This window comes from Dysosmobacter sp., assembly GCF_034093755.1.
Classification (GTDB): domain Bacteria; phylum Bacillota; class Clostridia; order Oscillospirales; family Oscillospiraceae; genus Oscillibacter.
The window spans coordinates 1-52,843 of record NZ_JAXEBZ010000013.1; the positions used below are offsets into that span (position 1 = coordinate 1).

66 protein-coding genes (1 of these 66 cut by a window edge) are annotated in these 52,843 nt (G+C 62.9%); 14 read left to right on the forward strand and 52 right to left on the reverse strand.

Annotated elements, in window-relative coordinates:
- Positions 1-77: 77 nt before the first annotated feature.
- The 3 genes from SOX55_RS01210 to SOX55_RS01220 form a co-directional block, all read right to left on the reverse strand.
- Positions 78-746, reverse strand: coding sequence for a nitroreductase family protein (locus SOX55_RS01210; RefSeq protein ID WP_325285608.1), 669 nt, complete (start codon positions 744-746; stop codon positions 78-80).
- Between the two features lie 34 nt (positions 747-780).
- A complete protein-coding gene (locus SOX55_RS01215; RefSeq protein WP_325285609.1) occupies positions 781-1,248 on the reverse strand; it encodes a COG2426 family protein in 468 nt (155 codons plus the stop codon).
- A 282-nt stretch (positions 1,249-1,530) separates the two neighbouring features.
- Positions 1,531-2,904 (reverse strand): S1C family serine protease, encoded by a 1,374-nt coding sequence (locus tag SOX55_RS01220; protein WP_325285610.1) that lies wholly within the window; start codon positions 2,902-2,904, stop codon positions 1,531-1,533.
- A gap of 211 nt (positions 2,905-3,115) precedes the next feature.
- On the opposite strand from SOX55_RS01220, the gene SOX55_RS01225 reads away from it, so the two are divergent.
- From SOX55_RS01225 to SOX55_RS01235, 3 genes are read left to right on the forward strand one after another with little or no spacing between them, the layout of a single operon-like run.
- Entirely contained in the window at positions 3,116-4,711 is a 1,596-nt protein-coding gene (locus SOX55_RS01225; protein ID WP_325285611.1) for an NAD(P)/FAD-dependent oxidoreductase, read from the forward strand.
- A gap of 27 nt (positions 4,712-4,738) precedes the next feature.
- Complete coding sequence (locus tag SOX55_RS01230; RefSeq protein ID WP_325285612.1) at positions 4,739-5,710, forward strand: D-2-hydroxyacid dehydrogenase; 972 nt, start codon at positions 4,739-4,741, stop codon at positions 5,708-5,710.
- An 8-nt stretch (positions 5,711-5,718) separates the two neighbouring features.
- Complete coding sequence (locus tag SOX55_RS01235) at positions 5,719-6,903, forward strand: iron-containing alcohol dehydrogenase (RefSeq protein WP_325285613.1); 1,185 nt, start codon at positions 5,719-5,721, stop codon at positions 6,901-6,903.
- Positions 6,904-6,956: 53 nt separating this feature from the next.
- On the opposite strand, the gene lexA is transcribed toward SOX55_RS01235, so the two are convergent.
- The gene (gene lexA / locus SOX55_RS01240) at positions 6,957-7,592 is read right to left on the reverse strand and encodes a transcriptional repressor LexA (RefSeq protein WP_325285614.1); all 636 of its coding nucleotides are present in this window, start codon (positions 7,590-7,592) and stop codon (positions 6,957-6,959) included.
- Positions 7,593-7,814: 222 nt separating this feature from the next.
- On the opposite strand from lexA, the gene secG reads away from it, so the two are divergent.
- On the forward strand, positions 7,815-8,054 hold the full coding sequence (secG, locus tag SOX55_RS01245) for a preprotein translocase subunit SecG (RefSeq protein WP_325285615.1): 240 nt from the start codon (positions 7,815-7,817) through the stop codon (positions 8,052-8,054).
- A 64-nt stretch (positions 8,055-8,118) separates the two neighbouring features.
- Here secG and SOX55_RS01250 read toward each other — a convergent pair whose 3' ends face one another.
- Positions 8,119-8,838 carry a polysaccharide deacetylase family protein gene (locus tag SOX55_RS01250; protein ID WP_325285616.1) on the reverse strand — a complete coding sequence of 240 codons (720 nt, stop codon included), beginning with the start codon at positions 8,836-8,838 and terminating at the stop codon, positions 8,119-8,121.
- A gap of 221 nt (positions 8,839-9,059) precedes the next feature.
- On the opposite strand from SOX55_RS01250, the gene SOX55_RS01255 reads away from it, so the two are divergent.
- Positions 9,060-9,359 carry a hypothetical protein gene (locus tag SOX55_RS01255; RefSeq protein ID WP_325285617.1) on the forward strand — a complete coding sequence of 100 codons (300 nt, stop codon included), beginning with the start codon at positions 9,060-9,062 and terminating at the stop codon, positions 9,357-9,359.
- A gap of 151 nt (positions 9,360-9,510) precedes the next feature.
- On the opposite strand, the gene SOX55_RS01260 is transcribed toward SOX55_RS01255, so the two are convergent.
- The 34 genes from SOX55_RS01260 to SOX55_RS01425 all read right to left on the reverse strand — a co-directional run bounded on the left by SOX55_RS01260 (position 9,511) and on the right by SOX55_RS01425 (position 26,830).
- The gene (locus SOX55_RS01260; RefSeq protein ID WP_325285618.1) at positions 9,511-9,891 is read right to left on the reverse strand and encodes a hypothetical protein; all 381 of its coding nucleotides are present in this window, start codon (positions 9,889-9,891) and stop codon (positions 9,511-9,513) included.
- Between the two features lie 109 nt (positions 9,892-10,000).
- On the reverse strand, positions 10,001-10,342 hold the full coding sequence (rplQ, locus tag SOX55_RS01265; RefSeq protein WP_325285619.1) for a 50S ribosomal protein L17: 342 nt from the start codon (positions 10,340-10,342) through the stop codon (positions 10,001-10,003).
- Between the two features lie 62 nt (positions 10,343-10,404).
- Complete coding sequence (locus tag SOX55_RS01270) at positions 10,405-11,355, reverse strand: DNA-directed RNA polymerase subunit alpha (protein ID WP_325285620.1); 951 nt, start codon at positions 11,353-11,355, stop codon at positions 10,405-10,407.
- A gap of 88 nt (positions 11,356-11,443) precedes the next feature.
- Positions 11,444-12,070: a 30S ribosomal protein S4 gene (gene rpsD / locus SOX55_RS01275; protein ID WP_325285621.1), complete on the reverse strand. Its 627-nt coding sequence runs from the start codon at positions 12,068-12,070 to the stop codon at positions 11,444-11,446.
- 23 nt (positions 12,071-12,093) lie between these two features.
- Positions 12,094-12,501, reverse strand: coding sequence for a 30S ribosomal protein S11 (gene rpsK / locus SOX55_RS01280; protein ID WP_325285622.1), 408 nt, complete (start codon positions 12,499-12,501; stop codon positions 12,094-12,096).
- A gap of 16 nt (positions 12,502-12,517) precedes the next feature.
- A complete protein-coding gene (gene rpsM / locus SOX55_RS01285; RefSeq protein WP_325285623.1) occupies positions 12,518-12,883 on the reverse strand; it encodes a 30S ribosomal protein S13 in 366 nt (121 codons plus the stop codon).
- 26 nt (positions 12,884-12,909) lie between these two features.
- Entirely contained in the window at positions 12,910-13,023 is a 114-nt protein-coding gene (gene rpmJ, locus SOX55_RS01290; RefSeq protein WP_014116882.1) for a 50S ribosomal protein L36, read from the reverse strand.
- A gap of 13 nt (positions 13,024-13,036) precedes the next feature.
- A complete protein-coding gene (gene infA / locus SOX55_RS01295; RefSeq protein ID WP_325285624.1) occupies positions 13,037-13,255 on the reverse strand; it encodes a translation initiation factor IF-1 in 219 nt (72 codons plus the stop codon).
- Between the two features lie 3 nt (positions 13,256-13,258).
- Complete coding sequence (locus SOX55_RS01300) at positions 13,259-13,543, reverse strand: KOW domain-containing RNA-binding protein (RefSeq protein WP_325285625.1); 285 nt, start codon at positions 13,541-13,543, stop codon at positions 13,259-13,261.
- Positions 13,544-13,553: 10 nt separating this feature from the next.
- Positions 13,554-14,306, reverse strand: a complete 753-nt coding sequence (gene map / locus SOX55_RS01305) for a type I methionyl aminopeptidase (RefSeq protein WP_325285626.1) — start codon at positions 14,304-14,306, stop codon at positions 13,554-13,556.
- 3 nt (positions 14,307-14,309) lie between these two features.
- Entirely contained in the window at positions 14,310-14,942 is a 633-nt protein-coding gene (locus SOX55_RS01310; RefSeq protein ID WP_325285627.1) for an adenylate kinase, read from the reverse strand.
- A gap of 19 nt (positions 14,943-14,961) precedes the next feature.
- A complete protein-coding gene (gene secY / locus SOX55_RS01315) occupies positions 14,962-16,350 on the reverse strand; it encodes a preprotein translocase subunit SecY (protein WP_325285628.1) in 1,389 nt (462 codons plus the stop codon).
- Between the two features lies 1 nt (position 16,351).
- Positions 16,352-16,792, reverse strand: a complete 441-nt coding sequence (rplO, locus tag SOX55_RS01320; protein ID WP_325285629.1) for a 50S ribosomal protein L15 — start codon at positions 16,790-16,792, stop codon at positions 16,352-16,354.
- A 2-nt stretch (positions 16,793-16,794) separates the two neighbouring features.
- The gene (gene rpmD, locus SOX55_RS01325; protein WP_325285630.1) at positions 16,795-16,983 is read right to left on the reverse strand and encodes a 50S ribosomal protein L30; all 189 of its coding nucleotides are present in this window, start codon (positions 16,981-16,983) and stop codon (positions 16,795-16,797) included.
- 14 nt (positions 16,984-16,997) lie between these two features.
- A complete protein-coding gene (gene rpsE / locus SOX55_RS01330) occupies positions 16,998-17,498 on the reverse strand; it encodes a 30S ribosomal protein S5 (protein ID WP_325285631.1) in 501 nt (166 codons plus the stop codon).
- Between the two features lie 21 nt (positions 17,499-17,519).
- The gene (rplR, locus tag SOX55_RS01335; RefSeq protein ID WP_325285632.1) at positions 17,520-17,879 is read right to left on the reverse strand and encodes a 50S ribosomal protein L18; all 360 of its coding nucleotides are present in this window, start codon (positions 17,877-17,879) and stop codon (positions 17,520-17,522) included.
- 14 nt (positions 17,880-17,893) lie between these two features.
- Complete coding sequence (gene rplF, locus SOX55_RS01340; protein ID WP_325285633.1) at positions 17,894-18,439, reverse strand: 50S ribosomal protein L6; 546 nt, start codon at positions 18,437-18,439, stop codon at positions 17,894-17,896.
- 16 nt (positions 18,440-18,455) lie between these two features.
- The gene (gene rpsH / locus SOX55_RS01345) at positions 18,456-18,854 is read right to left on the reverse strand and encodes a 30S ribosomal protein S8 (protein WP_325285634.1); all 399 of its coding nucleotides are present in this window, start codon (positions 18,852-18,854) and stop codon (positions 18,456-18,458) included.
- 181 nt (positions 18,855-19,035) lie between these two features.
- Entirely contained in the window at positions 19,036-19,221 is a 186-nt protein-coding gene (locus tag SOX55_RS01350) for a type Z 30S ribosomal protein S14 (RefSeq protein ID WP_325285635.1), read from the reverse strand.
- 14 nt (positions 19,222-19,235) lie between these two features.
- Complete coding sequence (gene rplE, locus SOX55_RS01355; protein ID WP_325285636.1) at positions 19,236-19,775, reverse strand: 50S ribosomal protein L5; 540 nt, start codon at positions 19,773-19,775, stop codon at positions 19,236-19,238.
- A gap of 17 nt (positions 19,776-19,792) precedes the next feature.
- The gene (rplX, locus tag SOX55_RS01360) at positions 19,793-20,104 is read right to left on the reverse strand and encodes a 50S ribosomal protein L24 (RefSeq protein WP_325285637.1); all 312 of its coding nucleotides are present in this window, start codon (positions 20,102-20,104) and stop codon (positions 19,793-19,795) included.
- A 14-nt stretch (positions 20,105-20,118) separates the two neighbouring features.
- Positions 20,119-20,487 (reverse strand): 50S ribosomal protein L14, encoded by a 369-nt coding sequence (rplN, locus tag SOX55_RS01365; protein WP_325285638.1) that lies wholly within the window; start codon positions 20,485-20,487, stop codon positions 20,119-20,121.
- A 14-nt stretch (positions 20,488-20,501) separates the two neighbouring features.
- Positions 20,502-20,765 (reverse strand): 30S ribosomal protein S17, encoded by a 264-nt coding sequence (rpsQ, locus tag SOX55_RS01370; protein WP_325285639.1) that lies wholly within the window; start codon positions 20,763-20,765, stop codon positions 20,502-20,504.
- Between the two features lie 17 nt (positions 20,766-20,782).
- On the reverse strand, positions 20,783-20,983 hold the full coding sequence (gene rpmC / locus SOX55_RS01375) for a 50S ribosomal protein L29 (RefSeq protein WP_325285640.1): 201 nt from the start codon (positions 20,981-20,983) through the stop codon (positions 20,783-20,785).
- 1 nt (position 20,984) lies between these two features.
- Positions 20,985-21,416, reverse strand: coding sequence for a 50S ribosomal protein L16 (gene rplP, locus SOX55_RS01380; RefSeq protein WP_325285641.1), 432 nt, complete (start codon positions 21,414-21,416; stop codon positions 20,985-20,987).
- Positions 21,416-22,333: a 30S ribosomal protein S3 gene (gene rpsC, locus SOX55_RS01385; RefSeq protein ID WP_325285642.1), complete on the reverse strand. Its 918-nt coding sequence runs from the start codon at positions 22,331-22,333 to the stop codon at positions 21,416-21,418. The genes rplP and rpsC overlap by 1 nt, the downstream gene beginning before the upstream one ends.
- Before the next feature lie 19 nt (positions 22,334-22,352).
- Positions 22,353-22,697 carry a 50S ribosomal protein L22 gene (gene rplV, locus SOX55_RS01390; RefSeq protein ID WP_325285643.1) on the reverse strand — a complete coding sequence of 115 codons (345 nt, stop codon included), beginning with the start codon at positions 22,695-22,697 and terminating at the stop codon, positions 22,353-22,355.
- 18 nt (positions 22,698-22,715) lie between these two features.
- Positions 22,716-22,979 (reverse strand): 30S ribosomal protein S19, encoded by a 264-nt coding sequence (gene rpsS / locus SOX55_RS01395; RefSeq protein WP_325285644.1) that lies wholly within the window; start codon positions 22,977-22,979, stop codon positions 22,716-22,718.
- Between the two features lie 15 nt (positions 22,980-22,994).
- Entirely contained in the window at positions 22,995-23,828 is an 834-nt protein-coding gene (rplB, locus tag SOX55_RS01400) for a 50S ribosomal protein L2 (RefSeq protein ID WP_325285645.1), read from the reverse strand.
- Between the two features lie 24 nt (positions 23,829-23,852).
- Complete coding sequence (gene rplW, locus SOX55_RS01405) at positions 23,853-24,146, reverse strand: 50S ribosomal protein L23 (RefSeq protein WP_442873595.1); 294 nt, start codon at positions 24,144-24,146, stop codon at positions 23,853-23,855.
- The gene (gene rplD / locus SOX55_RS01410; protein ID WP_325285646.1) at positions 24,146-24,769 is read right to left on the reverse strand and encodes a 50S ribosomal protein L4; all 624 of its coding nucleotides are present in this window, start codon (positions 24,767-24,769) and stop codon (positions 24,146-24,148) included. Before rplD ends, rplW begins: the two co-directional genes overlap by 1 nt.
- A gap of 18 nt (positions 24,770-24,787) precedes the next feature.
- On the reverse strand, positions 24,788-25,507 hold the full coding sequence (rplC, locus tag SOX55_RS01415) for a 50S ribosomal protein L3 (RefSeq protein WP_325285647.1): 720 nt from the start codon (positions 25,505-25,507) through the stop codon (positions 24,788-24,790).
- Between the two features lie 151 nt (positions 25,508-25,658).
- Positions 25,659-25,973 carry a 30S ribosomal protein S10 gene (gene rpsJ / locus SOX55_RS01420; protein WP_325285648.1) on the reverse strand — a complete coding sequence of 105 codons (315 nt, stop codon included), beginning with the start codon at positions 25,971-25,973 and terminating at the stop codon, positions 25,659-25,661.
- 407 nt (positions 25,974-26,380) lie between these two features.
- On the reverse strand, positions 26,381-26,830 hold the full coding sequence (locus SOX55_RS01425) for a hypothetical protein (RefSeq protein WP_325285649.1): 450 nt from the start codon (positions 26,828-26,830) through the stop codon (positions 26,381-26,383).
- 273 nt (positions 26,831-27,103) lie between these two features.
- Here SOX55_RS01425 and SOX55_RS01430 point away from each other — a divergent pair, with 273 nt between their 5' ends.
- Positions 27,104-27,325: a hypothetical protein gene (locus tag SOX55_RS01430; RefSeq protein WP_325285650.1), complete on the forward strand. Its 222-nt coding sequence runs from the start codon at positions 27,104-27,106 to the stop codon at positions 27,323-27,325.
- Between the two features lie 92 nt (positions 27,326-27,417).
- Here SOX55_RS01430 and proS read toward each other — a convergent pair whose 3' ends face one another.
- From proS to SOX55_RS01450, 4 genes are all read right to left on the reverse strand, one after another.
- Positions 27,418-28,857, reverse strand: coding sequence for a proline--tRNA ligase (gene proS / locus SOX55_RS01435; RefSeq protein ID WP_325285651.1), 1,440 nt, complete (start codon positions 28,855-28,857; stop codon positions 27,418-27,420).
- Positions 28,858-28,983: 126 nt separating this feature from the next.
- Positions 28,984-30,078, reverse strand: coding sequence for a metallophosphoesterase family protein (locus tag SOX55_RS01440; protein WP_325285652.1), 1,095 nt, complete (start codon positions 30,076-30,078; stop codon positions 28,984-28,986).
- On the reverse strand, positions 30,075-30,560 hold the full coding sequence (locus SOX55_RS01445) for a YbaK/EbsC family protein (RefSeq protein WP_325285653.1): 486 nt from the start codon (positions 30,558-30,560) through the stop codon (positions 30,075-30,077). The genes SOX55_RS01440 and SOX55_RS01445 overlap by 4 nt, the downstream gene beginning before the upstream one ends.
- Positions 30,561-30,578: 18 nt before the next feature.
- Positions 30,579-31,352 (reverse strand): TIGR00282 family metallophosphoesterase, encoded by a 774-nt coding sequence (locus SOX55_RS01450; protein ID WP_325285654.1) that lies wholly within the window; start codon positions 31,350-31,352, stop codon positions 30,579-30,581.
- A 152-nt stretch (positions 31,353-31,504) separates the two neighbouring features.
- Here SOX55_RS01450 and SOX55_RS01455 point away from each other — a divergent pair, with 152 nt between their 5' ends.
- The 3 genes from SOX55_RS01455 (at position 31,505) to SOX55_RS01465 (ending at position 33,811) form a co-directional block, all read left to right on the forward strand.
- A complete protein-coding gene (locus tag SOX55_RS01455) occupies positions 31,505-31,903 on the forward strand; it encodes a hypothetical protein (protein ID WP_325285655.1) in 399 nt (132 codons plus the stop codon).
- A 107-nt stretch (positions 31,904-32,010) separates the two neighbouring features.
- Positions 32,011-32,811, forward strand: coding sequence for a hypothetical protein (locus SOX55_RS01460; RefSeq protein ID WP_325285656.1), 801 nt, complete (start codon positions 32,011-32,013; stop codon positions 32,809-32,811).
- 10 nt (positions 32,812-32,821) lie between these two features.
- A complete protein-coding gene (locus tag SOX55_RS01465; protein WP_325285657.1) occupies positions 32,822-33,811 on the forward strand; it encodes a hypothetical protein in 990 nt (329 codons plus the stop codon).
- Positions 33,812-33,944: 133 nt separating this feature from the next.
- Here SOX55_RS01465 and rny read toward each other — a convergent pair whose 3' ends face one another.
- On the reverse strand, positions 33,945-35,501 hold the full coding sequence (gene rny / locus SOX55_RS01470) for a ribonuclease Y (protein ID WP_325285658.1): 1,557 nt from the start codon (positions 35,499-35,501) through the stop codon (positions 33,945-33,947).
- Between the two features lie 203 nt (positions 35,502-35,704).
- Positions 35,705-36,448, reverse strand: coding sequence for an SH3 domain-containing protein (locus SOX55_RS01475; protein ID WP_325285659.1), 744 nt, complete (start codon positions 36,446-36,448; stop codon positions 35,705-35,707).
- A 131-nt stretch (positions 36,449-36,579) separates the two neighbouring features.
- On the opposite strand from SOX55_RS01475, the gene SOX55_RS01480 reads away from it, so the two are divergent.
- Positions 36,580-37,809 carry a class I SAM-dependent rRNA methyltransferase gene (locus SOX55_RS01480; RefSeq protein WP_325285660.1) on the forward strand — a complete coding sequence of 410 codons (1,230 nt, stop codon included), beginning with the start codon at positions 36,580-36,582 and terminating at the stop codon, positions 37,807-37,809.
- Between the two features lie 33 nt (positions 37,810-37,842).
- Positions 37,843-39,210, forward strand: a complete 1,368-nt coding sequence (locus tag SOX55_RS01485; protein ID WP_442873596.1) for an MATE family efflux transporter — start codon at positions 37,843-37,845, stop codon at positions 39,208-39,210.
- A gap of 103 nt (positions 39,211-39,313) precedes the next feature.
- On the opposite strand, the gene SOX55_RS01490 is transcribed toward SOX55_RS01485, so the two are convergent.
- The 7 genes from SOX55_RS01490 to thrS all read right to left on the reverse strand — a co-directional run bounded on the left by SOX55_RS01490 (position 39,314) and on the right by thrS (position 50,614).
- The gene (locus SOX55_RS01490; RefSeq protein WP_325285661.1) at positions 39,314-41,518 is read right to left on the reverse strand and encodes an S-layer homology domain-containing protein; all 2,205 of its coding nucleotides are present in this window, start codon (positions 41,516-41,518) and stop codon (positions 39,314-39,316) included.
- Positions 41,519-41,532: 14 nt separating this feature from the next.
- Complete coding sequence (locus SOX55_RS01495) at positions 41,533-42,786, reverse strand: ABC transporter permease (RefSeq protein WP_325285662.1); 1,254 nt, start codon at positions 42,784-42,786, stop codon at positions 41,533-41,535.
- On the reverse strand, positions 42,783-43,484 hold the full coding sequence (locus tag SOX55_RS01500) for an ABC transporter ATP-binding protein (protein ID WP_325285663.1): 702 nt from the start codon (positions 43,482-43,484) through the stop codon (positions 42,783-42,785). The genes SOX55_RS01495 and SOX55_RS01500 overlap by 4 nt, the downstream gene beginning before the upstream one ends.
- 5 nt (positions 43,485-43,489) lie before the next feature.
- Positions 43,490-45,151, reverse strand: a complete 1,662-nt coding sequence (locus tag SOX55_RS01505; RefSeq protein WP_325285664.1) for an HlyD family efflux transporter periplasmic adaptor subunit — start codon at positions 45,149-45,151, stop codon at positions 43,490-43,492.
- A gap of 228 nt (positions 45,152-45,379) precedes the next feature.
- On the reverse strand, positions 45,380-47,299 hold the full coding sequence (locus SOX55_RS01510; protein ID WP_325285665.1) for a TRAP transporter permease: 1,920 nt from the start codon (positions 47,297-47,299) through the stop codon (positions 45,380-45,382).
- 181 nt (positions 47,300-47,480) lie between these two features.
- Positions 47,481-48,518: a TAXI family TRAP transporter solute-binding subunit gene (locus SOX55_RS01515; protein ID WP_325285666.1), complete on the reverse strand. Its 1,038-nt coding sequence runs from the start codon at positions 48,516-48,518 to the stop codon at positions 47,481-47,483.
- A gap of 308 nt (positions 48,519-48,826) precedes the next feature.
- Positions 48,827-50,614, reverse strand: a complete 1,788-nt coding sequence (thrS, locus tag SOX55_RS01520) for a threonine--tRNA ligase (protein WP_325285667.1) — start codon at positions 50,612-50,614, stop codon at positions 48,827-48,829.
- Between the two features lie 469 nt (positions 50,615-51,083).
- Here thrS and SOX55_RS01525 point away from each other — a divergent pair, with 469 nt between their 5' ends.
- The 3 genes in view from SOX55_RS01525 to SOX55_RS01535 are tightly spaced (at most 28 nt apart) and all read left to right on the forward strand, a layout consistent with a single transcriptional unit that may run on beyond the window.
- Positions 51,084-51,974, forward strand: coding sequence for a LysR family transcriptional regulator (locus SOX55_RS01525; RefSeq protein ID WP_325285668.1), 891 nt, complete (start codon positions 51,084-51,086; stop codon positions 51,972-51,974).
- A complete protein-coding gene (locus tag SOX55_RS01530) occupies positions 51,971-52,408 on the forward strand; it encodes a hypothetical protein (protein ID WP_325285669.1) in 438 nt (145 codons plus the stop codon). Before SOX55_RS01525 ends, SOX55_RS01530 begins: the two co-directional genes overlap by 4 nt.
- 28 nt (positions 52,409-52,436) lie before the next feature.
- Positions 52,437-52,843, forward strand: the 5' portion of a protein-coding gene (locus SOX55_RS01535) for a trimeric intracellular cation channel family protein (RefSeq protein WP_325285670.1). 226 nt of this gene lie beyond the right edge of the window; the window shows 407 of its 633 coding nt (coding positions 1-407); the start codon lies at positions 52,437-52,439; the stop codon falls past the right edge of the window.

Genomic DNA, 52,843 nt, shown 5'->3' on the forward strand with positions numbered 1-52,843 from the left:
CTGCTGATCGGCGGCCTGTGGGTCTGGCTCACGTTTCTGCGCTGAAAAAACATCTCCGGACACAGTCCGGAGATGTTTTATGCTTCCCATGTAAAATTCTCTTTGCCGGCGCCCAGCTGGAAGTGGTATTTAGCGATGCCCAGGTCCACCTTCGCGTAAAACCCGGGGCGGGTCTCCGCCCGCACCGTGTCCCCTTTCAGGATGAAGCGGAACTTCTGCTGGTTCAGGGCGGTGGGAGCCATCAGCGCCGCCTCCACCCCCAGGCGGAACCACTCCGGCATAGGGGCGTCCACCCGGCACACGGAGGTGACGGGCCGGGAACGGCTCTCCCGGCCGGGGGTGGTGCCGTAGCCCACGGCGATGACGCACACCAGCTTCTCCCCCGGCTGCGTCTCGTGGCGGCTTTTCCGGCGGCTGTAGGTCAGGGCCACCCAGCAGGTGTTCAGCCCCAGCATCTGGGCCTTCAGCACCAGCCGCTCGCCGTACCAGCCGGCCTTCTCCTCCAGGCCGGGCCCCTCCGGCCCCACCAGGGCGATGTAGTTTTTCACGCAGGAAAATTTCCCGTAATGGGCCATGAGGCCCCCGAAGGCCTCCGCCTCGCCGGTCACCAGCTGGATGTGCAGGCCGCTCTCGGCGTTGCAGGCGGCAATCTCTTCCTCCAGCGCCTCCACCGCCTCGGCTGCCAGGGGCTTGTCCATATAGCTGCGCACGGAATGCCGCGCGCGGATGGCTTCCTGAATGTCCATAGTCTGTCTCCTATGCGGATATGTTTTCAGCGGCTCAGAACCACAGCGCCAGCAGGCCGCAGGACACCGCCAGCATGATGCCGCCGGCGATGGCCACTCCCAGCAGAATCGCCGGCAGGGCGCTGCGCAGCCGGATGTCAAACAGGGCGGCCACCAACGCGCCGGTCCAGGCGCCGGTGCCCGGCAGGGGAACCGCCACCAGCACAATGAGGCCCAACAGGCGGTACTTCCGCACCAGCCGGCCTTTCAGATGGGCGCGGCGCTCCATGGCCGCGATCTTCGGCCCCCAGAAGCGGCCCCGGCGCAGCCAGTCAAACACCCGGCGCACCAGCAGAATGATGAACGGCACCGGCAGCACATTGCCCAGCACCGCCAGAATGTACACCGTCAGCGGCGGCAGGCCCATGGAGACGCCCAGCGGGATGGCGCCCCGCAGCTCCACCACGGGGACCATGGCCATGGCAAACACCATCATGCACTTTCCAAACAGCGTCTCCAGCAAAACGACAACTCCTTTATGGAACGGCGGCAGCTCCGGCAGGGGGAACCCTGTCGGAATCCGTGGAATTTTATTATACGCCTTCCGGCCTCGCTTGTAAACCGGGAGATTCTGCACCACGGCTGAAAAGGTCCCCCCGCGCAGGCCATTGGCACGCGCAGGGGGATGTCATCCACAGTTCCTGCTATTCTAAAACCGGGAAACGGCTGTGGCAGGGGCGGTTTTGGCTTTTCCGCGGCTGCTGCCGCAGACCGCCCGCCAGCCATCTCGCCGGTGGTCAGCTCCTTAACGGAACTGGCGGAAGAAATAATCAAACAGGTCGTAGGGGTTCATGTACCCGCCGTACTGGCTGTCATCCCGGCCGCTGCCGGAGGTCGGGGTGTCGCTGTCCGCCTTCTCCTCGGCGGGCACCGCGTCCCAGGTCAGCTCCACGGTGATGGTCTCCCCGCCGCGATACACCGTCAGCGTCACGGTGTCGCCGGCGGAATACTGCTTCTTCACGGCGGTCAGGTCCTCCAGGGAGGTGATGGCGTGGTCATCCACCTTGGTGATGACGTCGCCCATCTGCAGCCCCGCCTTCTCCGCCGCGTAGCCCTCCTCCACGGAGTAGATGAACACGCCGGAGGAGATATCGTAGCGGTACTGGGCCGCCATCTGCTCCGTCATGGTACCGGCGCTGACGCCCAGGTAGGGCTTGTTGGTGACGTAGCCGTTGGTCATGATGTCCTCGATCATGGCAAACACGTCATTGATGGGAATGGCGAAGCCCAGGCCCTCCACCGCCTCGCTGCCGGTGCCGGAATACTTGGCGGAGACAATGCCCACCACCTCGCCGTACTGGTTGACCAGGGGGCCGCCGGAGTTGCCGGGGTTGATGGACGCGTCGGTCTGGATCATGTTGAAGGGGGTGCCGGAGACATTGATGGTCCGGTTCACGCTGGACACCATGCCGCCGCTCATGGAGAAGGTCAGCTCACCCAGGGGGTTGCCGATGGCCAGCACCCGGTCGCCTACGTTGAGGCTGCCGCTGTCGCCCAGGGTGACGGTGGGCAGGTCTGCCGCCTCCACCTTGATGACGGCAATGTCATAGTCCTCGTCGCCGCCCACGTACCTGGCCTCATACTCGTCGCCGTTGTACAGCGTGACCTTCACCTGCTCGGCGTCCTTCACCACGTGGTAGTTGGTGACGATGAAGCCGTCCTTGGTGAGGATGAAGCCGGAGCCGGAGGAGGCAGTCTGCACCTTCTGGCCGAAGAAGTTGGTGCCGCTGGTGCCGGTGACGTTGATGGACACCACGCTGTTGACGTTGGCGGCGTAGACCTCCGCGTCCGTCATTTTGGTCTTGCCGTCCACCTGATGGACGTTCACCGCCTCCGGCAGCCGGCCGGAGACGCTCACCTCCGTGGTGTCGGCGTTCATGCGGCCCGCGCCGTACACCACGCCGCCGCCTACGGCGCCGCCCAGCAGGGCGCACACCAGCGCCAGAGCCGCCACCTTGCCGGCGGTGTGCTTCTTCTTTTTCGGTGCCTCCGGCGTCATCACCGGAACGGGGTCGGGCTGGGTGCCGCGGGCGTCATAGCTCTGGCCGGGCTGGGTCGCGGTCTCGCTGCCGTCCTTACGGTAGGTATAATGGTAAAGATTTTTCTCGTCGTCGTACATGGTATCGTTCCTCCTTGAAACGAACTCTCTTGTTGTCTTGGATGATAACAGGGCTATGTGTCTAAATTATGAAGAAATCTTGCACGTTCTTTGAATTTCTCTTCCTCCGGTTTTTTCCGCTGCTTCCATCCTTCTTTCTTGCACCTTTGCCTGAAGTATAGTATGCTTAGCTTAAATCATCCTTTAAATTTGCGGAAAGGACGAGACAAATTTGCTGAAAGTCGAAAATCTGAAGCTCGCCCCCCAGGAGCCCCTCTCCGCCCTGACGGCCCACGCCGCCCGGACGCTGAAGCTGCGGGAGCGGGACATTCTCTCCATCCGGATTCTCCGCCGGTCCGTGGACGCCCGGGAAGAGGTAAAGCTGGTGTACACCGCCGCGGTGGAGGTGGCCAACGAGGCCGCCGTGCTGCGGCGGCTGCACGGCTCCGCCAGAGTCAGCGTTTACACCCCGGCCCCGGCCTATCAGGCCCCCGGCCCCTTCCCGGCGCCGGAGGTGCCTCCGGTGGTGGTGGGCGCCGGCCCGGCGGGACTGTTCGCCGCCCTGGTGCTGGCCAGGGCGGGCCTGCGGCCCGTTCTGCTGGAGCGGGGCCGCCCCGTGGAGCGGCGGCAGCGGGACGTGGAGCGCTTCTGGTCCACGGGACAGCTGGACATCACCTCCAACGTACAGTTCGGCGAGGGCGGCGCCGGCGCCTTCTCCGACGGGAAGCTGAACACCGGCACCAAAGACCCCCGCCACCGCTTTATTCTGGATCAGTTCGTCTCCTGCGGCGCGCCGGAGGACATTCTCATTGACGCCAAACCCCACATCGGCACCGACCGCCTCCACATCGCCCTGCAGGGGCTGCGGCGGCAGCTGCTGGACCTGGGGGCAGACATCCGCTTTGAAAGCCGTCTGACGGACCTGCAGGCCGTGGACGGCCGTCTGGAAGCCGTCACGGTGGAGGGGCCGGAGGGGACCTGCCGCCTCCCCTGCCGACAGCTGGTGCTGGCCCTGGGCCACTCCGCCCGGGACACCTTCGCCATGCTCCACGCCCGGGGCGTGCCCATGGAGGCCAAGCCCTTCGCCGTGGGCGTGCGCATTGAGCACCGGCAGGCGGACGTGGACATGGCCCAGTACCGCCGGTACGCCGGAAGCCCCAGCCTGCCGGTGTCCAGCTACAAGCTGTCCTGCCACCTGCCCAACGGGCGGGCGGCCTACTCCTTCTGCGTCTGCCCCGGCGGCCAGGTGGTGGCCGCCGCGTCGGAAGAGGCCCGGCTGGTGACCAACGGCATGAGCGAGTTCGCCCGGGACGGGGAGAACATCAACGGCGGCTTTCTGGTGAACGTGACGCCGGAGGACTTCGGCGGCAGCTCCCCCCTGGCCGGCGTGGAGTTTCAGCGGCGGCTGGAATCCGCCGCTTTCGCCCTGGGTGGGTCCGACTTCAAGGCCCCCTGCCAGCGGGTGGAGGACTTCCTGGCCCGCCGTCCCTCCGTCCGGACGGGGCGGGTAAAGCCCACCTACCGCCCCGGCGTGGTGATGACGGACCTGCATCTGTGCCTGCCGCCCTTCATCGCGGAGACGCTGGAGGCGGCGCTGCCGGTGCTGGGCCGGAAGCTGCGGGGCTTTGACGACCCGGACGCCCTGCTGACGGCGGTGGAGACCCGCAGCTCCTCTCCCGTGCGCCTGCCCCGGGACGGGACGGGCCAGTCCGCCCTCCGGGGGCTGTACCCCTGCGGCGAGGGGGCGGGCTACGCCGGCGGCATTCTGTCCGCCGCGGCGGACGGCATGCGCATCGCCGAACAAATCTGTTATTCTTACCGGCCGTAAGCGGCAGGTATTTTTAGGAGGAACCACATGAGCCGAAACATCTGCATCTATCAGGAATTTCTCACCGCTGCCCACAAGGAGCAAATCAACCGGACGGCGGAAAAGCTGGGGTTCACCCCCCACTACTTCACACTGGAGCAGTTTGACGAGGCGCGGGAGTGCCTGCAGAGCTGCGAAGTGCTGTATGCCCACGCGCCGAAGCTGATGCGGGAGGCGCCCAAGACCCTCCGGTGGTATTGCTGCTCTTCTGCCGGCGTGGACCCCTACTGCAAGGACCCCACCATTTTCGCCAACCCCGACTGCCTGCTGACCAACACCAACGCCTACGGCGTCACCATCGCCGAGCACGTGATCATGGTGACGCTGATGTTGCTGCGGCGGATGCCGGAGTATGAGGAGCAGGTGCGGAATCACGGCTGGGGCAACCAGCGGCCCATCCGCTCCATCCGGAACAACACCTTTACCGTTCTGGGCACCGGCAACATCGGCAGCAACGTGGCCCAGCGGCTGCGGGGCATGGGCGCCGCGAAGATCATCGGCCTCAGCCGCAGCGGCCGCCCCGCGGCGGACTTTGACGAAGTTCTGCCCATCTCCCGGCTGGACGAGATTCTGCCGGAGACGAAGAACCTCATTATGGCGCTGCCCGGCACAGCGGAGACCGTGGGCCTTCTGTCCCCGGAGCGCATCGCCCTGCTGCCCGCCGACGCTTATGTGATCAACGTGGGCCGGGGCACCGCCATTCACCAGGAGGCCCTGATGGATGCCCTGAACGGCGGCCGTCTGGCCGGCGCGGCGCTGGACGTGATGGACCCGGAGCCTCTGCCGGCAGACCATCCCCTGTGGAACACCAAAAATCTGATTCTCACCCCCCATGTCTCCGGCAACATGACCCTGGGCTACACCTGCGACCGGAACGTGGAGATGTTCTGCGAGGATCTGGAAAACTACGCCGCCGGCCGGCCTCTCAAGCAGCTGGTGGACCGGACCCGCGGCTACTGAGGATGCCCATGGAGAATTTCACCTTCTGCTCCCCCACCTATTTCGCCTTCGGCGACGGGCAGGAGCGCCAGACCGGCGCCCTGGTGCGGCGGTTCGGCGGCACCAGAGTCCTGCTGGTTTACGGCGGCGGTTCCGTCAGGCGCAACGGCGCCTACGATGACGCCGTTTCCGCCCTGCGCCAGGCGGACATCCCCTTTTGGGAGCTGTCCGGCGTGCAGCCCAACCCCCGCAGCGGAAAGGTCTACGAGGGCATTGACCTGTGCCGCCGGGAGGGCGTGGATTTCCTGCTGGCGGTGGGCGGCGGCAGCGCCATCGACACCGCCAAGGCCATCGCCGTGGGGGTTCCCTACGACGGAGACTTCTGGGACCTGTACTCCGGCAGGGCGGCGGAAAAGAGCCTGCCGGTGGGCGTGGTTCTGACCCTCGCCGCCACCGGCAGCGAGGCCTCCGACTCCTCCGTCATCACCCACGAGGAGGGGAACCGGAAGTGGGGCAACACCAAAAGCGACGTGTACCGCCCGGTGTTCGCCGTCATGAACCCCCACTACACCTGCACCCTTCCCCCTTACCAGACCGCCTGCGGCGCGGCGGACATGCTCTCCCACATTCTGGAGCGGTACTTCACCCCCACGGACCACGTGGACGTGACGGACCGGCTGTGCGAGGGGCTGATGCAATCCATTCTGGCCGCCGCCCCCCAGGCCCTGGCCCATCCCGATGACTATCACGCCCGGGCGGAGCTGATGTGGGCGGGCATGCTGGCCCACAACAACCTCTGCGGCGTGGGCCGGAAGCAAGACTGGGCCTGCCACCAGATGGAGCACGAGCTGTCCGCCCTGTGCGGCTGCGCCCACGGCGCGGGGCTGGCGGCGCTGACCCCCGCCTGGATGACCTACGTCATGGACCGGGATGTGACGCGCTTCGCCCAGTTTGCCGTGCGGGTATTCGGCTGCCCCATGGACTTCCGTCACCCGGAGGTGACGGCCCGGGAGGGCATTGCCCGGCTAACCGCCTGGCTGCGGTCCATCGGCATGCCGGTGACGCTGGGTGAGCTGGGCTTCCCGGCGGAGGACATTCCCGCCGCGGTGGCCCACCGGCGGCTGAAGCCCAACCCCTTCCCCTTCGGCACCTTTGCCGCCATCGGCCCGGAGGACATGGAGGCCATTCTCCGTCTGGCAGCGGAGCCCCGGTAACGCAAAAAGGACCCGGAACGGTGCGCAATGCACCGCTCCGGGTTTGTTTTCCCTCAGTCATACCGCCGGACCACCGCCGCCACCTTGCCCAGGATGGAGGCATAGGTGCCGTCAATGGGCTGGTAGTCGTCGTTTTCCGGCAGGAGCCAGATGTGGCCGTTCCGGCGGGAGAACCGCTTCACCGTGGCCTCGTCCTCCAGGAGGGCCACCACGATTTCCCCGTTGTTGGCCACCGGCTGCTGGCGGACCACCACCAGATCGCCGCTGAAAATGCCGGCGTTGATCATGGAGTCGCCCCGGACCCGCAGGGCAAAATACTCGCCGCTGCGGCCGCCGGTGTCAAAGGTCAGGTAGTCCTCAATGCACTCCTCCGCCAGGATGGGACTGCCGGCGGCCACATTGCCCACAATGGGCACCCGGTCGGCCGGCGGCTCCGGCTCCGCAGGCGCCGGCGCCGGCGCAGTCTCCGCGGCAGGCGGATGGGTCAGGGTGATGGCCCGGCCCTTGCCGGCGCCCTTTTCAATGTACCCCGCCTCCATCAGGTGCTTCAGGTGGAAATGGACCGTGGAGGGGGAGCGCAGCCCCACCGCCTCGCCGATCTCCCGGACGGAGGGGGGATAGCCCTGCTCCCGGATACACGCGACCAGGTAATCGTAGATCTTCCGCTGCATTTTCGACAGCTCCTGCATGGGCGGCCTCCTTGTCTCTGCGCGGCGCAGCTCCGGTTTTTCTGTATTATACCACAGCTTCTTCCGGTATGCAAACATTTGTTCCATTTTTCTGAGGATTTTTCACGGGAAAAAACCGTCTTTCCTCTTGCACATTCCCCAAAACCGTGTTAAAATTGTGTTCTGTAAAATGAGAGCGTGTGCATGGACGGCACGTGCCAAAACCATTGGAGGTTTCCGATTATGTCTGTTCCGTTTCTGATTTTCACTGTGATCCAGCTGCTGTGCGGCCTGGCCCTGATCGCGATGGTCCTGGTTCAGTCCGGCAAGAGCGCCGGCCTGTCCGGCACCATCGGCGGTGTTGCCGATTCCTTCCTGGCCAAGAACAAGGCCAAGACCATTGACGCCAAGCTGGCCCGCGCCACCAAGTGGGTGGGCGCCGTGTTTGTGGTGCTGACTCTGGTCCTGAACGTTCTGCAGTAATCAGCGATTTCCGGAAAGCGGGTGCGATGATTCGCACCCGCTTTTACTTTTGGTTTGGCCCTTTTCAGGCGGCGGAGACTGTGGCGGAGCGGTACATCACCCCCGCCTCCGGCGTCACCCCCGCCAGATGCAGCAGCTCCTCCACCGTCACAAAGGTATACCCCTGGCTTTGCAGCGTGTCCACAATCCGCAGCGCCGCGTCTACCGACGCCGGCACCGTGTCATGCATCAGGATGATATCCCCCGGCTTTACCGCCCGCAGCACCGCCGCCACGTCCTTGTCTGCGTCCCGCAGACGCCAGTCCTCCGGGTCCACCATCCAGTGGACCAGCGGCACGGTGAACCAGGCCCGCTGCTGCGGGTCCAGCAGGCCGTAGGGCGGCCGGACCCAGTAGGTCCCCTCCCCCAGCAGCCGGCGCAGCAGCGCGTCGGTCCTGCCGATTTCGCTGTCCACCGCGGCCCGGGACGCTCCCTGCAGCCTGGCGTGGCTCCAGGAGTGGTTCCCCACCTGATGGCCCTCCGCCGCCATCCGCCGCACCAGGTCCTCGTTTCCGGCGATCTGCTCTCCCAGCAGAAAAAAAGTGGCGCTGGCGCCCCGCTGGCGCAGGCCGTCCAGCAGCCGGGCGGTGGTGTCCCGGCGGGGGCCGTCATCAAAGGTCAGGGCCACATATTTGGGGGCTTCCGCCGGTATTTCCGCCCCGCCGCCCGCCGGCACCGCCGTCTCTCCGCAGCCCGCCAGGCACACCAGCGCCATTCCCAGCAGCGCCAGCTTTCTTCCTCTCATCCGCGTCCATTCCTCTCCTCTGCGTTCCACCGTAGTTTGCGCCGGCGCCGGAGGAATCATGCGTCCGCCGCAATTTGTTCCGGAACTGTCACTGTTTTGTCATGACTTTCCCGCGCTTTTCTGTAGAATAAAAGGTATAGAAGCGGATTTCGTGCAAAAGCTGATTTCATACCGGCGGGAGATGATCCCGGACGGATTCCCCCTGCAGGAAAGGAGGCCCCATGGAGCGCTACGAGGTGACGCTGCTGCACCTGTTCCGGAACACAGAGCAGCCGCTGACAATTCTGGCTGACGAGGGCGAGACGTCGGAAAACATCGTCCTCACTGCCCGGATGGATGGCCGGACCATCACCGGGGAGGATTACAACTACCTGCCCGCCTACCAGATGCTGCGGGACCGGCTGCTGGAGCTGGGCTACGGCGTCAAATGCTGCGGCTCCCGGCTCAACGCCCTGCAGTCCGGCATAATGGGAGCCAACAACCGGATCTATCTGGTGGAGCTGGGCCGCCCGGCCCGGTAGCGGGACATTGTGGGCATTTTCGACTACGCGGACATTACGGAGTTTCCCGACACCCGGCAGCAGCTGGCCTTTCAGGAGGCCTACTGCCAGCCCTTCTGAGCCTGAACAGAGAAACCGCCGCCCGACGCCAGTGCGCCGGGTGGCGGTATTTTCAAAAGATGGCTCTCAGAAGCTGGAACAGAATCAGCAGGATGAAAATGAGCACGGCCACGGAGGGGTTCCCGCGGCCCTTCTCCCGCTTCCGGGACCTTGCGGCCGGGGCCGGCTGCTTCGCCTGCCGGGGCGGCGGGGTTTCCTCCCGGTCCAGACCCAGGCGGCGGCGCTGGCGCTCCTCATTGTGGAACTCCTGGTGGAGGAAGGAGCCGGAATGGCCCTTTTCACTGAGGCCGTCCCTGCGGTCCTCCGTCAGTTCCCCCACCCGGACAGTATGATCACGGCCCGGCAGGTTAAAGGCACCGCACCGGGGGCAAAAGGCGTCCTCGTCATAATCGTAGCTCCGGCCGCACTCGTAACAGCGTACTTTCTGCACCATGACCACTCCTCTCTGTGGCCAGCATACCACATATTCCGGTCCGGCGCAACAAAAAAGCCCTTTGCAGCGGGGGAAAGTTCCCACTGCAAAGGGCTTTTTCTGCGGTTAATTACACCAGCTCAATGATGGCGGTCTCCGCAGCGTCGCCGCGGCGAACGCCGGTGCGGACGATACGGGTGTAGCCGCCGTTGCGCTCGGCGTACTTGGGAGCGATCTCCTTGAACAGCTTCTTGCACACGTCCTCACGGGTGATGAAGCTCATGGCCTGACGATAGGCGGCCAGGTCGCTCTTCTTGCCGAGGGTGATCATCTTCTCAGCGAGGGGCTTGATCTCCTTGGCGCGGGTGACGGTGGTCTCCATCTTGCCGTTGTCCAGGAAATCGGTAACCTGCTGGCGCAGCATGGCGATCCGCTGATCGGTCGTCTTGCCGAGTTTGCGAGTTCCGGGCATTTCGGTATTCCTCCTTATCGGGAATTTTATCTCCCCGGCGGCCTCCCGCCGGGCGGTTTAGGTCAGTTGTTGTCATCGCTGGCCAGGGACAGGCCCATCATCGCCAGCTTGTTGATGACTTCCTCCAGAGACTTGCGGCCCAGGTTGCGGACCTTCATCATCTCGTCCTCGGTCTTGGAGATCAGATCCTCGACGGTGTTGATGTTGGCGCGCTTCAGGCAGTTGAAGCTGCGGACGGACAGGTCCAGTTCCTCAATGGTCATCTCCAGAACCTTGTCGCGCTGCGCCTCTGCCTTCTCCACCACGGTGGGCTTGCTGCCCACGTTCTCGGACAGGTCCGTGAACAGGGTGAAGTGGTCGCACAGAATCCGGGCGCCCAGGGAAACGGCATCCCGGGCAGAAATGGTGCCGTCGGTCCAGACCTCCAGCGTCAGCTTGTCGAAGTCGCTGGAAGCGCCCACGCGGGTGGGCTCCACGGTGTAGTTCACCTTATACACAGGCGTGTAGATGGAGTCCACCGCAATGGTGCCGATCACGTTCTGCTGGGGCTTGTTCCGGTCGGCGGGCACATAGCCGCGGCCGTGGGAGAGGGTGATCTCCATGTTCAGCGCGGCGCCGTTGTCCAGGGTGGCAATGTGCATATCAGGGTTCAGAACTTCCACTTCGCCGTCCAGCTTGATGTCGCCGGCCGTCACCACGCAGGGTCCCACCGCCTCGATATACACGGTTTTCGTGCCCTCGGCATGCAGCTTGGTCAGAAGGCCCTTGATGTTCAGGACGATCTCGGTGACGTCCTCCTTCACACCGGGGATGGTGGAGAACTCATGCTGCACACCGGCGATCTTGATGGTGGTCGGTGCCGTTCCAGGCAGAGAGGAAAGCATCACGCGGCGAAGCGCATTGCCCAGAGTGGTGCCGTAGCCCCGCTCCAGCGGCTCAACCACGTACTTGCCGTAGGTGGCGTCACCGGGAGCCTCGATGCACTCGATCTGGGGCTTTTCGATTTCGATCATGCAGTTACCCTCCTTCATCTTCTCGTTGCGGCAATGCTACGCAGCACACCGCTTGCAGTTCGTGTCATTCTCGAGGGTTTCCTCCGAATTACTTGGAGTACAACTCGACGATGAGGTGCTCCTCGATGGGGAGGTCGATGTCCTCACGGGCGGGTTCTGCAATGACCTTGGCCACGTTGTTCTTGTCCATGTCCAGCCACTTGGGGACCACGCGGGAAGCGTTGGCCTCCAGGGAGCCCTTGAACTTATCCAGGCTGCGGGAGCCTTCCTTCAGCTCGATGACATCGCCCACCTTCACCAGGTAAGAGGGGATGTTGACCTTCTTGCCGTTGACGGTGAAGTGGCCGTGACGCACCAGCTGACGGGCCTCGGCGCGGCTCATGGCGAAGCCCAGACGATAAGCCACGTTGTCCAGGCGGGTCTCCAGGATCGCCAGCAGGTTTTCGCCGGTCATGCCGGTCTTCTTGTTGGCCATCTCGAAATAATCACGGAACTGGCTCTCCTGCACACCGTAGTAGCGCTTGGCCTTCTGCTTCTCGCGCAGCTGCACGCCATACTCAGAGAGCTTCTTGTTTCTCGCATTGCCGTGCATGCCAGGAGCGTAACCACGACGCTCGATGGAGCACTTTTCCGTATAGCAGCGGTCGCCCTTCAGGAAGAGCTTCTGGCCCTCTCTGCGGCACAGGCGGCAGACTGCTCCGGTATATCTTGCCATATCGCTTTACCTCCTACTTTCGATTAAACGCGGCGACGCTTGGGGGGACGGCAGCCATTGTGGGGAATGGGAGTGACGTCCTTGATCATGGTCACTTCCAGGCCCACCGCCTGCAGGGCGCGGATGGCGGCCTCACGGCCCTGGCCGGGGCCCTTCACGAAGACCTCAACGGTCTTCAGGCCATGCTCCATAGCGGCGCGGGCGGCCACCTCAGCGGCGGTCTGCGCGGCGAAAGGAGTGGACTTCTTGCTGCCGCGGAAACCCATTCCGCCGGAGGAAGCCCAGGAGATCGCGTTACCCTGCGTGTCAGTGACGGTAACCATGGTATTGTTGAAGGAAGAACGAATGTGGACCTGGCCACGCTCAATGTTCTTCTTTTCGCGACGGCGCCGGACGACTTTCTTGCCGGCGGATGCTTTCGCAGTTGCCATTTTTCAATCTCCCTCCTTACTTCTTCTTGTTCGCAATGGTCTTCTTGGGACCCTTGCGGGTTCTCGCGTTGGTCTTGCTGCGCTGGCCGCGCACGGGCAGGCCCTTGCGGTGGCGGATGCCGCGGTAGCAGCCGATCTCAGTCAGACGCTTGATGTCCAGAGCGGTCTGGCGGCGCAGGTCGCCCTCGACGACGTAGGCGTCGATGGCGTCACGCAGCTTCTGCTCGTCAGCGTCGGTCAGGTCCTTCACGCGGGTGTCGGGATCCACGCCCGTCTGGGCCAGGATGTCCTTCGCGCTCTTTCTGCCAATACCATAGATATAAGTGAGTCCGATTTCGATTCGCTTATCCTTGGGCAGGTCAATACCGGCAATACGTGCCATACTCTTAAAGCACCTCCACTTTCAACTTAGCCCTGTCTCTGCTTATGCTTGGGATTCTCGCAAATCACCATGACACGGCCTTTGCGGCGAATCACCTTGCATTTTTCGCACATGGGCTTCACGGACGGTCTTACTTTCATGTTCGTTAACCTCCTACTTACTACGCCAGGTTATCCGGCCTCGGTTCAGATCGTACGGGGACAGCTCCACCGTCACCTTGTCGCCGGGCAGAATCCTGATGAAATTCATTCTGAGCTTTCCGGAAATATGCGCCAAAATCATGTGTCCATTTCCAATGTCTACCTGGAACGTCGTGTTGGGCAAGGACTCGACAACCACGCCTTCCACTTCAATCATGTCGGATTTTGCCAAACGTTATCCCTCCTGGCTCGGATAATCTTCCTCGCGGAATGCCGCGAGTGCTTTGCGAAGCTCACTGTTGGTAATTTTCTCTTCGCCTTTGATCTTGCCGGAAAGCCGGTTCTCCTCCGCGGCCACGAACAGCACGTGCCGCCGCTTTTTCCGCTTGGGAGACTCCACCTTCCGGGATTTGCCGTCTGCCAGCAGGAGGTACTCACCCTGCGTGTCAAGGACGTAGAAGAGCTTTCCCTTGTCCCTGCCGGCATCCGACCGTACGATGTTCGATTTTGCAATTTCCATACGTCTCTTCTTAAATCGCGGGAGCCGTCAGAATCTCGGGCTCGCCGTCCGTAATCAGAACCGTATTCTCATAGTGGCCGGCCCACTTGCCGTCCGCCGTCCGGACGGTCCAGCCGTCGGACAGCTGCACAATGGCAGCGCTGCCTGCGTTCACCATGGGTTCGATTGCAAGGGTCATTCCGCGGAGCAGTCTCGGGCCGCGGCCGGGATGGCCGTAGTTCGGGATCTCCGGCGCCTCGTGCATCTGGGCGCCGACGCCATGGCCGACGAACTCCCGGACGACGGAGTAGCCGTTGGACTCCACATACTGCTGTATCGCCGCCGAAATATCCAGCAGGCGATGGCCTTCCTTCGCGAACCTGATGCCCTCGAAGAAGCTCTGTCTGGTCACATCGATCAGACGCTGGGCTTCCGGAGAGATCCGGCCGCAGGGGAAGGTTGCGGCGCAGTCCCCATGGAACCCACCGATGTAGGCGCCCACGTCAATGCTGACGATATCGCCCTCCTGCAGCACCCGGGGTCCCGGGATGCCGTGGATGATCTCGTCGTTGACGCTGACGCAGACGGAGGCGGGATAACCATTGTAGTGCAGGAAGGAGGGAACCGCGCCTTCCTTGCGGATGAATTTCTCCACTTCCCTGTCGATCTCGCGGGTCGTTACGCCGGGCTTTACCAATTCCCCTGCCAAAGCACGGGCAGCCGCGGTAATTTTTCCCGCCCGGCGCATCAGTTCGATCTCGTGGGAGGATTTCAGCGTGATCATCGCTTATCTCCCCAGTTCGTGGAGGATGGCCTGGGTCATCTCGGACACGGAGGCCCGGTTTTCCACAGGCTTCAGGAGGCCGCGCTGGGCGTAGAACGCCTTCAGGGGCTCGGTCTCCTTATGATAGACCTCAAGGCGGGCTTTCACCGTCTCGGGGGCATCATCTTTGCGCTGGACCAGCTTTCCGCCGCAGCTGTCGCACACGCCGGGAGTCCTGGGGGGCACTGCCACCAGATGGTAGCTGGCGCCGCAGTCCTCGCAGACCCGCCGGTTGCCCATGCGCTCCATGATCTCCTCGTCGGAAATCTCGATGGACACCACAGCGTCAAAATTGATTCCCGCCTTCTCCAGTGCCTCCGCCTGGGCGATGGTGCGGGGCACGCCGTCCAGGATATAGCCGTTGGCGCAGTCAGCCTCCGCCAGGCGCTCCGTGATGATGCCGATGATGACCTCATCCGGAACCAGCTGGCCCGCGTCCATGAAGGACTTGGCCTTCATGCCGGTGGGGGTGCCGTTCTTAATGGCGGCACGGAGGATGTTGCCGGTGGAAATGGTGGGGATGTTCAGCTCTTTGCACAGGCGCTCCGCCTGTGTGCCTTTGCCGGCGCCAGGGGCGCCCAATAAAATCAACTTCAAAGCCAGCGCCTTCTCTCATTTATTCAAGGAAGCCCTTGTACTGACGCATCAGCATCTGGGATTCCAGAGCCTTGACGGTCTCCAGAGCAACGCCCACCACGATGATGACGGAAGTACCGCCGATGGACAGCGCGCTGTTCTGAACAATCTTGCCCAGGATCAGGGGGCAGATGGCCACGATGCCCAGGTAGATGGCACCGAACATGGTGACCTTATTCAGCACCTTCTTGATGAAGTCCGCCGTGGGCTTGCCGGGACGGAAGCCCGGGATGAAGCCGCCCTGCTTTTTCAGGTTGTTGGCGATCTCAACAGGATTGAACTGAATGCTGGAGTAGAAATAGCTGAAGCCGATGATCATCAGGAAGTAGAAGATCATATACAGCACAGACTTGGTGTCAATGAACTGGGCCACAGCATAGCTGAAGGTGCCTTCCTCGCCGGTGCCGGTGAAGGCCAGGATGGTGGCGGGGAGAGAGGCAATGCTCTGGGCGAAGATGATGGGCAGAACGCCGGACATATTCACCTTCATGGGCAGGTTGCTGGACTGACCGCCGTACATCTTGCGGCCCACCTGACGCTTGGCGTACTGCACGGGCAGCCGGCGCTCGGCGTCGTTGATGAACACGATGAACATGATCAGGGCCAGCACGCCCACCAGGATCAGCAGAATGACCCAGGGAGCCATGGCAGCGCTCTGGGCGCTTGCGAAGTAGGACTCCGCCACCTCCTGCGTCAGGCCGGCGGACACCAGGGCGTCCACGCTCAGCTCGCCGTTGGCGATGGACAGCCAGGTGCGGAAGCCATCATACAGGCCGGAGACCGCGGTGGGAACGCGGGACAGAATGCCCGCGAACAGGATGATGGAGATACCGTTGCCCACACCGAACTCGGTGACCTGCTCGCCCATCCACATCACGAAGGAGGAGCCGGCCATGAAGGACACGATAATCACCAGTGCGTGCCACAGGTTGGGATCGCTGACGCTCAGCAGACCGTAGTTCTTCATCAGCATATAGTAGCCGAAAGCCTGCAGCAGGGCAATGCCCACGGTGGTATAGCGGGTGATGGACTGGATCTTCTTCTTGCCCTCTTCGCCGCCGTCCTTGGCCAGCCGCTCCAGGTAGGGGATTGCCACCGTCAGCAGCTGGATAATGATGGACGCGTTGATATAGGGCTGAATGGACAGCGCAAACAGCGTGGCCTGGGCGAAAGCACCGCCGCTCATCACGTTGTACAGGCCCAGGATGGTCGTGCTCTGGCTCTCCAGATAGGCGCTGAGCAGTTCCACGCTGATGAAGGGAACGGGGATCGCATTACCAATGCGGAAAATCAGCAGGATCAGGAGTGTAAAGATGATCTTCTTACGCAGCTCGGGGATACCCCACGCTTTGCGAATGGTCTGGATCACGTTACATCACCTCTGCCTTTCCGCCAGCTGCCTCGATAGCCTCCTTGGCAGAAGCGGAGAAAGCAGAAGCCTGAACCGTGACCTTCTTGGTCACCTTGCCGTTACCCAGAACCTTGTAGCCATACTGGCACTTGGACAGGATACCTTTGGCCAGCAGAGCCTCGGCGGTGACGGTCTCACCGTCTTCGAACTTGTTCAGGGCATTCAGGTTGATGATCTCCAGAGGCTCGGCAAAGATGTTGTTGAAGCCGCGCTTGGGGATGCGGCGGGCCAGAGGCATCTGGCCGCCCTCAAAGCCGGGACGGATCTTGCCGCCGGAGCGGGCCTTCTGGCCCTTGTGGCCGCGGCCGCCGGTCTTGCCGTTGCCGGAACCGGCACCACGGCCCTTGCGGTACGCGGAACGGACGGAACCCTCAGCGGGAGACAGTTCACTCAGTTTCATGTTCAGTTACCTCCCTCTTCGGTAACCTGCAGCAGGTAGCCGATCTTGGCGATCTTGCCGCGGGTCTGGTCGTTGTCGGGCTGCACGGTGACGTCACCGATCTTGCGCAGGCCCAGAGAATTGGCGGTAGCAACCTGCTTATCCAGGCGACCGTTCAGGCTCTTGACGAGCTTAATCGTTACATTTGCCATTGTTAAGCTCCTCCTTAACCAATGATCTCTTCAACGCTCTTGCCGCGGATGCGGGCGACCTCCTCGGGGCTGCGCATGGCGCGCAGGCCTTCGAAAGCGGCGGCAACCACGTTGTTGGCGTTGTTGGAACGCAGGCACTTGGTACGGATGTCCTTGATGCCGGCGGCTTCCACGACGGCACGGACCGCACCGCCGGCGATCACACCGGTACCGGGGGCAGCGGGCTTCATCAGCACGCGGCCGGCGCCGGCCACACCGATGGTCTCGTGAGGAATGGTAGTACCGGACAGGTTCACGGTGATCATGTTCTTCTTGGCAGCCTCCAGGCCCTTGCGGATGGCCTCGGGGACTTCGGCGGCCTTACCCAGGCCATAGCCAACCTTGCCCTTCTGGTCGCCCACGACCACCAGAGCAGAAAACTTCATGACACGGCCGCCCTTGACGGTCTTGGAAACACGGTTGAGGGCAACAACCTTCTCAGTGTACTCGCTGGGTTCTCTTTCAAATCTGGCCATTATTGTTGTTCCTCCCTCCGATTAAAACTTCAGGCCGCCTTCGCGGGCGCCTTCGGCCAGTGCCTGCACACGGCCGTGGTACAGGTAACCGCCGCGGTCGAAAACCACGTTCTCGATACCCTTCGCCAGAGCGCGCTCGGCAACCAGCTTGCCAACAGCGGTGGCAGCGGCAACGTTGCCGCCGTAACCCTCGATGGCCTTATCCAGGGAGGAAGCGGAAGCCAGGGTCACGCCGTTCACGTCATCGATGACCTGAGCGTAGATGTTGGCTTCGCTGCGGAAAACATTCAGACGGGGCATCTCGGGAGTGCCGGCGATCTTGCCGCGCACTCTCTTGTGGCGCTTCAGGCGCTGAGCCTTGGTATTCGGTCTCTTAATCATATCGGCACACCTCCTTACTTCTTGCCGCCGGCCTTACCGACCTTACGGCGGATGACCTCATCGGCATACTTGATACCCTTGCCCTTGTAAGGCTCGGGCGGACGCTTCTCGCGGACCTCAGCGGCAAACTGGCCGACAGCCTGCTTGTCACAGCCGCGGATGACGATTTTATTGGGAGCGGGGACATCAATGGAAATGCCCTCGATCTCGGGAACGATCACCTGATGAGAGTAGCCCAGGTTCATGACCAGGTTCTTGCCCTCCTTGGCGACACGGTAGCCAACGCCGTTGACTTCCAGTTCCTTCTTGTACTCCTCGGTGACGCCCACCACCATGTTGTGCAGCAGGGTGCGGGTCAGGCCGTGGAGGCTGCGGTTGAGCTTGTCGTCGTTGGGACGGGATACGGTGATCGTATTGCCTTCCTGCTTAATATCCATAACGGGGCACAGAGCGCGGGTCAGCTGGCCCTTGGGTCCCTTCACGGTAACCACATTACCCTCGGCCACCTCAACGGTGACGCCGGCGGGAACGGTAATGGGCATTCTGCCAATTCGAGACATTGTTCAAATACCCTCCTTACCAAACGAATGCCAGGACTTCGCCGCCGACGTGAGCCTCGCGGGCCTTCTTGTCGGTCATGACGCCCTTGGAAGTAGAGATGATGGCGATACCCAGACCGCGCAGCACCCGGGGCAGCTCATCGGCGCCCACATAAACGCGCAGACCGGGCTTGCTGACACGACGCAGGCCGGTGATAACCTTCTCCTTGCCGGCGTTGTACTTCAGCGTGACGTGGATCATGCCCTGCAGGCCGTCGTCCACCACCTGGTAGCTCTTGATATAGCCCTCGTCCAGCAGGATCTGAGCGATGCTCTTCTTCATGTTGGAAGCGGGGATATCAACGGTCTCATGCTTGGCATTGTTGGCGTTGCGGATGCGGGTCAGCATATCCGCAACAGGATCAGTGATATGCATTCTATTTTCCTCCTATTTTAGAGTTACGGCCGTTGGCCGTTCTGGCAGCGAGGTATCACTATGAATGGAGCAGTCCGCTCGCGCGTGGTGCCCAATTCACAGTGACCTTTCGCCATCCATTATCACTAAGGGCCCATATCAAAGCCCTTGGCTACAAAGAGTTCTGCCGCGGGGCGGTTCCTCAGAAGGAAGCCTTGCGGACGCCGGGAATCTCGCCCTTGTAGGCCAGTTCCCGGAAGCAGATACGGCACACACCGTAGTCACGCAGGTAGGCGTGGGGACGGCCGCACAGCTTGCAGCGGTTGTACTTCCGGGTGGAATACTTGGGAGCAGCCTGCTGCTTCAGGATCATGGATTTCTTTGCCATATCAATCTTCCTCCTTAGCGGGCGAAGGGAGCGCCCACCTGCTTGAGCAGCTCGCGGGCCTCTTCGTCGGTCTGAGCGGTGGTGACAATGATGATGTCCATGCCGCGGATCTTGTCGATCTTGTCGTACTCGATCTCGGGGAAGATCAGCTGTTCCTTGATGCCCATGGAGTAGTTGCCGCGGCCATCAAAGGAGTTGGGGTTGATGCCGGAGAAATCGCGGACGCGGGGCAGGGCCACGTTGAACAGGCGGTCCAGGAACTCCCACATCTTGTCGCCGCGGAGGGTGACCTTCGCGCCGATGGGCATATCCTCACGGAGCTTGAAGTTCGCGATGGACTTGCGGGCCTTGGTGATGACCGGCTTCTGACCGGTGATCTTGCTCAGGTCGCCCACAACATTTTCCAGCACCTTGGCGTTCTCACGAGCCTCGCCGCAGCCAACGTTGACCACAACCTTCTCGATGCGGGGGATCTGCATAACGCTCTTGTACTGGAACTGCTGCATCAGAGCGGGAGCGACCTCGGCGGTGTACTTTTCCTTCAGTCTTGCCATTGTTCGTCTCTCCCTTCTTACAACTCAGCGCCGCAGTGCTTGCACACGCGGATCTTCTTGCCGCCCTCGATCTTGTGGGCAACGCGGGTGGCCTTGCCGCACTTGGGGCACACGACCTGCACCTTGCAGGAGGCGATGGCAGCCTCGCGCTTCACGATGCCGCCCTCCTCGCCCTGACGGCGGGGCTTCACGTGGCAGGTCACCATATTGATGCCCTCCACCACGACCTTGGCGTCGGCGGGCACGGTGCCGAGGACCTTGCCCTTCTTGCCCCGGTCCTTGCCGGACAGAACGACAACGGTGTCGTTCTTCTTGATATTCATAGACATATTCGGCGCCCTCCTCAAATGACTTCGGGAGCCAGAGACAGGATCTTCATGTAATCCTTATCGCGCAGCTCTCTTGCAACCGGCCCAAAGATACGAGTGCCTCTGGGGTTCTTGTCGTCCTTGATCAGAACGGCGGCGTTGTCATCGAAGCGGACATAGGTGCCGTCGGCACGACGGACGCCCTTGGCGCTGCGGACGATGACGGCCTTCACGACCTCGCCCTTCTTCACAGTGCCGCCGGGGGCGGACTTGCGGACGGAGGCCACGATCACGTCGCCGATGTTGCCGAACTTCCGGGTGGAACCGCCCAGAACGCGGATGCACTTGATTTCCTTGGCGCCGGTATTATCGGCAACCTTCAGATAGCTTTCCTGCTGAATCATAACTCGGCACCTCCTTACTTCGCTTTCTCAATGATCTCGACCACGCGCCAGCGCTTGTCCTTGGACAGGGGGCGGGTCTCCATCACCTTCACGGTATCGCCGATACCGCAGGCATTGTTCTCGTCATGGGCCTTCAGCTTGTAGGTACGGCCGACGATCTTCTTGTACAGGGGATGGGCCACGCGGTCGGCGATGGCCACAACAACGGTCTTGTCCATCTTATCGGAAACGACCTTGCCAACTCTCGTTTTCCGGGAGGAAGTTCTCTTTTCTTCCATGTTCGCTTACCTCCTTCTCACTGCTTGTCGGAAGCCTGAAGCTCCCGCAGAACGGTTTTGACTCGGGCAATGTCACGCTTGGTTTCCTTGATCTTCAGCGGGTTGTCCAGCTGATTGGTGGCGTGCTGCATCCGAAGATAGAACAGGTCCTTCTTCAGGCCGGTCAGCTTCTCATTGAGCTGCTCGGCATTCATCTTACGAACTTCATTTGCCTTCATCTCACTCACCTGCTTCCTCTGCCTCGGCAGCCTTGGAGACGATCTTGGTCTTGATGGGCAGCTTGTGGCTGGCCAGACGCAGGGCCTCGCGGGCAACCTCTTCGGGTACGCCGGCAATCTCAAACATGATACGGCCGGGCTTGACGACTGCAACCCAGAACTCGGGGGAGCCCTTACCGGAACCCATACGGGTGTCAGCGGGCTTCTTGGTCACGGGCTTATCGGGGAAAATCTTGATCCAGACCTGACCGCCGCGCTTGGTGTAACGGGTCATGGCGATACGGGCCGCCTCGATCTGGTTGCTGGTGATCCATGCGGGCTCCAGGGCCTGCAGGCCAAACTCACCGTAGGCCACGGTGCTGCCGCGGGTGGCCTTGCCGGTCATACGGCCGCGGTGCACGCGGCGATACTTAACTCTCTTCGGCAGAAGCATTACTGGGCTCCTCCTTCCTTAGCGGGGGCCGCTGCGGGGGCAGCGGGGCGGGTGTTGTTGTTGCGGTTGAAACCGCCCTGGGGACGGCCCTGGCCGTTGCGGTTGAAGCCGCCCTGGCCGTTGCCGCGGTTGAAGCCGCCGTTCTGACGGTCGCGGTTGAAGCCGCCGTTCTGACGGTCACGGTTGAAGCCGCCCTGACGACGGTCGCCATCCCGGCGGGGACGACGCTCACGACGCTCCTGATAGGGCTTGGAGGTGTCCATGGTGCGGGGGGTGGTGCGCAGGGTCTGGCTCAGGACCTCGCCCTTGTAGATCCACACCTTCACGCCGATGCGGCCGAAGGTGGTGGCAGCCTCGGCGAAGCCGTACTCGATGTCGGCGCGGATGGTCTGCAGGGGGATGGTGCCCTCGTGATAGTGCTCCACGCCGGCGATCTCGCGGCCGCCCAGACGGCCGGAGCAGCAGGTCTTGATGCCCTTGGCGCCGGCGCGCATGGCGCGGGCCATGGCGTTCTTCATGGCACGGCGGTGGGAGATACGCTTCTCCAGCTGCTGAGCGATGTTCTCAGCCACCAGCTGGGCGTCCATGTCGGGGTTCTTCACCTCAACGATGTTCAGGCGCACCTTCTTGCCGATCAGCTTCTCCACAGCCAGGCGATACTGCTCGATCTGCTCGCCGCCCTTGCCGATGACCACACCGGGACGGGCGCAGTGCAGGTAGATGGTGACGGTGTCGTTGCTCCGCTCGATCTCGATCTTGGGAACGCCGGCGCCGTACAGGGTCTTCTTCAGGTACTTGCGGATCTTCTGGTCTTCCACCAGCAGGTCGCCAACCTTCTCTTCACTGGCATACCAACGGGAATCCCAGTCTTTGATGACACCCACGCGCAGGCCGTGGGGATTCACTTTCTGTCCCATAAACTGTCTCCTCCCTTTCTTATGCTTTTTCCGTCACAGCCAGGGTGACGTGAGAAGTGCGCTTGTTGATACGATAGGCACGGCCCTGGGCCCGGGGCATCATCCGCTTCAGGATGGGGCCGGGAGTGGCGAATACCTCGGACACCACCAGCTTGGCGGGGTCCATGCCGAAGTTGTTCTCGGCGTTGGCCATCGCGCTCTTCAGCAGTTTCATCAGGGGCTCAGAGGCGGCCTTGGGGGTCTGCATCAGGATGGCCATGGCAGTGCCGGCATCCTTGCCGCGGATCAGATCGCAGACGATCTGGATCTTGCGGGGAGCGATGCGGACATAGCGCAGATACGCTTTCGCAATTTTCTTATCCATGTTCTGCATCCTCCTTCATTAAGAATCCTTGCGGTGACCGCGGAAGGTGCGGGTGGGAGCGAACTCACCCAGCTTGTGGCCGACCATGTCCTCCTGGACATAGACGGGCACGTGCTTCCGGCCGTCGTGGACGGCGATGGTGTGACCGACGAAGGCGGGATAGATGGTGGAGCTGCGGCTCCAGGTCTTCAGGACCTTCTTCTCGTTCTTGGCGTTGAGTTCCTCGACCCGCTTCAGAAGCTCAGGGGCAACATACGGGCCTTTTTTAATGGATCTGCTCATATTTCCTTGCCTCCCTTACTTCTCGTTGCGACGCTTCACGATGAACTTGTTGGTGGGATTCTTGCCCTTGCGGGTCTTGTAACCCATGGCGGGCTTGCCCCAGGGAGTCACAGGACCGCTGCGGCCGATGGGAGCGCGGCCCTCGCCGCCGCCGTGGGGGTGGTCATTGGGGTTCATGACGGAGCCGCGGACGGTGGGACGCCAACCCATGTGACGCTTACGGCCGGCCTTGCCGATGTTGATGTTCTCGTGCTCGATGTTGCCCACCTGGCCGATGGTGGCCATGCAGTTGGTACGCACAATGCGGACCTCGCCGGAGGGCATACGGATCTGAGCGTCCATGCCTTCCTTGGCCATCAGCTGAGCGGCGGCGCCGGCGGAGCGCACCAGCTGGGCGCCGTTGCCGGGATGCAGCTCGATGTTGTGGATGATGGTACCTACGGGGATGTTGGCGATGGGCAGGGCGTTGCCGGGCAGAATGTCGGCGTCGGGACCGGTCATGATCTTATGGCCGGCCTTCAGGCCAACGGGAGCCAGGATATAGCGCTTCTCGCCGTCCTCATACTGGATCAGGGCGATGTTGGCGCTGCGGTTGGGGTCATACTCCAGACGCAGCACGGTGGCAGAGCCGACCTTGTCGCGCTTGAAGTCGATGATGCGGTACTTGCGCTTGGCGCCGCCGCCGCGGTGGCGGACGGTGATGCGGCCATAGCTGTTGCGGCCGGAGGACTTCTGCAGAACCTCAGTCAGGCTGGGCTCGGGCTTGGCCTTCTTGTCGATGCCGTCAAACCCGGAGACAGTCATCTGCCGTCTGGAAGGGGTCGTCGGCTTAAAAGTTTTGATAGACATTTTCGCGTTACACTCCTTCCCTTATCAGACCATGCCTTCGAACATCTCGATGGTCTTGGAATCGGCCGTCAGCTGAACGTAGGCCTTCTTCCAAGCGCGGGTGGTGCCGGGACGGCCGGCGCCCATGCGCTTTTCCTTGCCCAGGACGTTCAGAGTGTTGACAGACTGGACCTTCACGCCGAAGATTTCCTCAACGGCCTTCTTGATTTCGATCTTGCCGGCGTCCTTGGCGACCTCGAAGACATACTTCTTTTCGGCAACGCCGGACATGGCGCGCTCGGTGATGATCGGGCGGATGATGATATCATAAGCGGTCATTATGCGAACACCTCCTCGATTTTTGCCAGAGCGGCCTGATCCAGCACCAGGTACTTGGCGTTCAGCAGGTCATACACGCTCAGGATGGTGGCGGTGGTGGTCTGCACGCCGGGGATGTTCCGGGCGCTCTTCACGATGACGTCGTCCTTCTCGGGGGTGACGACCACGGCCTTGCCGTCCACGTTCACAGCGTTCAGGAACTTCCGGAACTCAGCGGTCTTGATGGCGTCCATCTTGATGGAGTCGATGACCACCAGCGCGCCCTCGGCGGCCTTGGCGGACAGGACGGACTTCAGAGCCAGACGCTTGACCTTCTTGTTCAGCACGTAGCTGTAATCCCGGGGCTTGGGAGCGAACACGATGCCGCCGTGGGTCCACTGGGGAGCACGGGTGCTGCCCTGACGGGCGTGGCCGGTGCCCTTCTGACGCCAGGGCTTCTTGCCGCCGCCGGAAACCTCGGCGCGGGTCAGGGCGCTCTGGGTACCCTGTCTGCAATTGGCGAGGTGGTTCTTGACGACCTCGTGGACGACGACTTCGTTGGGCTCGATGCCGAAGATGGCGTCGTTCAGTTCCACAGTGCCGACCTCAGCGCCGGCCATGTTCAAAACTTTAACGGTAGACATTATCTAAGCACCCCTTTCTTACTTATTTCTTGCGGAAGCCTTCTGGGGGTTACGGCCGGAAGCCTTCTGCGGGTTCTTGCTGATGTCAGCGCCGGCCTGCTTGACCTTGTGGACCTTGACGGTGCTCTTGATGGTCACCAGACCGCCCTTGGGGCCGGGGATGGCGCCGCAGACGACCAGCATGTTCAGTTCGGGATCAACCTTCACAACGCTCAGGTTCTGGACGGTGACCTGCTCAACGCCCATCTGACCGGCGCCGTCACGGCCCTTGAAGATACGGGCGGGATCGGTACCGGCGGCCAGAGCGCCCTGATGACGGTGGACGGGACCGCCGCCGTGGGTGTTGCGCTTCACAGCCGCGCCGTGACGCTTGACAACGCCCTGGAAGCCGTGGCCCTTGCTGATGCCGGTGACATCCACGAAGTCGCCGGCCTTGAAGGTGTCAGCCTTCACGATGTCGCCGATGTTCAGCTCGGCGGCGTTCTCCAGGTTGAACTCCCGCAGGTACTTCTTGGGAGCCACGTCAGCCTTCTTCAGGTGACCCAGCTCGGGCTTGCTGAGCTTGCGCTCCGCAACGTCCTCATAACCCAGCTGGACAGCCTCATAGCCTTCCTTCTCGGAAGTCTTCTTCTGGACGACAACGCAGGGGCCCGCCTCAATGACAGTGACGGGGATCACGCGGCCGTTCTCATCGAAGATCTGGGACATGCCAACTTTCTTGCCGATGATTGCTTTCATGTATTTTCCTCCTTAAAGGTTATTGGTCGGCTTAGGTTACCGGGGATAGGGTTCTCCGCGGCATTGCTCTGCCGACATGACCCGTCCGCCTCGCAAGACGGCGGACATTGGGTAGCAACATGGTTGGGGATTTGCGCTTCGGAAATCTGTCTTACAGCTTGATCTCGATTTCCACACCGGCGGGCAGCTCCAGAGCCATCAGAGCCTCCACGGTCTTGGGAGTGGACTTGGTGATGTCGATCAGGCGCTTGTGGGTGCGGCGCTCAAACTGCTCGCGGCTGTCCTTGTACTTGTGGACGGCACGCAGGATGGTGACGATCTCCTTCTTGGTGGGCAGAGGGATGGGGCCGGAAACCTCGGCGCCGGTGCGCTTGGCGGTCTCGACAATCTTCTCTGCGCTCTGGTCGATGACCTGGTGGTCATAGGCCTTCAGCCGGATGCGGATCATTTGTTTCTGTGCTGCCATGGTGTTTTCCTCCTGATTTCGTACGTCGTTTTGTCACGCAGTCTCGACGACCTACGGCGAGAGACTTTTCTATACGCTTAACCGTGCGTATCATTCCGGCTCATGAAAAATACCGGCACATGATTTCCATCCGGCCGGTACTCTGTTTCATGGCGCAGCGATCTACGCAACGTACAGATTCGTCTCAGCCGCCCGATTATCGGACATACTCCCCGGAAGTTACCTCCTCTCGGAGCAATCTCCCGGTTCATCGCAGTGATGTGCCTCCATGGGATACGGTCCATTTCGCACACCTGAACCATAATAAAAGAAAATCCTCCTGTTGTCAAGAGGATTTTCTCTGTTTTTCATGAAAATATGGAGAAAAATTCGTCACTGTTTCTTTACCGTACTGCCGGAAAACAGCATCACTTTTCCCTCCGGCTGTATGCGGCCCCCAGTCCCAGCCGCAGCGTCAGCAGCACCGCCAGCACCAGCAGCGACGCCGCGGCCATGCCGCCGTCAGACCGGCTGGCCCCGTCATTCACCAGGCGGACCAGGCCCTGGAGAGGCATCCCCACCGGCACCAGCCAGAACAGGGCGATGGTGGTCAGCACGCCGCCGGTGCCCGCCAGCCGGGTCACCGCCGCCAGGGCCATCATCACCAGCTGAAAGCCCATCAGAGGCGAAAACCGCTCCCCCGCCCTGGCGTCCAGGTGGATCAGCAGCACCCACATCACCAGGTACAGCCCTCCGGTGGCCGCCGACAGCGCCGGCGATGCCCCCGTCTCCGGGCAGGTGCGGTAGGCCAGCAGCGCCGAAGTCAGCCAGAAGGTGAAGCGCCAGCTGCGGTTGTTCCAGATCTCTTTCAGGGTCATGCCAATGTCCTCCGGAAGCTCAGGATGGTACCCATCCTATCACAAACCGGCCCCTCCTGTCAATCAGCCCCCGCCGCCACATTATAATAATGTATGTCCGCCAGGCGGCGCCTTCTGCTCCAACGTCTAAATTCTAAACTTTTCACAAATCGTAATCGGTTGCTTTTTGATATTCTATTTATTTTTGAGATTGAACAGAGTTCTTTATCGTGCTAAGATATGGCCGTTCCCGGAGGACCGGGAGCCAAACGCTTTTGAAAAGAAGGGATCACAATGACGAAGCTCATCGACATCAAAACCACCCGGCAGGCGGAGAAGATCAACCTGCTGGCCAGCAAGGCCCCCTATGAGGTGTGGCTGAGCACGGATACCGTGATGCTGGACGCCCGCTCTCTGATGAGCGTGCTGAGCCTGGTGGGGAAGCGCGCCGCCGTGGTGGCGGAGGACAACGTGGACCCCCGCAGCTTCTGCAAACTGGTGGATAAAATGGCGTAACGCGCCGAAAAGAGGAAACGCGAAGCCGCGTTTCCTCTTTTTCTTCAGCCGAACAAAAAGGAGGGACAGCCGTCCCTCCTTTTTGATTCAGATCAATAAGCCACGCCCCAGTAGATATCGGTGGTGCAGGCCTTGCCGCACACAGGGCACACGCCCTCGGTGCCGGACTGGGCCAGAGGCATGCAGCGGGAGGACACGCCTGCCCGCTCCTTCATGGCCAGCTCGCACTCCAGGCTGCCGCACCACTTGGACCGCAGGAAGCCGCCCTTGCCCTCAGCGATGGCCTTGGCCTCCTCGGGGGTCTTGATGTCGAAGGTGTTCTCCTCCCGGTTCTTCAGCGCCATGGCGTACATGTTGTCATGGACGGCGTCCAGCAGCTGCTGTACGGTGGCCTCCAGCTCCGCCAGCGCCACCACGGTCTTCTCGCCGGTATCCCGGCGGGCGATGACGCACTGGTCCTTCTCCATATCCTTGGGGCCGATCTCCACCCGCAGGGGCACACCCTTCATCTCATACTCGGCGAACTTCCAGCCGGGAGAGTTCTCGGAATCATCCATCTTGGAGCGGAAGCCGGCGGCGCTCAGCCGGTCCCGCAGGGCAGCGGCGGCGTCCAGAACGCCGGGCTTGTGCTGGGCCACGGGGATGACGATGACCTGCACGGGGGCAATGCGGGGAGGCAGCACCAGGCCGTTGTCGTCGCCGTGGGTCATGATGATGCCGCCGATCATACGGGTGGACACACCCCAGGAGGTCTGGTGGGGATGGTGGGGCTGGTTGTCCTTGCCGGCGAAGGTGATGTCGAAGGCCTTTGCAAAGCCATCTCCGAAGTAGTGGCTGGTGCCGGCCTGGAGGGCCTTCCGGTCGTGCATCATGCACTCCACGGTGTAGGTCTCCTCGGCGCCCTTGAACTTCTCCTTCTCGGTCTTGCGGCCCCGGATCACAGGCATGGCCAGCACGTTCTCCATGAAGTCGGCGTAGATGTTCAGCATCCGCATAGTCTCTTCCCGGGCCTCATCCTCGCTGGCGTGCATGGTGTGGCCCTCCTGCCACAGGAACTCCCGGTGGCGCAGGAAGGGGCGGGAGGTCTTTTCCCACCGCAGCACGCTGCACCACTGGTTGTACTTCTTGGGCAGGTCCCGGTGAGAGTGGATGATGTTCTTGAAGTGCTCGCAGAACAGCGTCTCGGAGGTGGGGCGGATGCAGTACCGCTCCTCCAGCTTCTCGCCGCCGCCGTAGGTGACCCACGCGCACTCGGGGGCGAAGCCCTCCACGTGGTCCTTCTCCTTCTGGAGCAGGGACTCGGGGATCAGCATGGGCATGGCCACGTTCTCATGGCCCGTCTCCTTGAACTCCTTATCCAGCACCTTCTGGATGTTCTCCCAGATGGCGTAGCCGTAGGGGCGGTAGATGAACATGCCCTTGATGGAAGAATAGTCGATCAGCTCCGCCTTTTTGCAGACGTCCGTATACCACTGGGCGAAGTCCACGTCCCGGGGGGTAATGGCGTCAAGTTGTCTCTTGTCCTGTGCCATAATGTTCCATTCCTTTACATATGTGATTCGTGTATCGCGCGTCCCGCCAAGCGGGTGATTTCCGAATTTCTATTGTATGCCAGATTGGGGGGAATTGTCAACCGCGGCCGTCATTTTTCCCATTTCTCAGCCCAGGTCCCGGCGGTCCAGGGCCGCCAGGCCGTACCGGGCCGCCTGCTCAATGGTGCGGCGCTCCTCCTCCGTGGACGCCTCCGCCAGACGGCGGCGCAGCTCCCGGAGAAACAGGCCCCGGAGGGAGTCCTCCTCCGCCCTGGCCCACACATTCTCCGCGGTGCGGGTGTCATCCGTCAGTGTAAGGGCGCAGAACCGCCCCTCCAGCGCACGCTGCAGAGCCTGCAGGTCTACGGCCTGCTCCGTCTCGCCGGTGAGGGTGATCCGGTACAGGTCCCGCGCCGTGTCCGACGGCAGCGCCGCCTCCACCGCCGCCAGAGGCGGCTTTCCGGTGACGTCCGCCGTGACGGTCTCATACCGCCGGAGGGCAAAGGGGACGAACTCCAGGCGGGTTCCGCCGCCGTCGTCCATCTCGCCGTAATAAAAGCCCTTGTCCCCCGTCTCGTCGAAGCCCCGTCCCTCCGGGCAGCCGGGCCAGGCGCAGAGGGTCCGCCCCAGCTGCCGGGCGCCCCGGCTGTGGATGTGGCCCAGGGCCAGATAGTGCAGGCCGCTGCCCGCCGCGTCAGCGGAGGCGATGGGGGCGTAGCGGGGCTGGGTGCCGTCCAGCTCCCCGTGAAGCACCATCAGGTGCCGCCGCCCGTCCTCCGGAACCCGGAAGTCCGCCAGGGGGCTGCCCCCCCGCTCCGGGCCGGTGAAGGCGGCGCCGTACACCACCGTGTTCCCCTCCGGCAGCTCCGCGGCTTCCGGCTCCGGCCGGGAGAAGATATGGACGTTCTCCGGCCAGGGCATGGCGGCGTAGGGACTGCCGGGGCCGTACCAGTCATGGTTGCCGGGGGCGATGAACACCGGGGCGTCCATCCGCCCCAGGGCGTCCCGCAGCGCCTCCGCCGTGTCCCGATAGACGGAGGCGCTGTCCAGCAGGTCGCCGGACAGCAGCACCAGATCCACGGGATGGCTCTCCGTCCACTCCGCAAGGCGCTGGGGCAGCTGCCGCAGCTCCCGGCGCCGCTCCGCCGCCTGCCGGGGCGGCAGGGCGGAAAAGGGGCTGTCCAGATGGAAGTCCGCCCCGTGGAGAAACCGGAGGGTCATGCTTCCTCCGGGCGCCAGCCCTTGCACACGTCCACCCAAGCGGTGAAATTGGAGGAGCAGCGCTCCAGCTCGTCGCAGGTCAGCTCAATGGCGCTGTTGGCGCTGCCGGCGGCGGGAAACACCGTCTCAAACCGCCGCAGGGACTCATCCAGATACACCTGAACCCCCTCCGGCAGGGCGAAGGGGCACACGCCGCCCACGTCATGGCCGATGAGGGTGTGGGCCTCCTCGTGGGTCAGCATTTTCGCCTTGGTGTGGAAGCAGGCCTTGTAGCGGCTGTTGTCCACCTTGGTGTCGCCGGCGGCCACGATGATGATAGGCCGCTCGTCCACCTTGAAGCTGAGGCTCTTGGCGATGCGGGCGCCCTCCACCCCCACGGCCACCGCCGCCAGCTCCACCGTGGCGGAGGAGACGGAAAACTCCCGGATGCGGTCCTCCATCCCCAGGGACCGGAAATAGGTTCTCACTTTTTCAATCGACATGGTACCTTTCTCTCTTTCTCAGCGAATATCCAGACGCTCCACCGCCTCGCACAGGCCGGTGTCGCTGTTCAGGGCGAATACGGCTCCCTGCATTTTGCAGGGGCCCTTGGGGGTCTGATACCGGCCCGGCAGGCCCCCCAGGAACGTCTCAATGGACTGCTCCGGCCGGATGCCCAGCACCGACTCGATGGCGCCGGTCATGCCCAGGTCCGTCAGGTAGCCGGTGCCCTTGGGAAAGACCCGCTCGTCGGCGGTGGGAACGTGGGTGTGGGTGCCCCACATGGCGGAGACGCGGCCGTCCAGATAGTAGCCCATGGCCAGCTTCTCGCTGGTGGCCTCGGCGTGGAAGTCCAGCAGGGTGAAGTCCGCCTGCTGCCGCTCCAGAATCCTGTCCATGGTGGTGAAGGGGTTCTCGGCGTTGAAGTTCAGGTCGCACCGGCCGATGAGGTTCACCACCCGGACGGTGACATTCCCCCGGTCATAGACCGCCCAGCCCCGGCCCGGCGCCCGGCCGGTGAAGTTGGCGGGCCGCAGGATATAGGGCGCGTCGTCCAGAAAGTCCGCGATCTGCATTCTGCCGAAGGTGTGGTTGCCCAGGGTGATGACGTCCGCGCCGGCATCATAGATCCGCTCCGCCTGCTCCGGCGTCAGGCCCACACCGCTGGCGTTCTCCCCGTTCACCACGGTGAAGTCGATGCTCTTCAGCTTCTGCACGGACCGCAGGTGCCGCTCCAGATGGGCGAGGCCCGTCTCCCCCACCACGTCGCCAATGGCCAATACCCGAAATTCCATAATTGCCTCCCGCTTTTGTGGCTTTGCCGTATAGTATACCAAATTTCCGCCCGGTTGCCAACCTCCCCTCCGGTTTTTTCGCCCTCCGGGAAACCTTTTCCCCGAAATCCCGTCTATGAGGATAAGCAGTATTCAAAAAGGAGGAGCCTTTCATGAAAAAATTCCGCGTCCCCGCCGCCCTGCTTCTGCTGGCGGCCATTCTGACGGTTGCCTGCTCCGTGGGCCGCCGGCCCTTCCGGCACCTGAAGCCGGAGCAGATCGTCTCCGCTTCGGTGCAGCTGATGCCTCCGGACAAGACGCTCCCCGTCCCGGACACCGGTGCGCTGGCAGAGCTGCTGCAGACGCAGGTAGTCTACCGGCGGGACAACTCTTACACGGAGTACGCCGGACAGGCCGTCATCTTCACCCTGGAGCTGACCGACGGCACCACCCGGCAGGTGATGGCCTACAACCCCTTTCTTGTCATCGACGGCGTGGGCTGGCGGTGCGAATACCAGCCCTGCGAGGCATTGAACCAATACGCCAATGACCTGCTGCGGAACGGGTCCTGAGGGGGGCTGCCGTTTCTTTTTGTCACCAATCTTTTCAGAATTGTCACGATTTTTCCGGAAGTTCTGGTATGATACTGTCATAAAGTGTCACAAAGGAGGAATTCTCCATGAAACGTGTCATTCTGATCTTTCTGCTGTGCGCCGCGCTGCTGTGCGGCTGCTCCGGCCGCGCCGCCCCGGCGGAGGCCCCCACGGTGTCCCTGCAGGCCGGCACGGTGATGGGCCGGTCCTATGCGCCGGAGAGCCCGCTGCCCCGGGAGGTGACCCCCATGGAACAAGGTGTCGCCCTGACGGAGCAGGGCACCATCTGGCGCTCGGCGGAGTCCCCCGACGGCCGGGCGGCGCTGTACCGGCTCAACAGGGACACGGTGCTCATCGAGTGGGACGGCAGTGTGGCCATGTTCGGCGGCTGGCAGTTTGAGACGCCCCGGACCATCGATCCCTGGATGGCGGTGCTAGACGTGAACGGCACCGCCACGGCGGACACCCTGGTGGTGGACCTGTACACCGGCAGCGGCACCGGCGTCTCCGTGGAAGAGCTGCACCTGCTGACCAGGGACGAACACGGCGCCATCACCGACTATCCTCTCCCGGAGGCGCTGTACACCGAGGAGCTGGCCCGGCAGATCGCCGTGGACGTGAAGGCCAACACGCTGACCCTGGGGGCCGCGACCCTGGCCCTGCCGGAGCCGGAGAAGGGTTTCTCCCTCACCGGAGCTGTGAATTTGCGGGATCAGGTCCATTTCTCCGCCTCCGTCACCGGGGAGGTGGAGCTGGAGCTGGGCGTGCAGCTGGAGCGGACCGGCTCCGCCGTTCCCGTCCCCGCCGGCCGACTGCGGGCCAACGTGTGTCTGGACCGGGAGACCGGGGTCTACACTCTGGAGAATATCACCCTCGGCGGATATTAAGGAGGTCATTATGAAAGCGAAACAGGTTCTCTGCGCCCTGCTGGCCGCCCTGACCCTGTGCGGCTGCTCCCAAAAGCCCGCCCCCTCCGCCGGCGGCAGCGCCCCCGCGTCCTCTGCCCCGGCGGAGGAAACCCGCACCCCCGTCACCACCGAAGCGGAGGTCCGTGCCCTCTACGGCACGGAGGCCTCGTCCATCGCTTCCGTCACACCCTACGAAGGGGACTTTCTGGTGCAGATCGACTCCGCCTGTCCTATGTTGGACTGGGTCTACGGCAAAAGCGGCGTCCGCCGGGAGCTGATGCTGCTGACACAGGGCATTGCGTCGGTGGATATCTGCGCCGCCGGGTATGTGAACGTGCTGACCGACGGCATCAGTATCCACAACGGCCACCGGAGCTTCCCCCACTATGAAACAGCCAGCATCCTTGGCCGCTATGACGAATACGGCGACGCCATGCCCTACGGTGACGGGCACTCCGACGTGGATGGCCGCCAGACCTACTGGGCGCCCGTCACCGAGAGCCACCGGCTGGGCATGGAGGGCCGCCAGGAGGCCCTGTCCGGCGCACAGCTGGAGGTGTCGGGCCTGTCCCTCTCCTTCGGCCCGTTGGCGGACGGCAGTGACTTTACCGCCGCCTACTGCTGGGTACCCGACACGGACATCTCCTACGATGAGAGAAACCGCACCCTCACCGTCACCTGCCACAACACCTTCCTGGACAGCGGGGAGCTGAACAAGGAGTCCGGCATCGACGAAGCGTACCTGCGGGAAAACGGTTCCATCTATCCGGCGGACTTCCCGGAGGGGCCGCTGGAGGGCCGCTGCCGTCTGGTGGAGTCCTCCTACGTGACCCAGTCCGGCAATGACGCGGTGATTCTGCTGGTGCTGGCGGAATGTGAAGAGAAGCTGCAGTATACCGTGGAGACGGGCTACGAGGGGCCGGCAGACACCGCGCCCTACCTGCGGCTGGAGCTGCGGAAGGCGGCCAGCTGGCAGTAAAGGGGAAATTGCGCCGGGACCGGTGCAAACCCCCGCGCCGCCCGGCGCATCCTCCCGCAATGGCCGGCACCCTCCAGACACCCCCCGGGAACGACAAAAGAGCGGAGCGCCGCGCGCTCCGCTCTTTCCTGTTTTACTTCGCGTATTCGATGGCCGTGGTCTCCCGCAGGATGTGGACCTTGATCTGACCGGGGTACTCCATTTCCTCCTCGATCTTCTTGGCCAGGTCCCGGGCCAGAATCACCATCTGGTCCTCGGACACCACCTCCGGCTTCACCATCACGCGGACCTCCCGGCCGGCCTGAATGGCATAGGCCTTGTCCACGCCGTTGAAGGAGGAGGCAATGCTTTCCAGCTGCTCCAGCCGCTTGATGTAGTTCTCCAGATTCTCGCGGCGGGCGCCGGGACGGGCGGCGGAGATGGCATCGGCCGCCTGCACCAGGCAAGCCACCACGGTGCGGGGCTCCACATCGTTGTGGTGGGCCTCGATGGCGTGGATGATGTCCTCTTTCTCCTTGTACTTCCGGGCGAACTCCACGCCCAGGGCCACGTGGGTGCCCTCCAGCTCGTGGTCCACGGACTTGCCCAGGTCATGGAGCAGGCCGGCCCGCTTGGCAGCCTGCACGTCGGCGCCCAGCTCGGCAGCCATCATGCCGGCGATGTGAGCCACCTCGATGGAGTGCTGCAGCACGTTCTGGCCGTAGCTGGTGCGGTAGTGGAGGCGGCCCAGCATCTTCACCAGCTCGGGGTGGACGCTGCGGACGCCGGTTTCAAACACGGCCCGCTCGCCCTCTGCCTTGATGGTGGCGTCCACCTCGCGGCGGGCCTTCTCCACCATCTCCTCAATGTGGGTGGGATGGATGCGGCCGTCGGCAATCAGCTTCTCCAGGGCCAGCCGGGCAATCTCCCGGCGCACCGGCTCGAAGCAGGAGACGGTAATGGCCTCCGGCGTGTCATCGATGATCAGATCCACACCGGTCAGGGTCTCAATGGTGCGGATGTTGCGGCCCTCGCGGCCGATGATGCGGCCCTTCATCTCGTCATTGGGCAGGGGAACCACACTGACGGTCATTTCGGCCACCTGGTCGGCGGCGCAGCGCTGGATGGCCTGGGCCACGATCTCCCGCGCGCGCATGTCGCTCTCTTCCTTCATCCGGGACTCGACCTCTTTGATCTTGAGGGCGGTCTCGTGGGTCACCTCGGCCTCCACCTGCTGGATGAGGTAGTGTTTGGCCTCCTCGGCGGTGAAGCCGGAGATGCGCTCCAGCATTTCGGTCTGGCTGCGCTTGATGACCTTGACTTCTTCGTATTCCTTGTCGATCTGGGCGTGCTTCTGGACGAGGGCCTCTTCCTTCTTCTCGATGGCGTCGGTCTTGCGGTCGATGCTCTCTTCCTTCTGCTGCAGCCGGTTTTCCTGGCGCTGCAGATCGGCTCTGCGGGACTTCTCTTCCTTCTCGTATTCGCTGCGGCTCTTCAGAATCTCCTCTTTTGCCTCCAGAATGGCCTCTTTCTTTCTGGACTCAGCCTCGGCGCGCTTGGCTTCAGCGGCCTTGATGGCCTCGTTGATGATGCGCTTTCCCTCTTCTTCGGCGCTGGAGATTTCCTTTTCAGATACGATCTTGCGATAGCAGAAACCGAGAAGGAAGCCGGCCGCGAGTCCGATCACAGCAATGATCACATTGACGATCATGGCGGACTTACCTCCTTGTGATTTTGGGATTGCTCCCAGGCATGAAAATCGGGGGGTGGATGCCCCCGTCAGAAAACAATCGAAAGATACCCCTATACCTTCCAATAAGATTCCTGTTATAGTTTAGTCGCTCCCGGGCGAACTGTCAAGGAAAATGTGCATCACAGAGGCCCACATATGGCGGTAAAAGTCTCCGCGGGCCCCTACCGCAGGGAAATATAGGCCGCCGCCGCGTAGCCCACATAGTTTTCGTAGTGGACCACGTACCACCCCTGCCACTGGCCGTACACCGTCACCCGGGCCCCGTCGGGCATCCCCGTCAGCACCGTGGCGGTCTGGGTGGGGCGGCTGCGGAGGTTCAGCGTGCCGTAGTCAATGGTGACGGTGCCTGTCGCGGGGGTCATGGGCCAGATGAAGGGCAGGCCGAAAAACTCCGTGATGGACAGCACCAGATTCTGGGCGATGGAGTCGGTGTTGTTCTCCACCCAGGAGGCGTCGGCATAATTGTCGTGGTAGCCGATCTCCAGCAGCACCGCCGGAAACCGGGGCTGGCGCACCTCTCCCAGGGTGGTGGTGGCCTGGGTCCGGACGTTCTGGGGCAGAGGGTAGATGTTCCGCAGGTTCCGGGCGAAAATCTCCGCCGCCCGCTGCCCCTCCCGGCTGCCGGGATAGTAGAAGGCGATGATGCCCCGGTTCTCCCCGTAGCGCTCCGGAGCGGAGGCGTTGGAGTGGAGGGCCAGGTACAGATCGTAGTATCCGGCGTTGGCCTCCCGGATGGAGGACGCCGCCGTCATGTCCGGCCGGTTGCGCTTGTACTGGATGCCGTTGGACAGCAGATAGGGCACCATGGCGTCCGCCAGGCGGTTCATGTTGTACTCCTCCGAGCCGCTGCCGGTGACGTATTCATTCCAGTCCTGGGTGGACGGACTGAGGTAGATAATGGGCATGGGACACGCTCCTTTCCAGCAGAAAACACGATAATTTCTCAGTTCTTCCCACGGATACTATATGGAAATCCCGCCGGGAATGTGTTAAGCTTTTCTTGATTATCATCTTTTCCCGGAAAGGAATTTCTCACATGAAAGCTGAACGTGCTTATCCGCGGTACACCGTCACCCCCAAGGCGGAGGCCGCCATTCTCCGGGGCCATCCCTGGGTCTACGGAGAAGAAGTGCTCTCCGCCCAGGGGGAAACCGTCAACGGCGGTCTGGTGGATGTACTGAGCCGCAGGGGGCGGTATCTGGGGACCGGAATGCTGTCGGAGCAGTCCAAGATCCGGGTGCGGCTCATCTCCCGCAACGCCAATGACCGGTTTGACGAGGCCTTCTGGGAGCGGAAGCTCCGCTGGGCCTGGGAATACCGCAAAACCGTCCTGCGGCCCGAGGACCTGAGCTGCTGCCGGATCATCTTCGGCGAGGCGGACGCCTTCCCCGGGCTGACGGTGGACCGGTTCGGTCCGCTGCTGAGCGTGCAGGTGCTGTCGGTGGGCATGGAGGTGCGCAAGGACTTCCTGCTGCCCACGCTGGTGCGCATCCTGCGCGAGGACGGCCAGACCATCACCGGCGTCTACGAGCGCAACGACGAGGCCCTGCGGGAAAAAGAGGGACTGGCCCAGGGAAAGGGCTGGTTCCCCCTGCCCGGCGAGGCGCCGCCGGCGTCCCCCGTGACGGAGATCACCGAAAACGGGATCCGGTACCTGGTGGACGTGGAAAACGGCCAGAAAACCGGCTTTTTCCTGGACCAGAAGTTCAACCGCCTGGCGGTTTCCCGGCTGGCGGAGGGCCGGACGGTGCTGGACTGCTTCACCCACACAGGCTCATTTGCCCTGAACGCCGCCATGGGCGGGGCAAAGCACGTCACCGCCGTGGACGTGTCGGAATCCGCCGTGGAGATGGCCCGGGCCAACGCGGAGCGCAACGGTCTTTCTGACCGGGTGGAGTGCGTCTGCGCCAACGTGTTCGACCTGCTGCCCCGGCTGGAGCAGGAGCCGCCCCGGTACGATTTCATCATTCTGGACCCGCCGGCCTTCACCAAGTCCCGGAGAACGGTGCACAACGCCATGACCGGCTACAAGGAGATCAACTACCGGGCCATGCGGCTGCTGCCCCGGGGCGGGTACCTGGCCACCTGCTCCTGCTCCCACTTCGCCACGGAGGAGAAGTTCCTGGAGATGCTGCGCTCCGCCGCCCATGACGCCGGTGTGCAGCTGCGGCAGATTGAGGCCCGGCAGCAGTCCTGCGACCACCCCATCCTCTGGGGCGTGGAGGAGACCAATTACCTGAAGTTCTACCTGTTTCAGGTGGTGTAAGCCGCCTGCATTTTCGGAAAGGAGCGAAAACCCTTGTCAGATCCCAAGCAGCAGGAGAAGTACCGCCGGATGACCCAGGAGCCTGTGGGCCGCCTGATCTGCCGCATGGCCGTTCCCTGCATTATCAGCATGATGATCACCGCTTTCTACAACATGGCAGACACCTTTTTCGTGGGTCTGCTGAACAGCAACAGTGCCACCGGCGCCGTGGGCGTGGCCTTTTCCCTGATGGCCGTCATCCAGGCCGTGGGCTTCTTCTTCGGCCACGGCTCCGGCAACTACGTCTCCCGGGAGCTGGGGCGGCAGAACCCCCAGTCCGCCTCGGAGATGGCCTCCACCGGCTTCGCGCTGGCCGTGGGCTGCGGCGCGGCGCTGGCCCTGCTGGGCATTTTGCTGCTGACGCCGCTGGTGCGGCTGCTGGGTGCCACGGAGACCATCCTGCCCTACGCCAAAAGCTATGTCCGCATCATTCTGCTGGGCACCCCGTGGATGACCGGCTCCCTGACGCTGAACAACCTGCTGCGCTTCCAGGGCAGCGCCATGTACGGCATGGTGGGCGTCACCGCCGGCGCGGTGCTGAACATCGCCCTGGACCCGCTGCTGATCTTCTACTGCCATCTGGGCATCGCCGGAGCGGCCCTGGCCACCATCATCAGCCAGTTTGTGGGCTTCTGCATTCTGCTGTGGCTCTGCTCCCGGGGCTCCAACCTGCGGCTGCACCTCTCCAACGTCCGGCCCTGCCGGGAATGCATGGTGCAGATCGCCCGGGGCGGCCTCCCCTCCCTGTGCCGCCAGGGCTTCGGCTCCATCGGCATGATCGTGCTGAACCACTCCGCCGGCATTTACGGTGACGCCGCCATCGCCGCCATGACTGTGGCCAACCGGGCCATGCAGACCGCCAGCTCCGCCCTTATCGGCTTCGGCCAGGGCTTCCAGCCGGTGTGCGGCTTCAACTACGGCGCCAGGCTGTGGAACCGGGTGCGGGAGGGCTTCTGGTTCTGCATCAAAGTCTCCACCGGCTTTCTCCTGCTGCTGACCATCCCCGCCATGGCCTTCGCCCCCCGGGTCATCGCCCTGTTCCGGGACGACCCCCAGGTCATTGCGTACGGCGCCGCCGCCCTGCGCTACCAGTGCACGACCTTTGCCCTCAGCGGCTGGGTGGTGTGCTGCAACATGACCCTCCAGACCGTGGGACGCACCGGCCCCGCCTCCGTGCTGGCCGTCAGCCGCCAGGGCCTGTGTCTGATTCCCGCGCTGCTGATTCTGACGCCCCTGCTGGGCTTCCTCGGCGTGCAGCTGGCCCAGCCGGTGGCGGACGTGGCCACCTTCCTCATCGCGCTGGCGGTCCAGATTCCCTTCCTGCGGGAGCTGAAGGCCGGTCCCTCTCCGGAAAAGTCCTGAACAGGCAGCAAAGACACGGTGCTTTCGCGCCGTGTCTTTTTACTGCTCTTCACCAAAGCAAAAACCAGGCAGCCGCTTGAAAGCGGCTGCCTGGTTTTTTCCGTTACTGGTCCACCTCGATGACCCGGACGGTGCCGGTGCTGTCCGCGTACAGGTCACAGTGGGCGGCGAAGGCGTGGGCCTCGTCCAGGGTGACCCAGCGCTGCGTGGCCGCGTTGAAGCAGGGCACGTCATCCCCCACGGTGTAGGTCCGTCCACCCACCGTCACGGCGTTGCGGCCGGTCCAGGCGGAGTTGGACACGCTGGCCAGCTTCTTCAGCGCCAGCAGAGAACTGAAATCGCTGCCGCCGGCACTGAGGGACGCCCGGACATACTGGCCGTTGCGGATCTCGTCGAATTTGCTGGTGACAGGGCCGGCCTGCTGGCCGTTTCCATACTCCACGGCGATGGTCGTGGTGGTTTTTCCCTCCTCATCGGTGTTCGTCCGGACCACTGCCCGGCCGTAGATATAGTCCACGGTGCTGTACTTGTCGCCCAGGACGATGAGGTTCACCCGGCCGGCCCAGTCAGTGCCGGCGTAGCGGATCTGGTCCCTGGCCACCACGGCGGAGGGCAGGCCCGTCAGGGCCACGGCCTCCAGGCCGCTGTTTCCGGTGCGGTAGATCACTACGTTGTCCGCCAGGGGGACGCCGCCCAGCGTCCGGTCCGCCGCCTTCAGATCGCCGGAGACGCCGCCGGTGAGGCTGCCCACAGACAGCGTATTCCGCTTGCCGGAGGACACCCGCACCAGCTGGCCCGCCAGGTCCGCGGACTTCCCGGTGATGGCGCCCTTGACGGTAATGCCGCACAGCAGCTCCACCTCGCCGGCGTCGCCGGCGGCGCGGACGATGCCCAGGGCGTTGCCCCGGACCTTGCTGCCCTCCATCACGCCGGCCACCTGATTGTCCGCCGTCAGCAGCAGCGTCACGGCGTCGCCCACCTTCCGCTGCGCCAACTCCGCCGCGGCGGAGGGCAGCACCCTGAAATCATGGCCCATGACGGTGATGGTCTCCGGGGCGTCGGGAGTGGGGCTGCAGCTTTCGTAGATGCCGCTGAGGCGCACGTCGCAGACCTGCAGCGTGTTGGTGGCGCCGGAGTAGGTCACCACGTCATAGGCCCGCAGGTCGCCGATACCGGCGGCGGCGCCGTTTTTCGTGATCTTATAGTTGAGGCTGCCGCCGGTGAGGGCGTCCAGCCCGGCGGTGGAGCCGTCGGCATAGACCACCACCGCCTGGTCAGCGGCCACGCCGCTGCCGGCAAAGACGTATTCCACGCCGCCGGAGGTGCCCAGGTACAGCGTCAGGGACATGCCGGGCTTCAGCCAGGAGAAGGCGGCGCCCCAGGTGGTCTCCTCGCCGTCATAGTACATGGCGGTATCGCTGTCCAGGGCGAATTTCTCGCCGGCGGTGCTCAGCAGGGAGTTGGACTTGGCCTGCACCAGCACCACCGTGCGGCTGGTGCCCTCGCCGTCGGGCACGAAGGTGAGGACCTTCCCCTGACTGTCCAGCAGCAGCATGCCCATGCGGCCGTTCAGCAGGCCGTTGGAGGCCTTGTTTGCCATCTGGTACACGGTGCCGCTTCCCGTCTGCATGCCGGTATCATCCCCGCTGGAAACCGCGGCGGCGGAGGACACCAGCATAACAGGTTCCAGCACTTGGTCGGCGATGCCGGAGGCGTAGGAGCTGCCGTCGGCCTTGTCGCACCGCAGCAGGTTCACAAACAGCCGGGCCGCCTGACCCCGGGTCAGGGCCGCGCCGCCGCTGAGGTGCAGCCCGTCGGTGAGGCCGGTGACCTCCGCCTGGGCCAGATACCCGTCGGGCCACACGGCGCCCACGTCCTCGTCCTTGTACCCCAGCTGGCGCATGAGGATGGTCACCGCCTGCCCGGCGGTCACCCGGGCCTCCGGATGGAACTTGCCGTCGGCAAAGCCCAGGATGACCCCCTTGCCCTTGGAGGCCAGATTGATGTAGGGCGCCGCCCAGTGGGAGGGCTTCACGTCCGGAAACACGGTGACGGAGCGGTACTTCCCCAGCTCCTTCTGGGCGTTGAGGGCGTACACCGCCATTTTGCAGAACTGGGCGCGGGTCAGCGTGGCGTCAGGCCGGAAGCTGCCGTCGGCGTAGCCGTCCAGCACCCCCATCAGCCGCAGGCACTCCACGTCCACGGCGGTGGCGGCGTCCGTCACGTCGGTAAATGCCGCCGCCGGGGCCGCCAGGGCCGTCACCGCCAGACACACCGCCAGCAGCAGGCCGAAAATGCGTTTTTTCATCTCGATTCACTCCTTTATTCCGCCCGCAGGGCTTCCACAGGCTGAAGGTTGGCCGCCTTGATGGCCGGGTACACACCGAACACGATGCCCAGGGCCACCGAGAGGGCGAAGGCCTCCGCCGTCACCTTGACCGACGGAAGAATGGTCATCTGGAACATCAGCGTGCTCAGGGCCACGCTGCCCAGCGTGCCGAAGGCGATACCCACGATGCCGCCGATGCCGCAGAGCATGGCCGCCTCAATGAGGAACTGGGCCACGATGCTGCTGCGCTGGGCGCCGATGGCCCGGCGGATGCCGATCTCCCGGGTCCGCTCCGTCACCGTCACCAGCATAATGTTCATGATGCCGATGCCGCCCACCACCAGGGAGATGGCGGCGATGCCGCCCAGCACCATGCCCACCATGGTCAGAAACTCGTTGGACTGCTCCTGCCACTGGCTCTCGGAATACACGTTGTAGCCGCCGGTGTTGGTGTCCACCAGGCCCCGGAGGAAGCCGGCGATGCGGGAGATGGCCTCGGTCATGGCCTCGCTGCTGCGGGCCTTCACCAGAAACTCCGTGGGCTTCTGGCCCCCCAGCACCCGGCGGACGGTGTAGGGGAACACAATCAGGTTGTCGATGTAGCTGCTGGTGCTGTCCTGATCCACCCGGGCGGCGTAGACACCCACCACGGTGAAGTTGTTGCCGTTGACCTGAATCACCTTCCCCACCGGGTCGGCCGCGCCAAAGAAGGTACTGGCTGCCTGGGCGCCCATGACGCACACCTGGTTGTACTTCTCCATGTCCAGCATGGCCAGATCCCGCCCCTTGGCGATGGTCAGGTTGTTGCACACAGCGTACTGGTCGCTGCCATAGTAGAGGGTGGGGGGCTGTTCCCCCACAACGTTGCCGGTGTCATCCCAGTGGTATTCCATGTTGGCGGTGGATTTGGTGCCGTAGACCACGGTGGCGTCCACGTAGCCGGTGGGGGTGATGCCCAGCACATACTCGCTGAGGCCGGCACAGTAGTCATACAGGTCCGGGAAGTAATCCCTGGAGATGTCATTGCCCTCCTCGTCATACATCCAGCTGGAAACACTGACGTTGATGCGGTTGGAGCCCATTGCCTCAAACTGCTTCATGGTCTCCTGCTTCATGCCCTCCATCACCGACACAATGGTCATGACGGCGGCAATGCCGATAAAAATACCCAGAATGGTGAGGGCGGAGCGGCCCTTTTTGCCCCAGATGGACTTCCAGGCCATTTTAACCGCCTGCTGAATATTCAAAACCAGTCCACCTCCTGTTCCCGGTCCTCCACGATCTTCCCGTCCTGCAGCCGCACAATCCGCCGGGCAGTGGCGGCGATGCCGTTGTCATGGGTGATGAGGATGACGGTGGTGCCCTCCCGGTTCAGCTGCTGCAGAAAGGCCAGCACCTCCCGGCCGGTGCGGGAATCCAGGGCGCCGGTGGGCTCATCCGCCATGATGATGGGAGGATGGGTGGCGATGGCCCGGGCAATGGCCACCCGCTGCTGCTGACCGCCGGACATCTCCGTCGGCTTGTGCTTCACCCGGTCGGCAAGGCCCACCCGGTTCAGGGCCTCCAGGGCCATCTCCCGCCGGTCATCGGCGTCCACCCCCTGGTAGATCAGGGGCAGCTCCACGTTCTCCAGCACCGTCAGGCTCTGGATCAGGTTGTACTGCTGGAAGATGAAGCCGATCTCCCGGTTGCGGATGCGGGACAGTTCCTTGTCCGTCAGCTCCCGCACGTCGGTGCCGTCCAGAAAGTAGTCGCCCCGGGTGGGGATGTCCAGGCAGCCCAGCACGTTCATCATGGTGGACTTGCCGGAGCCGGACTGGCCTACCACCGCCGCGAACTCTCCCCGGCCGATGGTCAGGGAGACGCCGTCCAGCGCCCGGACCTCGCTCTCCAGGCCCTCGCCGTAGATCTTGTAAACGTCTCTCAGTTCAATCAGCTTTTCCATAGGCGTCAACCCCAGGCCTCCGAGGTCTGGATCTGGGTAAAGACCGAGGTCCCCTCCTCCACGCCGGATTTGATCTCCACATAGTAGTTGTCGGAAATGCCGATCTCCACCTCCACGGGCCAGAAGCCATCGGGAATCTCCTCGTTGACCATCACGTTCTCCAGGGCATTGTCCGGCCGGTCGCCCTCCACGTACACCACGTTCACCGCCGAGCCGTCCTCCAGGGCGGCGTTGCGGACGCACTGGATGGGCAGCACCAGGCAGTTCTCGTTCTGGCTGGCCACCAGGCTGTACTGAATGTTGCTGTTGACCTGAATCATCCCGTCACTGTTGTCCACCGAGATGACCATGGGATACATGGCAACGCCGTTGGTAACGGTGCTGGACAGGCTGACGCTCTCCACTACACCCATGGTCTGATTGCCCCACTGGTCCAGGTCCACCATGGTACCGGCCTTCACATAACCCACATTCCGCTCATCCACAGTGGCGTTGACGATGATGGAGCTGGTGTCGGAGATGGTGATCACCGTGGTGTTGGCGGCCACCTCCTGCCCCGCCTGGATGGTCAGGCCGATGACGGTGCCGTCGATGGGGGCCACGGCGCTGCAGTTATTCAGATTCTTCCGGGCGGTCTCCAGCTCCTCCCGGGCCTTCTCCAGGGACTGCTCCGCGGAGAAGATCTCGCTCTCGCTGTCCTCGCCGTCGATGCGCACCAGCACCTGGCCCTCGGACACCTGCAGGTAATCCACCAGGCTGCTGGAGATGACGGTGCCGTTGACGGTGGAGCACAGATCGCCGGTGCGGTAGTACTCCAGCTTGCCGGCCTCATAGGGGTAGGCCGTCTCGCCGCCCACGTTCAGCGTGGCGGAGGCGGACATCTCCGCCGTCAGGGAGCCGGGGTTGTCGATGAGGATGTCCGCCGAGAACAGGCGGGAGCCCTCCGGCGTGATGCGGCTGACCATGTGGACCGCCTCCACCCTGCCGGTGAGGGTGGTCATCAGGGCGGGAATGGACACGTCTACCGCCTGGCCGGCTTTGATGTCTCCGGCGTAGGCGTAGCTGTAGTACTGGGTCAGCCGCAGCCGGGTATCGTCGGACAGCGTGGCCACCTTCTGGCCCTTGGTAATGGTGTCGCCGGGGTTCAGGGTCACCACGTCCATCAGCTTGCCGGGGTAGCCGGGGGCCAGATTCAGCCCCGCGATATCCTTGTTCAGGGTGTTCAGCTGCTTCTGATAGCCCTCCACGTCCTTCTCCGCCTGCTGCACCGCACTGCGGGCGTCATCGGAGTTAATGACGAACAGGGGCGTGCCGGCAGTGACCACCTGACCCTCCGTCACGAACACATCCTGCACCGTTCCGGCGGTGGTAATGGAGATGCTCTCGCTGTTTTTCGCCTTGGTGAGGCCGCTGCCTTCTACGGTGGCGGTAATGGCGCCGTAGGTCACCACGTCCCGGATCACCTCGGCAGATCCGCCGCCGTCTTTTTTCCGCAGGCGGACCACGCCGAACACCACCGCCGCCGCCAGCACCAGCGCGATGATCCGGCGGATGCGGCGCTTCTTCTTTTTGCTCATTTTCGGCTTTCCGCCGCCCCCTGCCGGGGCCGTCTGCTCCGGGGTCCGGACAGCAGTCTGCTCCGTGGCCTGTTCCATGACTTCTGCCATAATGATTCTCCTTTTGCCGAAATGGTTTTCCGGTCAGCACCGGTTCTGTTCGCCCACAGCATAGCATGACCTGACGGGAAAATAGCAACAAAACAGTAACAGTTTTCGCCCGCCAAAAATTTCCACAATTTTCCTCTCTCCATTCCCCCTCCGAAAGCCGGAATCCGGCCGGAAAGCGGCAAAAAAAGTTCCGTGCCGGGCGGCACGGAACTTTTTTCGGAACAGATGTCAGGCGGCAACGCGCTTGGCAGAGGCCCGCTGCAGGACGATGATGACCACCACCAGGGCAAGGCCCACCACGTCGGTGAGGGTGCCGGGGATCATCATGGCCAGGCCACCGGCGGCGATGAGCAGGCGGAACAGCGGGTTGATGTGCTTGTACAGGTAACCGTTGAGGGCAGCGGCCACGCCGAAGATGCCCATGACGGAGGTGATGCAGATCTGAATCACCTGAATGGCATTGGTATCCACAAACAGCATGGCCGGGTTCATGGCGAAGATGTACGGCACGATAAATGCCGCGATGGCCAGCTTTGTGGCGTTCAGGGCCGTCTTCATGGCGTTGGACTTGGCGATGGCGGCGCCGGCGTAAGCGGCCAGAGCCACAGGCGGGGTGATGTCCGCCACGATGCCGAAGTAGAACACGAAGAAGTGGGCGCTGACCACGGGGAAGCCCATCTGAATCAGAATGGGGGCGCAGGTGGAGGCCATGATGCAGTAGTTGGCGGTGGTGGGCACGCCCATGCCCAGCACGATGCAGCACAGCATGGTCAGGAACAGGGCAATCAGGGGGATGCCCATGGAGGCGGTCATGATGCCGGACAGCAGCTTGGAGGCCAGGCCGGTGACGGTGATGCAGCCGGCGATGACGCCTGCCATGGAGCAGGCCACGGCCACGGAAATGGTGCTGCGGCCGCCGGCTTCCAGGGCGTCCAGAATCTTATTGACGGTGATGCGGTCGTCCTTGTTCACCAGGCCCACCAGGATGCACACGATGATGGCGATGGCGGCAGAGCTCTGCATGGTGCGGGTGTTGGTGGCCACCAGATAGACCAGCACCACCAGAGGCAGCAGCAGGTAGATCTTCTTGATCAGGTTGCCGAATTTGGGCAGCTCCTCCTTGGGAATGCCCTTCAGGCCCAGCTTCCGGGCCTCCAGATGGACGGCGATGTAAATGCCGGTGAAGTACAGCACGGCGGGGAGGATGGCCCGCATGGCCACCTCGGCGTAGGTGATGCCCATGTACTCGGCCATCAGGAAGGCGGCAGCGCCCATGATGGGGGGCATGATCTGGCCGCCGGTGGAGGACGCGGCCTCCACGGCGCCGGCGAACTCACCCTTGTAGCCGGTGCGCTTCATCATGGGGATGGTGACGGAGCCGGTGGTGACGGTGTTGCCCACGGAGGAGCCGGACACCATGCCGCACAGGGCGGAGGACACCACGGCCACCTTGGCGGGGCCGCCGGCGGTGGAGCCGCACAGGGAGTTGGCCAGGTCAATGAAGAAGCCGGAGATGCCGGTGCGCTCCAGGAAGGCGCCGAAGATGATGAACACCACGATGTACTTGGCGCAGACGTTGATGGGGGTGGCCATCACGCCGGACTCGCTGTAGAACAGGGCGTACACCACGGAGCGGAACATCTTGAACACGTCGGGGTTCCGGCCGTAGATGTTGGTGAAGGCGTAAACCAGCAGCACGCCTGCCACGCACAGAATGGGAATGCCCACGCTGCGGCGGCACAACTCAAAGATGGACAGCAGGGCCAGGCAGCCCAGCACCACCAGGAACAGGTCGATCTTCTTGGACATCTTGATGATCTCCACGGCGTTGGCGGCGTACCAGAAGAAGGGGAACGCGCCCATCACCATGAGGACGATGTCATACCAGGGCAGGCTGTTGACCTTGACGGTGCCCTTCTTGCGGGGGAAGGTCAGGTAGCCCATGACAATGATCATGCCCACGAAAACGGTCAGCCGCTTCTGGGGCATGGCGTTGCTGAACAGGGTTACCCAGATGCTGTACAGGGAGAAGCAGATCATGATCCAGCGGATCACGGTTTTGGGAACGCCTTCCCACACCCGGACGTTGGATTCCCGGTCATACTTCTTCATCATGGCTTCCACGTCGGCAGCCGTGCCGGTTTCCATGGAATCCGCGTCCGTGACAGGCGTTTGGGTGCGGACTTCTTCCGCTTCATCAGCTTTTTTCTTGAAAAGTCCCATCGTATTCCTCCTTATTACAGTTGTGAATCAAAAACGGAACAGGGAAAGGGCCGCGGCGGGACAGCCCGCCGCGGCCCCAGTCATTCCGCCTTAGCGCAATATGGATTTACTTGGTGGGAACGGTGATGCCCTTCTCGGCGAAGTACTTGGCAGCGCCGGGATGATAGGGGATGGAGGTCATGGAGGAGGCAAACTCCAGATCCAGCTCGCCGCCCTTGGCGTGCTGCTTGGTGATGGCTTCCACGTTCTCGAAGATGGTGGACACGGTCTGATACACGGCGTCCTCGGAAACCTCGTCGTTGACGATGACCACGGCGCCCACAGCCACGGTGGTGGTGTCGGTGTCCAGGCCCTCATAGGTGCCGGCGGGGATCACGTACTTGGTGTAGTAGGGAGACTCGGCAATCAGCTTGTCGATGTGCTCGTCGTCCAGGTTCACCAGATACACGTCCTTGGCGGTGGCCAGGGAGGTGATGGCGGTGGTGGGAGCGCCGGCAACCACGAACGCGGCGTCGATCTTGCCGTCCTGCAGGGCGTCGGCGGAATCACCGAAGCTCTGGTAGGTAGCGTTGATGTCGCTCTCGGTCAGGCCGTAAGCGCCCAGGACGTCGATGGCGTTGAAGTACACGCCGGAACCGGCGGCGCCGATGGAGACGTTCTTGCCCTTCAGGTCAGCGACGGTCTTCACGTCGGGGTTGGTGGTGACGATCTGGACCTGCTCCATGTACAGCGCGGCAGCCACGGAGATGTCGTCCACCGCGTCGCCCTCAAACAGGCGGGTGCCGTCATAGGCGTAGGCCATAACGTCGGACTGGACGAAGCCCAGGTCCGCCTCGCCCTCGGCCATGGCCTCAATGTTGGCCTTGGAGCCGCCGGACTCGATGGCGGTGATGTTCACGTTGGTGTTGGAGCTGACATACTGGGCCAGCACGGAGCCGAAGCCGTAGTAAGTACCCTGGGAGCCGCCGGTGGTGAAGGTCAGGTCAGCAGCCTCGCCGGCGGGGGCGGGCGTGGAGGCGGCGGGAGCGGATGCGGCGGGAGCCGCAGGAGCGGGAGACGCGCTGCCGGAGCCGGAGCCGCCGCAGCCAGCCAGCATGCCGACGGTCATCAGCAATGCCAGAGACAGAGACAGAAACTTTTTCATAGAATATCTTCCCCTTTTCTTCCAAAATTTACTTGGCTGCCCAAGTAATTTGATATGCATATTATAAACCGTGATCCTTCATCTTTCAACCCCCATTTTGACTCTGGCTGAATATATTTGCAAGTTCTTTCAATTTTTCCTTCGTTTTTTGTGTATTCTTCCAAATTTTCAACGATTTTTCGACTTTATTTTCACATTTTTGTCTTTCACATGCAGACATATGTATTTTTCTTTGTTTGCATCAGAAAAGCATCGCCCCCCGGAAAACCTCCGGAGGGCGATGCTTTTTCCGGCCGGAAACAGCCGTTTTACTTCTTGGCTTTGGTGTCCACCACTTCCTTCAGCAGAGCGGTGAACGCATCCATGGACATGGCGCCCAGATCGCCGTCGGCCCGGTGACGGGGAGAGACGGTGCCGTTCTCCATGTCCCGGTCGCCCACAACCACCATGTAGGGGATCTTCTCCAGCTGGGCCTCGCGGATCTTCTTGCCGATCTTCTCGTTGCGGTAGTCCACCTCCACGCGGAAGCCCAGGGCCTCCAGCTTTTTCGCCTGCTCGGCGCAGTAGTCGCTGGCCCGGTCGGTAACCGGCAGGAAGCGGACCTGCTCGGGGGCCATCCAGGTGGGCAGGGCGCCGCCGTACTCCTCAATGAGGTAGGCCAGGGTCCGCTCGTAGCAGCCCAGGGAGGTGCGGTGCAGGATATAGGGCAGCTTCTTCTCGCCGTTCTCGTCGATATAGTACATGCCGAACCGCTGGGCCAGCAGCATATCGATCTGGATGGTGACCAGGGTGTCCTCCTTGCCGTAGACGTTCTTGTACTGAATGTCCAGCTTGGGACCGTAGAAGGCGGCCTCGTCGATGCCGACGGTGTACTCCACGCCCAGGTCGTCCAGAATCTGGGCCATGGCCCGCTGGGCCTCCTCCCACTGCTCGGCGGTGCCCTCATACTTGTTGTTGGGGTTGGCGGGGTCCCACTGGGAGAAGCGGAAGGTGCACTTGTCCAGCATGCCCACGGTGCCCAGGAAATACTTGCACAGGTCCAGGCAGTTCTTGAACTCCTCCTCCAGCTGGTCGGGACGGACCACGTTGTGGCCCTCGGAGATGGTGAACTGGCGGACGCGGATCAGGCCGTGCATCTCGCCGGAATCCTCGTTGCGGAACAGGGTGGACGTCTCACCCAGGCGCATGGGCAGATCCCGGTAGGAGCGCTGGCGGTTCAGGTAGACCTGATACTGGAAGGGGCAGGTCATGGGGCGGAGGGCGAAGCACTCCTTGCTCTCGTCATAGGGGTCGCCGATGATGAACATGCCGTCCAGATCGTGGTCCCAGTGGCCGGAGATCTTGAAGAACTCCCGCTTGGCCATCAGGGGGGTCTTGGTCAGCAGGTAGCCGGCCTTCTGCTCGGTGTCCTCCACCCAGCGCTGCAGCAGCTGGATGACCCGGGCGCCCTTGGGCAGCAGCACCGGCAGGCCCTGGCCCAGGGTGTCCACGGTGGTGAAGTACTCCAGCTCCCGGCCCAGCTTGTTGTGGTCCCGCTTCAGGGCCTCTTCCCGCTCCTTCAGATAGGCGTCCAGCTCCTCCTTCTTGGGGAAGGCCACGCCGTAGATGCGCTGGAGCTGCTTGCGGGAGGAGTCGCCCCGCCAGTAGGCGGCATTGCAGGCGGTCAGCTTGATGCCGTTGCCCTTGATGCGGCCGGTGGAGTCCAGATGGGGGCCGGCGCACAGGTCGGTGAACTCGCCCTGTTTGTAGAAGGAGATGGTGGCGTCCTCCGGCAGGTCGTTGATCAGCTCCACCTTGTAGGGCTCGTCCTTCATCAGCTCCAGAGCCTCGGCCCGGGGCAGCTCGAACCGCTCCAGCTTCAGCTTCTCCTTGCAGATCTTCCGCATCTCGGCCTCGATCTTCTCCAGGTCCTCGGCGGTGAAGGTCTCCGCGCTGTCCAGGTCATAGTAGAAGCCGTTGTCGATGCTGGGGCCGATGGCCAGCTTCGTCTCGGGCCACAGGCGCTTCACCGCCTGGGCCATCACATGGGAGCAGGTGTGCCAGTAGGTCCGGCGGTACTGCTCGTTTTCAAAGGTGTACAGGTTTTCTTCGCTCATGGGAATTTCCTCCTTTTTCGGTGAGGGGCGGGACAAAACAAAATCTCACCCCTGAACAATCAGGGGTGAGATACGAATCACGTATTCCACGGTTCCACCCTGCTTACGGACAGCCTGTCCGTCGCTCGTGTCCTCTGTAACGGGAGGTCCCGTCCCGGTCTACTGGGCGCGAAGCCTTTCGGCGGGCGGCTCCAAGGCGGTGCTGGCTCCGGTTCCGGCCGGGGCCGTTTTCAGCCAACGGCGGCCCCTCTCTGGTGTCTTTCCCGGACAGTGTCCTTTTCCAAGCCTTTTTCTACAATTTGAGATCATACCACCGGAAAACCGCCTTTGTCAAGCGGCACCTTCCGGAAAATTTCCCCTTCCCCCGCTCCGTCGAAAATTTGCGGGAGCGGTTGCTTTTTGCGCCGCCTGTCCGTATACTGGAGATAATAAGGAGTGAACGCTCCCATCTCAGGCAGGAGGTGCGCTTATGGCGGTAAAACTGGAACTGTACCGGGTGTTCCGGGAGGTGGCGGAGACCGGCAACATCTCCCTGGCGGCCAAAAACCTCTACATCTCCCAGTCGGCGGTGAGTCAGTCCATCAAGCAGCTGGAAACCGCGCTGCAGGCCCGGCTGTTCGCCCGGTCCCCCCGGGGCGTCAGCCTCACCAGCGAGGGGCAGATGCTCTACGAGTATGTCCGCAGCGCCCTGAGCCTGCTGTCCTCCGGCGAGGACCGGCTGTCCCAGGCCCGGCACCTGCTGGTGGGGTCGCTGACCATCGGCGCGTCGGACACCGTCACCGCCTATTTCCTCACGGCCTATCTGGAGCGGTTCCACCGGGAATACCCGGGCATCCGGCTGAAGATCGTCAGCGGCCGCAGTGCCAAGGTGCTGAGCCTGCTGAAATCCGGCGTGGTGGACATCGCCTTCGCCTCCACCCCCGCCGACAAAACCAACCTCAGCGTCTGGCCCTGCTTTCAGACCCATGCCGCCTTTGTGGCCGGCAGCGGCTATGACTGCGACTTCGACCATGTGTACACCCCCCGGGAGATTGCGGATTTTCCCCTGATTCTGCTGGAGCGGAAGGCCAGCTCCCGGGTGTTTCTGGAGCGGGTGTTTCTCCAGTACGGCGTCACCCTGACGCCGGAGATTGAGCTGTCCTCCCGGTCGCTGCTGGTGTCGTTGTCCAGAATCGGTCTGGGGGTGGCGGGGGTCACTCTGGAGTTCGTGCGGGACGCCCTGGAGTCCGGGGACATCCGGCTGCTGAACATCGGCTTCGACATCCCCGCCCGCAGCGTGGACATGTGCACGGTGGAGGGGGTGTACCCCACCGCCGCGGCCTCCCGGTTCATGGAGATGGTGCGGGAGGGCACCCAATGACCGGGCGCCGCCTCCTGACAGTCCTGCTGTGGGCCTACGGCATTTTCACCGTTACGGCGCTGGTATGCACCGTGGCCGCGGACGTGATGTGGGAGGCCTGCGGTTATCAGTACGGCGCGGAGCCGTCGGCGCTGTACCACGCCATGGAAGCGGTGACCCACCTCTATGCCCTGGCGGCCGTGGGGCTGGTGATGGGGCCCGTGATGCTGTTCCGGCCGGTGATGGCCCTGCTTCCGGACAGTCTGGTCTCTCCCCTGACGGCTCTGCTGTTTCTGCTGATGGCGCTGGTGCCCCTGCTGCTGGCCGGGTATGGTCTGTATACAGCGGTCCGGGGCTGGAAGAGCCGCCGGGCCGGCGCCGTCCCCGGCGTGCTGCACATGGTCAACGCCGGGCTGCTGGCCCACTTCATGTTCAGCGCCCTGATGTCCGTCTAACCCGATTCTTTCATCACAGGAGTGTTTCATGGATACTTTCATTCTCATCATCAACCTGGTGGGCACGGTGGCCTTCGCCGTCTCCGGCGCCCTCACCGGCCTGCGGAAAAACATGGACGTGTTCGGCGTGTGCATCCTGGGCCTCACCACCGCCGTGGGCGGCGGCGTCATCCGGGACGTGATTCTGGGGCTGACGCCTCCCGCCACCTTCCGGGACCCCACCTGCGCCGCCCTGGCGCTGGTGACCTCCGCCATCATTTTCCTGCCTCAGATCCGCCGACTGCTGATGCACAACCCGGACCGCTACAACCTGCTGATGTTGTGGATGGACTCCCTGGGGCTGGGTGCCTTCTCCGTGGTGGGGGTACAGATCGCCTACCAGCACGTGACCTCCCCCACCCTGTTCCTGCTGGTGTTTGTGGGGGTGGTCACCGG

Coding starts and splice junctions, on each gene's coding strand:
- SOX55_RS01210 (WP_325285608.1), bottom strand. CDS start 746: ATGGACATTCAGGAAGCCATCCGCGCGCGGCATTCCGTGCGCAGCTAT.
- SOX55_RS01220 (WP_325285610.1), bottom strand. CDS start 2,904: ATGTACGACGACGAGAAAAATCTTTACCATTATACCTACCGTAAGGAC.
- SOX55_RS01230 (WP_325285612.1), top strand. CDS start 4,739: ATGAGCCGAAACATCTGCATCTATCAGGAATTTCTCACCGCTGCCCAC.
- SOX55_RS01235 (WP_325285613.1), top strand. CDS start 5,719: ATGGAGAATTTCACCTTCTGCTCCCCCACCTATTTCGCCTTCGGCGAC.
- lexA (WP_325285614.1), bottom strand. CDS start 7,592: ATGCAGGAGCTGTCGAAAATGCAGCGGAAGATCTACGATTACCTGGTC.
- secG (WP_325285615.1), top strand. CDS start 7,815: ATGTCTGTTCCGTTTCTGATTTTCACTGTGATCCAGCTGCTGTGCGGC.
- SOX55_RS01250 (WP_325285616.1), bottom strand. CDS start 8,838: ATGAGAGGAAGAAAGCTGGCGCTGCTGGGAATGGCGCTGGTGTGCCTG.
- SOX55_RS01255 (WP_325285617.1), top strand. CDS start 9,060: ATGGAGCGCTACGAGGTGACGCTGCTGCACCTGTTCCGGAACACAGAG.
- SOX55_RS01260 (WP_325285618.1), bottom strand. CDS start 9,891: ATGGTGCAGAAAGTACGCTGTTACGAGTGCGGCCGGAGCTACGATTAT.
- rplQ (WP_325285619.1), bottom strand. CDS start 10,342: ATGCCCGGAACTCGCAAACTCGGCAAGACGACCGATCAGCGGATCGCC.
- SOX55_RS01270 (WP_325285620.1), bottom strand. CDS start 11,355: ATGATCGAAATCGAAAAGCCCCAGATCGAGTGCATCGAGGCTCCCGGT.
- rpsD (WP_325285621.1), bottom strand. CDS start 12,070: ATGGCAAGATATACCGGAGCAGTCTGCCGCCTGTGCCGCAGAGAGGGC.
- rpsK (WP_325285622.1), bottom strand. CDS start 12,501: ATGGCAACTGCGAAAGCATCCGCCGGCAAGAAAGTCGTCCGGCGCCGT.
- rpsM (WP_325285623.1), bottom strand. CDS start 12,883: ATGGCACGTATTGCCGGTATTGACCTGCCCAAGGATAAGCGAATCGAA.
- rpmJ (WP_014116882.1), bottom strand. CDS start 13,023: ATGAAAGTAAGACCGTCCGTGAAGCCCATGTGCGAAAAATGCAAGGTG.
- SOX55_RS01300 (WP_325285625.1), bottom strand. CDS start 13,543: ATGGAAATTGCAAAATCGAACATCGTACGGTCGGATGCCGGCAGGGAC.
- map (WP_325285626.1), bottom strand. CDS start 14,306: ATGATCACGCTGAAATCCTCCCACGAGATCGAACTGATGCGCCGGGCG.
- rplO (WP_325285629.1), bottom strand. CDS start 16,792: ATGAAACTGAGTGAACTGTCTCCCGCTGAGGGTTCCGTCCGTTCCGCG.
- rpmD (WP_325285630.1), bottom strand. CDS start 16,983: ATGGCAAATGTAACGATTAAGCTCGTCAAGAGCCTGAACGGTCGCCTG.
- rpsE (WP_325285631.1), bottom strand. CDS start 17,498: ATGGCCAGATTTGAAAGAGAACCCAGCGAGTACACTGAGAAGGTTGTT.
- rplR (WP_325285632.1), bottom strand. CDS start 17,879: ATGATTAAGAGACCGAATACCAAGGCTCAGCGCCTGAAGCGCCACAAG.
- rplF (WP_325285633.1), bottom strand. CDS start 18,439: ATGTCTCGAATTGGCAGAATGCCCATTACCGTTCCCGCCGGCGTCACC.
- rpsH (WP_325285634.1), bottom strand. CDS start 18,854: ATGCATATCACTGATCCTGTTGCGGATATGCTGACCCGCATCCGCAAC.
- SOX55_RS01350 (WP_325285635.1), bottom strand. CDS start 19,221: ATGGCAAAGAAATCCATGATCCTGAAGCAGCAGGCTGCTCCCAAGTAT.
- rplE (WP_325285636.1), bottom strand. CDS start 19,775: ATGGCAAGACTGAAGGAAAAGTACACCGCCGAGGTCGCTCCCGCTCTG.
- rplX (WP_325285637.1), bottom strand. CDS start 20,104: ATGTCTATGAATATCAAGAAGAACGACACCGTTGTCGTTCTGTCCGGC.
- rplN (WP_325285638.1), bottom strand. CDS start 20,487: ATGATTCAGCAGGAAAGCTATCTGAAGGTTGCCGATAATACCGGCGCC.
- rpsQ (WP_325285639.1), bottom strand. CDS start 20,765: ATGGAAGAAAAGAGAACTTCCTCCCGGAAAACGAGAGTTGGCAAGGTC.
- rpmC (WP_325285640.1), bottom strand. CDS start 20,983: ATGAAGGCAAATGAAGTTCGTAAGATGAATGCCGAGCAGCTCAATGAG.
- rplP (WP_325285641.1), bottom strand. CDS start 21,416: ATGCTTCTGCCGAAGAGAGTTAAGTATCGCCGCGTGCACCGCGGCCGT.
- rpsC (WP_325285642.1), bottom strand. CDS start 22,333: ATGGGACAGAAAGTGAATCCCCACGGCCTGCGCGTGGGTGTCATCAAA.
- rplV (WP_325285643.1), bottom strand. CDS start 22,697: ATGGATAAGAAAATTGCGAAAGCGTATCTGCGCTATGTCCGCATCGCT.
- rpsS (WP_325285644.1), bottom strand. CDS start 22,979: ATGAGCAGATCCATTAAAAAAGGCCCGTATGTTGCCCCTGAGCTTCTG.
- rplB (WP_325285645.1), bottom strand. CDS start 23,828: ATGTCTATCAAAACTTTTAAGCCGACGACCCCTTCCAGACGGCAGATG.
- rplW (WP_442873595.1), bottom strand. CDS start 24,146: ATGACCGCTTATGATATCATCATCCGCCCGATCATCACCGAGCGCGCC.
- rplD (WP_325285646.1), bottom strand. CDS start 24,769: ATGTCTACCGTTAAAGTTTTGAACATGGCCGGCGCTGAGGTCGGCACT.
- rplC (WP_325285647.1), bottom strand. CDS start 25,507: ATGAAAGCAATCATCGGCAAGAAAGTTGGCATGTCCCAGATCTTCGAT.
- rpsJ (WP_325285648.1), bottom strand. CDS start 25,973: ATGGCAGCACAGAAACAAATGATCCGCATCCGGCTGAAGGCCTATGAC.
- SOX55_RS01425 (WP_325285649.1), bottom strand. CDS start 26,830: ATGACCCTGAAAGAGATCTGGAACAACCGCAGCTGGCGCTTCACCTTC.
- SOX55_RS01430 (WP_325285650.1), top strand. CDS start 27,104: ATGACGAAGCTCATCGACATCAAAACCACCCGGCAGGCGGAGAAGATC.
- proS (WP_325285651.1), bottom strand. CDS start 28,857: ATGGCACAGGACAAGAGACAACTTGACGCCATTACCCCCCGGGACGTG.
- SOX55_RS01440 (WP_325285652.1), bottom strand. CDS start 30,078: ATGACCCTCCGGTTTCTCCACGGGGCGGACTTCCATCTGGACAGCCCC.
- SOX55_RS01445 (WP_325285653.1), bottom strand. CDS start 30,560: ATGTCGATTGAAAAAGTGAGAACCTATTTCCGGTCCCTGGGGATGGAG.
- SOX55_RS01450 (WP_325285654.1), bottom strand. CDS start 31,352: ATGGAATTTCGGGTATTGGCCATTGGCGACGTGGTGGGGGAGACGGGC.
- SOX55_RS01455 (WP_325285655.1), top strand. CDS start 31,505: ATGAAAAAATTCCGCGTCCCCGCCGCCCTGCTTCTGCTGGCGGCCATT.
- SOX55_RS01460 (WP_325285656.1), top strand. CDS start 32,011: ATGAAACGTGTCATTCTGATCTTTCTGCTGTGCGCCGCGCTGCTGTGC.
- SOX55_RS01465 (WP_325285657.1), top strand. CDS start 32,822: ATGAAAGCGAAACAGGTTCTCTGCGCCCTGCTGGCCGCCCTGACCCTG.
- rny (WP_325285658.1), bottom strand. CDS start 35,501: ATGATCGTCAATGTGATCATTGCTGTGATCGGACTCGCGGCCGGCTTC.
- SOX55_RS01475 (WP_325285659.1), bottom strand. CDS start 36,448: ATGCCCATTATCTACCTCAGTCCGTCCACCCAGGACTGGAATGAATAC.
- SOX55_RS01480 (WP_325285660.1), top strand. CDS start 36,580: ATGAAAGCTGAACGTGCTTATCCGCGGTACACCGTCACCCCCAAGGCG.
- SOX55_RS01490 (WP_325285661.1), bottom strand. CDS start 41,518: ATGAAAAAACGCATTTTCGGCCTGCTGCTGGCGGTGTGTCTGGCGGTG.
- SOX55_RS01500 (WP_325285663.1), bottom strand. CDS start 43,484: ATGGAAAAGCTGATTGAACTGAGAGACGTTTACAAGATCTACGGCGAG.
- SOX55_RS01505 (WP_325285664.1), bottom strand. CDS start 45,151: ATGGCAGAAGTCATGGAACAGGCCACGGAGCAGACTGCTGTCCGGACC.
- SOX55_RS01510 (WP_325285665.1), bottom strand. CDS start 47,299: ATGGAAACCGGCACGGCTGCCGACGTGGAAGCCATGATGAAGAAGTAT.
- SOX55_RS01515 (WP_325285666.1), bottom strand. CDS start 48,518: ATGAAAAAGTTTCTGTCTCTGTCTCTGGCATTGCTGATGACCGTCGGC.
- thrS (WP_325285667.1), bottom strand. CDS start 50,614: ATGAGCGAAGAAAACCTGTACACCTTTGAAAACGAGCAGTACCGCCGG.
- SOX55_RS01525 (WP_325285668.1), top strand. CDS start 51,084: ATGGCGGTAAAACTGGAACTGTACCGGGTGTTCCGGGAGGTGGCGGAG.
- SOX55_RS01530 (WP_325285669.1), top strand. CDS start 51,971: ATGACCGGGCGCCGCCTCCTGACAGTCCTGCTGTGGGCCTACGGCATT.